Here is a 57,671-nt window from a genome sequence, read left to right as displayed (position 1 = left end):
CATTTAGAAATGATTAATGAAACCCGCGAAGGACAATTTCCATTTGGCGTTGTTTTGAGCTGTATGGATTCAAGAACTTCTGCTGAATTAATTTTTGACCAAGGTTTGGGAGATTTATTCAGCATTAGAGTAGCTGGAAATATTGTAAACGACAGCATTTTAGGCAGTTTGGAGTATGCAGTAAAATATGTAGGGTCAAAAGTATTGGTTGTGCTAGGACATACAGCATGTGGTGCCATTAAAAGTGCCCAAGCAGATGTTAAAGATGGTCATATCACCGGATTACTGAGTGCTATTAAACCAGCTATTAGCAAAGCCATGTTGAAAAGTAAAGACCAACATTGTTTTAAAGACAATGTGGCTTATGCCAATGTAGAGAATAGCATGGAAGAAATTTTGCATAAAAGCGAAATTATTAAAGACTTTTTTTCTAGAGGAGAAATTGGAATTGTAGGTGCTATGTATAATGTAGAAACCGGTGAAGTAGATTTTTTTAAAAACTTAACAACCCAGCCAGTACAAAAAAAACAATTAACAGAAGCTGTATAAGATTATGAAACTTTCTACTAAGTATTTTAAGGCAGATATGCTTGCAGGAATGGTAGTCTTTTTAGTAGCACTACCCCTTTGTTTAGGAATTGCAGTAGCCAGTGGTGCACCCCCATTCGCAGGGATTATTTCAGGTGTAATTGGCGGCATTGCTGTTGGTTATTTAAGTAATTCTAACGTAAGTGTATCGGGTCCTGCAGCAGGACTCATTGCCATTATTTTAGTAGCAGTAACAGAAATGGGGTATCAAACTTTTTTGTCTGCTGTAGTAATTGCTGGATTAATTCAATTGGTATTGGGCTTGGCTAAAGCGGGTGGAATTTCAAGTTATTTTCCTACCAGTGTAATTGAAGGAATGTTAGTTGCCATTGGTATTATCATTATCAAAAAAGAGATACCACATGCCATTGGTTACGATTTAGATCATCAAGGAGATTATTTTTACTATAATATTTTAGATGATAAAAATTATTTTTCTGATTTGATTCATTCATTCAATTTTGCACATGCAGGATCAATCATTATTGCAATTGTATCTATTGCCATTATAGTTGCATTTAATAAAATACCTGCACTTAAAAAATTAAAAGCGGTACCAGGAGCGTTGGTGGCTGTTGTTGCTGGCATTCTATTGAATGAATTATTTTCTGTAGCATGGCCCGATATCATTATTAAAGACGAACATTTAGTTTTACTACCAGTTGCTACTTCATTAAATGAATTCACTAGTCAGTTTACTGCACCAAGTTTACAAGGATTCATGAACATGAAGGCATGGATGGTAGGTATTACTATTGCCATTGTAGCTAGTATCGAAACGCTGTTATGCTTAGAGGCAGGAGATAAAATGGATCCTTTTAAAAGATTTTCTAGTGCCAATAAAGAATTGACTGCACAGGGAATTGGAAACATGTTGTCTGGACTTTTGGGAGGAATTCCAATGACATCGGTAATTGTAAGAACATCAGCTAATATAAACGCAGGTGCAAAAACAAAATTAGCCGCTATTGCGCATGGTGTTTTTTTATTGGTAGCTATCTTGGCAATCCCTGGTTTGCTAAATAAAATTCCGATGGCTAGTTTAGCGGCCATCTTAATCATGATTGGATTAAAGTTAGCTAGCATCAAGACCTTTAAACATATGTGGCACAATGGTCTACAGCAATTCATTCCATTCATTGTTACAGTTATAGCAGTAGTGTTTACCGATTTATTAAAAGGAGTTGGAATTGGTTTGGTAGTCAGTATTTATTTTATTTTAAAAGGCAATATGAAGCTGGCTTATTTCTTTAGGAAAGAACAGCACCATACTGGAGAAACTATTCATATTGAATTGGCGCAAGAAGTTTCCTTTTTAAATAAGGCAGCCATTAAGCAAACTTTGGCTCATTTACCAGAAAATTGCTCCGTTATAATTAACGCAGCCAATACGGTTTATATTGATTACGACGTGCTAGAAATGATTAAAGACTTTATGAATTTTGGCTCAAAAGATAAAAATATATCAGTGATATTGAAAGATTTTAAGGAAGAATATAAGATGCAAGATTATGTAAATAATCATGTAACCAACTAGATCCAATCAAAACCAAAGCCGGGTTGTTTATTAATCATAAGCAACCCGTTTTTTATTTCAAAACCTCCTTTTACCAAATCTTCTGCTAAATCAAAACTACCATCTAAATCTAAGTAATGGGTATGTGGGCAACTATAAGCAACATGCAAAGCAGCAGTAATACTGATAACGCTTTCGTCGTTGCATCCCCAAAATAATGCAATGCCAGCTGGTTTAGCAATACCTGCAATTTCTCTTGCCCCAATTATGCCCCCACACTTCATCAATTTAATATTATAAATGCCAAATGGGTGGTTAACGCTGGCCAGTTCTAAGGCAGCTTTTGCATGATGTAACGATTCGTCTGCTGCCAATTTTTTTCTTTTGACTTGATCTAGTAACAGTAAATCGGTTTCTTTACCAACTGGTAATGGCTGTTCAATTAATTCAAGACCAGTATGTTCTGTAGCATTAATAAAACGAGTGAGTTTGCTTAAAGTATAGCCTTGATTGGCGTCTACCCTTATTTTGATTTGCTTTCCATATTTTTCATTTAACAGTAATACCCTTTCAATATCTTCCTCAACATCTAAACCTGTTTTAATTTTAAAAATATCAAAACCCTGAGAAAAATATGCTTCAGCATCTGCCAATGTTTCTACCGAATTTTTAATTCCAATTGTTACCGAAGTTTTAAGTGGCCCAGCTTGTATTCCATAAAATTCTGCTATTGAAATATCTGCCCATTTTCCAAAAGCGTCATGTAATGCAATATCTAAAGCGGCTTGTGTACCTGGTAAATGGTGAAAATGTTTTTGTGCTTCAGCAATTATCTTTTGAAAACTTCTTATATCTCTGCCAATGAATTGTTGAACAAAATCGGATTCAAGATTAGCCAATGTTTTAATAGGACTTTCTCCTACCACATCTTCGGCAGGACTAGCCGAACCAATTCCAATGATTCCATTGGCTAATTGTATTTCTGTGAATACTATGGACACATCGGTATAAGTGTTGTATGCAATAGTATATGGCTTTTTTAAGTCCATATGTTTAATAAAAGAGCGGATAGCAACAATTTTCATAAGTACAATATTTATTGTAATAATGATTTTAAAACAGGAATCAACGGCGCAACCCCTTCTTGAATGGGCAATAATATGGGTATATGAAGGGTTGATTGCATGGATGCTTGAATGGCAATTGCTTCTTCGTAGGTACAGCCTTCGGTGTTCATTGCTAAGGCAATTACTTTAGAACCAAACTGTTCAATAATGGCTATCTCCGATTCAACACTGGGTATTTTCCCCCAATGTGCTTCGTTGTCAAAATAAACTCTTTTAGGAGCAAAAAGTAGTACCACATATTTTGCGTTTCCAGAAATCAACAGCTCTAATCCACAAGGCCCACTTGGATTTCTTAATGCCGACTGACCCTCTAAAAAAATAATATCAGGGCTAACTTCTTTATTGCAAGTAAGTATAGCGTTTTCTAATTCTCCTGACACAAAATCATTTAAGGTAGAATCGAATACAAATCCATATTTGCTTCCTTGTAACCAACCTGTTTGGCCGGTATAAATCATTTCTGCTTTAATATTTTCTTTAGCACAGGCCTGCATCAACATTCTGGCAGTTGTTCTTTTACCCATAGCGCAGTCCATTCCAATCACTGCAACTATTGGGGTTTTAATATTGAAAATGTCTCCAGTAAAAAAATGCAGGTCTTCTCTTTTCTTGGGTTTTCTAATATCTGTAAGGCTGATATTGTTTTGCTTAGCCAATGCTACTAAATCTGGATGATCATTTAAATAGTCGTGTAATCCATTTACAATGGAAAGACCATTGGCTATGGCAGACTTAATAATTACCAACATATCAGCGGGTAATTTACCCCCTACGGTTGCAACCCCAATGATGAGCGTAGTTGCATCGGGTACCCATTTAAGTGCCGTTGCTAAGTTGGCATAAATAGGAATATTTCTGTGTTTGCCATCTAACAATTCACCTGCATCTTTATTGGCCGTCTCTGCATGGTCAATAATTCCAGCAATTAAAAATTGTTCAGAACTTCTGACCAAACCATGTGCCGTTTTTGCATCGGAACTTTGGTACATCCCATTCGTTAAAACCAGTGCTTTTTTCATGAAGTTTACTTAGTTGCGTTTTATTAAAGTTCCCGATAATACACCAGTAGCTTTTTGTTGTTGATAAACCAATTTTCCATTTACCCAAACACTATTAATTCCAGAAGACAAAGCTTTACCATTTTCAATGGTTGCATGATCATTTACAGTAGTTGGATCAAACAGCACTAAATCTGCAAAATACCCAACAGCTATTTTTCCTCTTTGTTGTAAACCCAACTGTTGAGCGGTTAATCCAGTCATTTTATGTATTGCCTTACTTAATGTGAGTTGTTGTTGCTCTCGAACAAATTTTCCTAGTACTCTAGTAAAAGCACCATATCCTCTAGGATGCCCACCAGCGGCACCATCTGAACAAATATTTGCATAAGGCCATTTAATAAATTCGGCAACATCGGCATCGTTCATAGACTTGCCAGCTAATGCTTCAATACCACCTGCATTGGGATTGGCTTGTTTATACTCGGCTGCTATTTGAATTAAATTCATAAGGGTCACCGCTTCAGATTCATTCCTTTCTTTTGCAATAGCACCAATTGTTTTGCCAGCATAGGATGGATGAGGTGCAAACCTTACCAATACCGATTGATTGGCATCAAATAATTTGTTCACGGCAAGCTCTGCGCTTTTAATATTGGTAAATTGTTTGTCTGGGAATAACACACGTAAAGTAGAATTCCAAAAATTGTATGGATAAACATCCGCAGTTATGTCCACTCCTTGTTTACGTGCTAATTCTAGTTTTTGAATAATCAATGGTGCATTGCCCCAATCATCCTTATTGGCAATTTTAATATGCGATAATTTTACTGGCATTCCAGTTATTTTACCAATGTCAATAATTTCATCAATGGCCTCGTTTAATTGGATGTCTTCGCTTCTTATATGACTCATGTATCGGCCCTTAAAGCTTGCAGTTAGTTGAGCCAATGCTACCACTTCTTCTTTGGTACTATAAAAAGCCGATTCATATTCTAGTCCGGTTGATAAGCCCAAGGAACCTTTTTGTAAATCGGTTGCTAAGTATTTTTTCATTTGGGCTATTTCTTCCATAGTTGATTTTCGAAATACATTGTTTTCACCCATTATTTTTTCTCTTACAGAACTATGACCAGTATAGCTGGCTACATTCACTGCAATTTGGTGTTGCTTAAAAAATGCAGATAAGCTGTCCATGGGATAACTGTCTCCATCTTGACCAATAATAATAGTGGTTATTCCTTGGTTAGTCATTGCAATACCAGTAGGCTCTTTTTTTAAACTGCCAAAATGGTGACTATGCGAATCAATAAAACCTGGGCTTAAATATTGCTCTTTACCATCCACTACCATGTCACCAGCTAATGGCTTCAAGTTTCCAACTGCCACAATACGGTTTCCGCTAATTCTTACCCCTCCTTTTATTGCGTTGCTTCCCGATCCATCTACTATCCACACATTTTGAATAAGTGTAGATAGGCTTTGATTTGTTTGGCTATTCAATTGACTTTGAAAAAAAGTGAAAAGTAGCAGAAAAAAAATAGCAGATCGATTTTTCATGAATTATTTGGATAATGTATTCCTTAAAATTATCAAACATGATTTGAATCATAAAATGCTTTTTTGATAATCTAGATATTTGCATTCAATTGAAATGAGGAGGCAGTTAATTATATTAATGTTTTTGAGCTCACTAATGTTGCAAGTGTTTGCAGGATTTATTTTAAAGGCAGATTATGCAATAAATAGAGCCATTTATATTCAGTCTTGTATTAATAAAGACAAGCCTGTATTAAAATGTAATGGAAAGTGTCAGTTGGGTAAAAAAATTTTGGCAGCAGAAAAGGAACAACAAAGAGCTGCAGAAAAAGGATCTTATCAGTTTAACCTTTCAGTTGAAATTCTATGCAATAAAATTTTTATTCTATCATTAAATGAACTGGGGGAACTAAATAATCCATTAAAGTTTCATGATAGTATTACAGATGAACTAATTGGCCATTACAAAGCAATTTTTCACCCACCTCAATTGGTATGACAATTTTTAGGATCTAGTTATTTTTTAATCAAAAAATTTTGTCATGAACATTTGTTCTATGAGGGCATTAATGAGCCTTCTTATACCAGCTATTGCCCTAATTGAAGCCGAGGGACAATCACTTATACACAACTCCGATTCTTTTTTTAGTAAAACACTTGCTCCAGTGAGTGTTTATGCTGTAAAAGGTAAAACACCACAGAAAACTTACCAGCTAAAATCTGCTGATTGGGTGCAACACGATGCTTCTCAAGTACTATTACAAATTGCAGGTTTTAATGCAATTCGGAAAAGTGGAAATTTTGGATTTGACCCTGTTTTTAGAGGATTTAAGTGGGAACAAATCAATTTAATTACCGACGGGGCAATGGGCGCCCATCAAGCTTGTCCAAATAGAATGGATCCGCCAAGCAGTCAAGTAATGATTAATCAAATTAAAGAAATAGAATTATACAAGGGACCACATAATTTCAGGTATGGTCCTTCCACAGGCGCTGTTATTAATTTTAAAATGAATGATCCTGTTTTTTCAGCTAAACCAATATGGAACGGAAGAGTGAGTGGCGGTTATGAAACCAATGGTAATATTAGAAGAACAGAAGCTTATATTAATAAGATTAGTAAGCGTTGGCAAACTGCTTTGGCATTCTCTTATTCTGCAGGTGATGATTATAAAGACGGGAATGATAGTATTATACCGGCTGTCTTTAATAGAACAGCCATCAATTTTACTGCAGCTTATTTAGTGAAAACTGGAGCTATTGCTTCTATAAATATTACTAGAAACTTTACTCGTAATACCAGTTTTCCAACTTTAATGATGGATTTATTAAGCGATGATACCTGGATGATACAAGCAAAGTACCAAGTAACTGCTAAAAACAAATGGTTTAGCCAGTGGAATACACAAGCGTATGCTTCATTGGTAGATCATCAGATGGGAAATGGATTAAGACCAAGTGCTGCTACAATGCTGTCGCATGTATTTGCAAATACCGAAACTACTGGAGGTAGAACTGAATTAGTCTTTAGAAAAAACAATGCAGTTTGGTATATAGGTGCCGATTTAAAATATGAATATGCAAATGGTACTCGGTCAAGAAAAATGATGACAGGAATGATGGCTGGTAAGGTGTTTTATGATACCCTATGGCAACAAGGCTCAGTTTTCAGAACCAGTGCTTTTGCGCATCTTGAAAAAAAATTGGGACAATTTCAACTGACTGCATCAGGAAGAGTAGACTTGGTTCATTCCAAGCCTAACCAGCCTGCAGCTAAAACCATTGCAAATAATGCATTAATAACGGCCGATGATTTTAATACCAGCCTAAGTGCTGGAATAAGTAGGACTTTTGGAAAACATGTTCAAATGGCAATTTGGTTGGGACATGGTGTTAGAAGTGCAAGTATAACTGAGAAGTTTATACATTATTTACCTGTAGGATTAGATGCCTATGAGGTAGTAGGAAATGCACAATTAAAACCTGAAGTCAATACCCAGTTAGACTTTTTGGTAAGATACCAAACAGAGAAGTCGTTGCTACAAATTAATTTTTATAGTGCAATGATTAGTCAATTTATTACAACAGTGGTTGATCCTAGCTTAAAGCCTGTAATTGCTACATCGCCAGGTGTGCGTAAATATATAAATGTGGAAGAAGCATCAATGGTTGGGTTTGAGATAAGTTATGCTCAACAAATAGGAAGATTGTTTAGCCAAGATATAAGCCTAGCTTATGTGCGTGGTCAAAATAAGGTTTTGCAAGAACCATTACCCGAAATCAATCCTTTTGAATTGAGGTATAAGTTGGTTGCTCAATTGTTGAATACAAAGCTTCAGCCTTATTTTAACCTTCGACACAGCTTTGCTCAGAACCGCATTTCCACTTCTTTTAATGAAAAAGCAACCGAAGATTTTATGGTAGTTGATTTAGGGGTGAAAGTATTGGCATACAAAAAATTACAAATAACTACTGCAGTGAACAACCTATTTGATATTGCTTATAGAGAACATTTGAGCAGGTTCATCAGGCCAACTTTGCCATTGAATGCAATAGGCAGAACTTGGATTTTAATGCTTACCCACCAATTATAAAGTGCCGCTTTAAGCTTTTTTTATAGTGCTGTTCATTTAAACAGCACTATATTTATATACCATAAACCAATGAATGACAGGATCTAACTTTGAGCGAATACCATCTACACCTCCTGTAATACTACCTCTCCCTCCCGGTACAAAGCGAGTGCAATGGTCTGTAATGATTCCAGTTTATAACTCTATTCATTATTTAGAGCAAACACTTAATTCTGTATTGTCCCAAGATTTTGGTGAAGACCGCATGCAAATTGAAGTGGTGGATGATATCAGCAATGATGGTGATGTGGCAGAATTGGTTGAACGAGTTGGTAAGGGAAGGATTAAATATTATTTGCAACCTGTGAATGTTGGCAACGTTAGAAATTTTGAAACCTGCATTAATAGAGCAGTTGGTGAATACATTCATATTTTACATGGGGACGATTATGTAGAGCCTGGTTTTTATAAAGCAATTACTCAGTTGTTTATTGATTTCCCAGAAGCGGGTGCTGCCTGTACCGATTGGCGGGTTGTAGATGATGCAGGAATACCGGTTTGGACCAATGCTCCTGTAGGGGACGAAAGGGGAATATTAAAAAACTGGCACCAAAGAATTGCCATTAGGCAATATTTAGAACCACCTGCTAAAGTAGTTAAGCGAAGTACTTACGAAGACTTGGGTGCTTTTTACATGGTTAATTGTTCAGAAGATTGGTTGATGTGGAATAGAATTGCAGCCAAGTATCCGGTGGCCTATCATCCTGAAGTATTAGCTAAATACCGCAATCACGATCAAAACACCACTGCGGTTTCATTCAAGAACAGAAAGAATTTTTTAGACATCGAAAAAACGATGTTATACAATATTGCTCACTTGCCTGAACATTTAAGAGCAGCGTCCGAAAAAGCCTCACGTAAAAATTTCGCTTTTTATTTTGCCAATTTAGCGCATAGACAATGGCACGCCAATCATGATATTGAAGAGGCATTGATTGTAGCTAAAGACGCATTGAAGTTTCAAGTAAATGCCTATTCTGTAAAACAGTATCTTAAGTTATTAGTTAAGCTAGCAGCTGGGTACAAGAAAACAACAAAATAAGTTCCTGCTATTTTAATATTGAATTTCTCTAGTTTTGCCGAAAAGAATTGAATGGCAAGGGCTTTTTTATTTGATTTAAACGGAACAATAGTAGACGATATGGCTTACCATAAAAAAGTGTGGTACCATGTATTAGTAAACGAATTGGGTGCCAAAATGAGTTTTGAAGAAGTTGCTGCAGAAATGTATGGTAAGAACTCAGAGTTATTAGATCGAGTTTTTGGTAAAGGAAAATTTAGTCCTGAACAGGTAAGCGAAATTGAAATGGCCAAGGAAAGAAAGTACCAAGAGATATACAGGCCATTTATGAAACCCCTTGATGGATTAATGGAATTTCTAGAAGCTGCTAAATCTGCTGGAATTCCGATGGGTATTGGTTCTGCTGCCATTCCCTTTAATATTGATTTTGTTTTAGATGAATTAAATATTCGCCATTATTTTTCTACAGTAGTGAGTGCTTTTGATGTTCCCGTGAGTAAGCCCAATCCAGCGGTATTTCTGAAAGGAGCCAATGATTTAGGAGTAGATCCAGTTGACTGTATTGTTTTTGAAGATGCGCCCAAGGGAGTAGAAGCCGCAGCTAATGCGGGCATGAAAGCAGTAGCAATTACTACCATGCATACTGCAGATGAATTTAACCAATACAATAATATAATTGCGTTTACTAAAGACTACGGAACCCTTTCTCACCTATTGATATAAGTAATACAAGTTATTGGTATAATAATTTGGACTAGCCCATTAGTTTTGGTTAAATTGTTTACCAAAAACAGTAATAATGGCAACACCCAATTGGATAGGTGTATATCCTGCACTATTAACACCTTTTAATTTAGACGAAAGCATTGATGAAAAGTTGTTTTTAAAAAACCTGCAAGCACAAATTGATGCAGGTGTACAAGGCGTAATCATAGGCGGCTCGCTAGGCGAAGCAAGCACCTTGTTGAACGAAGAAAAAATTATGCTTTTAAAAAGGGCCAAACTAATTACGCCCATGAACTTCCCCATTATTTTAAATATTGCAGAGTCCACAACCAAAGCAGCAGTAGCATTTGCAAAAGCGGCAGAAGCGGCAGGTGCAGATGGGTTTATGTTATTGCCTCCTATGCGTTATAAATCGGATGACAACGAAACCGTACAATATTTTAAAGCGGTAGCAGCGGCTACTTCTTTATCTATTATGATTTACAATAATCCAGTAGATTATAAAATTGAAGTAACACTAGACATGTTTGAGTCATTAAAGGAGTACCCAAATATTCAAGCAGTAAAAGAATCTACCAGAGATGTTTCTAATGTAACCAGAATGAAGAATCGTTTTGGGGATCGATTTAAAATTCTTTGTGGAGTAGATACGCTAGCTTATGAAGAACTCTGTTTAGGCGCCGATGGATGGATTGCAGGTTTGGTAGATGCTTTTCCGGAAGAAACAGTGGCAATTTATAAATTAACCAAAGCGGGCAAATTAGCAGAGGCATTAAGTATCTACCGTTGGTTCTTGCCCGTATTAGAATTAGACATACATCCTAAATTGGTACAGTACATAAAGTTGGCTGCAACCCATACAGGCATTGGCTCTCCGCATGTAAGAGCTCCTCGGCTTCCACTAACCGGTGAAGAGTTAAATAAGGTAAATAAAATAATTACCAGTGCTTTAGCAATACGCCCTAATTTACCAGACTATCGATCATTATAAAATAATATGGCTACTCATTTACAATCATTCAGCACCTTAAAAGGAACGTATATACCAACTACTTTTCCTATTGCATCAGCAGATGAAGTGGAACAAACAGTGCAAGCCGCCGCAGAAGCATCCATCCCATTCAGTAAAAAAACCTTTATTGAAAGAGCAGCATTTTTAGAAGCCATTGCAGAAGAAATCATGGAATTGGGAGATGCATTATTAGCCACAACCCATGAAGAAACAGCTTTGCCAATTGCAAGGCTTACAGGAGAAAGAGGAAGAACCTGTACACAGTTAAAACTCTATGCAAATTTATTGCGCAATGGTAGCTGGTGCGATGCAGTAATAGATACGGCCATGCCCCATCGGCAACCCTTACCCAGAGCCGATTTAAGAAGGATTTTACAACCCATTGGACCTGTACTTGTTTTTGGAGCAAGCAATTTTCCTTATGCTTATTCAACAGCTGGAGGCGATACGGCTTCTGCCTTAGCTGCAGGATGCCCAGTAATTGTAAAAGCCCATGAGTCACATTTGGGCACCAGCGAATTAGTTGCAAAAGCAGTATTGCGCGCTGCTGAAAAAACAGGTATGCCAAATGGTGTATTTGCAAGTTTAATAGGAACTGGTGTTGTATTGGGTCAGCAATTAGCAGCCGATGAAAGAATGCAAGCCGTTGGTTTTACAGGGTCGTATAAAGCAGGAATGGCATTATATAGCACTGCAACACAAAAAAGAAAAATACCTATTCCGGTATATGCAGAAATGAGCAGTATCAATCCTGTTATATTGTTGCCTGAAGTGATGGCACAAAGTGCTGCAACCATTGCAACAGCATTAGCAGGCTCCATCAGTTTAGGTGTAGGACAGTTTTGTACCAGCCCCGGTTTGCTATTTGCATTGAACGATCAGGCAACCCAATCCTTTGCAACCGAATTAGCAACTGCTTTGGCAAATGTTTCCCCTGCTACCATGTTGAATCCACAAATTTGTAATACTTATTATGCCGATAAAAAAGAATTAGCGCATACCAACAATGTAAAAATAATTTTAGAGGGATCAGATCTGTCTGAATTATTTCAGGCCACTCCCGCTTTAATGCAAACAACGGCTGTTCATTTTATGGCAAACCCTTCCTTGCAAAAAGAAATTTTTGGGCCATGTAGTTTATTGGTGGTTTGCAAAAATCAGGATGAACTTAAAGCAGCTATTTCAACTATAGAAGGACAATTAACGGGTTCAGTTTTTGGAACTACCGAAGAATTAATAGCTTACCAATATCTTATTGATGGTTTGCAACAAAAAGTAGGAAGACTCATATTTAATAATGTACCCACAGGAGTAGAAGTATGCAATGCCATTGTTCATGGTGGACCATTCCCAGCAACAACCGATGCAAGAACCACTTCGGTAGGACCCGAAGCAATTAGAAGATTTGCAAGACCAGTTTGTTACCAAGATTGTCCACAAGCATTGTTGCCATTGTATTTGCGCAATCACAACGAAGCGGGAATTGTAAGATTGGTGAACGGAATACAAACAATGGATGATGTTGAATAAATTTTTATTACTTGAACTAAGCAATAGCAATGGCGCATAAAAAATTCTTTTGCATAGATGCACATACCTGCGGCAATCCGGTAAGACTGGTTGCAGGTGGAGGCCCTTTATTAGAAGGTAATACAATGATGGAAAAGCGCTTGCATTTTATGCGCGACTATGATTGGATTAGAAAAGGCTTAATGTTTGAACCTCGTGGACACGATATGATGAGTGGAAGTATATTATATCCACCATGCAATCCACAAAACGATATAGGTGTATTGTATATAGAAACCAGTGGTTGTTTACCCATGTGCGGACATGGTACTATTGGAACCATTACGATTGCCATTGAAGAAGGATTGGTACAACCTAAAGAGCCAGGCAAACTCCGCATAGAAACCCCGGCAGGATTGGTGTTGATTGAATACAAACAAGAAGGAAAAAAAGTGGTTTCAGTAAAACTAACCAATGTGCCTGCATTCTTGTATGCAACCGATTTAAAGGTAGAGTGCAGTGGGTTGGGAACTATTAAAGTAGATGTGGCTTATGGTGGAAATTTTTATGCTATAGTAGATCCACAAGAAAACTTTGCAGGGTTGGAACATTTTACTGCAGACCAGTTAATTAGTTTTAGCAGGGAGTGTAGAACTTATTTAAACAAACATTATTCATTTGTACATCCTGCAAATGAGCATATCAAGGGCTTAAGCCATTTGTTGTGGACGGGTAAAACAATTAGCGAAAGTTCAACCGCAAGAAACGCTGTGTTTTATGGAGACAAAGCCATTGATAGATCACCATGTGGTACTGGAACGTCTGCAAGAATGGCACAATGGTATGCAAAGGGCTTATTAAAACAAGGAGAGGTGTTTGTTCACGAAAGTATTATAGGGTCTATATTCAATGGAACCATTGAAGGTGTTACAACAGTAAATGATTTACCAGCCATTATTCCGGGCATTGAAGGATGGGCAAGAGTTACTGGATACAATACCATTATCATAGACGATGACGATCCATATGCACATGGCTTTCAAGTAATATAAAAAATCTAAAATATGCTCATGAAAAATTATTTTATTGCCTTTGCATTTTCTGCAGCAATAGCAGCAACGCCAAAAATGGTGAATGCGCAGGTATCTACCAACGAATGGATTCCTTGTCAGGAAATGCCTACATTAATTCAACGCTTTAATGCAGATAGTAGGGTGCTAAATAGATACTATAGCCCTGCCCTTAATAATAGCAGGGGAGGTTTTGGTGCAGACTGGAGTATTGGTTCGCCCGAAAAAAATACTCGCTTGCAAAAATTGGTACAAGACTACCAACAACAATTGGCTGCTGTAAATTTTAAAAACCTAAGTCAAGAGTGCAAGGCAGACTATATATTATTTAAAAGAGACCTTGCTAGTAGGCTAGAGCAATTGCAATTAGATGCAGCTGCCTTACAAAAAGTTGCTAGCTGGATTGGCTTTACCGATAAAATTTATGCACTAGAACAACTGCGAAGAAGAGGAACACAACCCGATGCAAAAACAGTTGCAAAAGATTGGAACGATATTATTGATCAGGTAAAACAATTACAAGAAAAAGTAAAGAAAACAAGTTCAATAGACCCTGATCAAGTAGCTACAGCTACTGCAGCCATTAATAATGCGCGCAATACGGTTCAAAGCATATTTGAATTTTACAATGGATACGATCCGTTGTTTAGTTGGTGGGTACCCGTAACACAAAAGTCTTTAGACGATGCATTGAATGCATACAGTGCTGCATTTAAAGCAAAAGCCAATAGCACATTAACCGCATCAGATAAAAGTGGAATTATTGGCGTACAAGCGGGTCGAGAGAGTTTAATTAGGCAGTTAAAAAATGAAATGATTCCATACACGCCAGAAGAATTAATTGATATTGCCAATAAAGAATTTGCTTGGTGCGAAGCAGAAATGTTGAAAGCTGCTAAAGAAATGGGATTTGGAAATGATTGGAAAGCGGCATTGGAAAAAGTAAAAAACACCTATGTGCCCGAAGGCAAACAACCCGAACTAATTGTAAAACTCTACAATGAAAGCATTGATTTTCTAAAGAAAAATCAGCTGATTACTATTCCACCATTGGCCGAAGAAACCTGGGGTATGATGATGATGAGCCCAGAACGCCAGTTGGTTGCGCCCTTCTTTTTAGGTGGTGCAGATATTATAATTTCTTATCCCACAAATACCATGACATATGCAGACCGAATGATGAGTATGCGTGGCAATAATCCACATTTTTCAAAAGCAGTGGTTCACCATGAGTTAATTGCAGGACACAATTTGCAACAATTTGTGAACCAGCGTAACAGAACCTATAGAAATTTTGGAACGCCTTTCTGGAGCGAAGGATGGGCTTTGTATTGGGAATTGATTTTATGGGATATGCAATTTGCTAAAACCCCTGAAGACCGCATTGGTATGCTGTTCTGGCATATGCATCGTTGCGCTAGAATTATCTTCTCATTAAACTACCATACCAGTAAATGGACACCTCAACAGTGTATTGACTTCTTAGTAGACCGAGTAGGACACGAAAGAGCCAATGCAGAGGGAGAAGTAAGACGATCTTTTACAGGTGCTTACCCTCCACTATACCAATTGGCCTACTTAACAGGTGGACGTCAGTTTTATGCGTTGAAGAAAGAATTGGTAGACAGCAAAAAAATGAGCTACAAGGAATACCATGATGCAGTGATGAAAATGAATGCCATGCCAGTAGAAATGGTGAGAGCCATTTTAACCAAGCAACCATTAACGGAAGATTTTACAACCAATTGGAGATTCTACGAGAAACAATAGTGGCAAAGCCACAAAGATGTGGTGAGCCAGCCTGAACTAGAATTACACTCGGTACCAGTCTGCTCTCCAGTTTTGGATAGCCAACTTAATTGCTTTATTCGATAAGTTTTCTGCTGCGGCTTTGGTAGCCAAGGCAGGAAACTCTTCGTCTGAAGCAAAGCGCAAAGCCACAATTTGGCTCACCGATAAACCTGCTGGTAATAATTTTCCTGTTAATGCAAAGTGACGCAAGTTTTCTTCGGCTCTAATGGCTCTGTCTTGTGCCTTTAAAGCAAATATGCGCACATAAGCAAAAAAGAAACAACAGATTAATGCAATCACACAAATTAATGATGCGGAATATTTGTTCTCCGGAGCAGAACCATTTAGGTTGATGAAGGAACCAATTAATACAGCAAGGATTGCAAAGAAGGTAAGACCATGCCATCCAAATACCAATTGACTGTGATTTTTAAAGTTTTGCTCTTTCATGTATAAACGTTTAATTCAAATATAAACTATTGTTCTGTAGCATCATCATTGCCTATAGCAATAAGGTAATTGAAGAGATTCACTTCGGTAGCAAGGTTTAATTTTTTTCTTAGACGATACCGACTGATTTCTACACCTCGTACAGAAATATTCATCAATTGTGCAATTTCTTTGGTAGTTAAGTTCATTCGCAAATAAGCACAGAGTTTTATTTCGTTGTTGCTGATATTGGGGTGAATCATTTTAAGCGATACAATAAAATTACTGTGCACTTTATCGAAGTGTTTGGTAAAATATTCCCACTCTTCATCCAACTGTTCGTCTTCGCCCAGTGTTTTAATCATTTTCTTTAACTCGGTAATTGCGTATTCGTTGTCTATTTTTTTAGTGATCTGATTTAACTCCGTCTTTATTTTAGTAAGCAACTCTCCTTTTTTAACCAAGTGCATTGCAGAGGAAGCCAATTCGGTATTTTTAAAATTGAGGTCGGCTTCTAGTTTTTCATTTCGCAAAGCAGCTAGTTCACCATCTGTTTTACTCAATTCTAGTTCGTGTATATAAACCAACTTTTTTTGTTCTTCTTGAAAACGAAATTGTTGTTGAACAAATTTTTTCTTCTGCCAATAATATAAACCCAATAATGCGGCCACTGCTAAAAGTAAATAAATAATATAAGCCCAACTGGTTCTGTACCATGGTGCTAAAATTTCAAAACTATAGTTTGCAACCGCAGACTCGTTGCCTAAATTATTGCGGCCTTTAATTTCGAAAATATATTTTCCTGGAGAAAGATTCGTGTATTCTTTTTCTGTTCTAAGACTCCATGCAGACCAATTATTTTCTAACCCCTTTAGTCTAAAACTGTATTCAATATTATTCAAAGATCCATGTTGTGATGCAGCAAAATCAATTCGAACACTATTAAAATCATAGTTGATTAAAGGAATACGCTCTTCTAATTGAATAGCTGGCAGGTCTAGCCGATTAAAATAACCGCCAAATACCAAGCTGTCTAAATCACTTCCAATTTTCAAAGACCTTACTTGTACGGAAAGTTGTGGGGTATTTTGTTTGTATTTTTTATAATTGATATGATAAAAGCCACGCTCGCCCCCTAAAAAAATATTGTTCTCGTCTACAGGATAAATCATTTCGAACCCACTCAGCATTTTGTTTTTTAATTCGGGTATATCAATTAATTGAGGTTGATCTTGTGTTAAATCTATTACCCCAATATTCTTTTCGTTGATATACCAAATATTCCCTTCTTTGTCTTCTTTTAAATAACGAATGCTTTTGTTGCCCAAAAGATTTAGGAAAAAACCATCGGGTTCAAATTGGTTGGTTTCCTTATTGTATTGATAAACTCCGTTACTGGTAGCCAGGTTTATTTTATTTTTTATTAAAAAAACATGGTTGTTTAAAGTAGAAGGGATTCCTTGTTTAATACCATAAGTAGTTACTTGTTTATTGCTGTCAATTTTGAATACGCCATGATAAGGATGCGACACCCAGGTATTTAAATTGGCATCTACAGCAACAAAACGAGATGACTCATTAAAATTGGGGATAGGGGTTTGAGTGGAACCCTCTATAAAGAGTAAGCCCTTGTAATTACCAGCTATGATTCCGTTACGGTAAGGAATAAAATTCCAAAATCCTGCATAATTTGAAAATGGAACGGCTGAATTGCCCTTTATTTCAAAAGCACCATCATGATGACCCAATAATAATTTTTCATTCATTTGTTGCAGGTTCCAGTTTTGTCCGCGGGTATTGTTCACCAACGAAAAACTTCCTTTGCTAAAACTAATGTCTTTGGCAGGTTGAAGGGGAGCCACAAATAATCCATTGGAAGTGCCTAAATAAAGTTGGTTGTTTTGTACCATGGCGGTGTAGCCAGACTCTTCATTTAATTGGGGCGATATATTTTTAATGGCACTATTATTGGCAATAAAGTCGATGCCATTATTGAGACCTAACCAGAGATTTTTTTCCTTGTCCAAAAAAATGCTGAGGATATTATTGTTTTGTAAGCCTTCAGTTCTGGCAAAGCGTTGGATAATATTTCCGCTATGATCTATTATATAGACCCCGCCATTGGTAGTAGCAAGGGCAATCCATTCATTGTTTACAACGGTAGCTGCATAAATACGTTCATTGGAAAAAAGGGCATTATTGGGGGAGTTGATTTTTGTTAATTGGTTCTGAATAAGTAAGTACAACCCATTTTTTAGGGTCGTAATCATTGATTTGTTTTCGCCAATTGAAATAATAGCTGTTACTCCGTCTGTTTTGGGTAATTGGAGACCCTCCATTGAATTGGCTGTTAATGGAGCCAATTGATTTTTATCAAAATAGAGTAGCCCTTTTTCGTAGTCGTGTACAATCAGCTGGTCATTGGCTGTTTCTAGGTAGGCAAACTCACCTGGAGCGGTAAAAGCCATGGTTTTGCCATTCAAAAACCTAAAAATCTTGTTAGATGTTCTAAAATAGACCCCCTTTTTATAAGAAACAATGTCCCAAACATCCCCAAAATTGCGATCTGCGTCTGAAATGGCATTAATTAAGGAGGTAAAGACGAGTTTGCCGAAGGCGTTGGGAGAAAAATAGCCCAATTCGTCTTGGCCCCCCACATAAATTTTGCCATCATTGCCAATAAGTACCGAACGAACAATGGTTTTGTTGGGTAAGGGGTACAATTGCCAAGTTTTACCATCAAAAGTTAAGAGCCCCTCATTGTTGGCCAAATAAATTACCCCCTGTTTGTCTTGACGAATATCCCAGTTTTGGGCGCCAGCATTGTATTGGTTTTTTGAATAGTTGATTATTTCGGGTAATCCAATGGTATTCTGCGCCTTTATACAAAGCGGAAAAATGACGAGTATGACGATTTTTTTGAACAAGCGCTAAAAATGGTATGATGAATATAACAAAAAAAGCCTGATGTAGTTTTGATGTACTCCATTTTATTAAAAATCAATCATTTAGAAATCATGATGTAGTAATGTAGGGGCAAGTTATTCTTCCATTGAAGTAGAGTGAAATAGTTTTATGTTGTTAAAACGACTGCATTTCATTCACCAAAAAGCTTGCATTATGAGATTAAGATTTCTACTGCTATGCCTCCTATTTATCATGGGCGGTTTTCTACAGCAGGTACTGGCGCAGCAAATTGCTGTAAGCGGTAAAGTAACCAATAAAACTACAGGGGAAGCACTGGCCGGGGCTTCAGTTATTGTTCAGGGTACCCAAGTGGCCACCCAAACCAATGCCCAAGGTCAATTTACCATCAATGTTGCCAAAGGCGCAGTGTTGGTAGTGTCATTTGAAGGATTTGAATCTGTAAAAAATACCATCAATGGCCCAGTAACGCTGGGTATTGCATTAGAGGTAAGTACAGCCAATACTTTAAATGATGTAATTGTAATTGGTTATGGTACCAGAAAAATAACCAAAGTGTCGGGTGCTATTTCAACGGTAAAAAGCGAAGACATTGAAAAATTGAAACCAGTAAGAACCGAAGAAGCCCTTCAGGGTAGAGCTTCAGGGGTAAATGTGATTCAAAATGGTACTCCTGGTTCTAAACCAACTGTATTAGTAAGAGGTATTCCTTCTTTCTCTGGTACAGACCCAATGGTTATTATTGACGGGGTGCCACAAACATTAACCGATTTCAACTCTATTAATGCGGCTGATATAGAATCAATCAACGTATTAAAAGATGCAGCTGCAACAGCTATATATGGTGTAAAAGGGGGTAACGGGGTAATTGTAGTTACGACTAAATCGGGCCGCAAAAACCAAAAAACCGATATCACCATTAATGGTAACTATGGCGTACAGAATGTAATTAACACCATTGGCGTGTTGAATGCTTCAGAATATGCTGCCATGATTAATGAGGGAAGTACAGTAGCTGGTGGCCCAGTAGTATTCTCCGATTTAAGCAAAGTAGGGGTAGGAACCAATTGGCAGAATCAAGTATTTAAAAATGCTTCTTTCCAAACGCACTCCATTGCGGCAAGAGGCGGAAGCGATAAAATGACTTATTTCTTAAGTGGTGGTTATGTAGACCAAGGAGGTATTGTTGGTGGAGATAGCAAGAGCCGCTTTAGTCGTGGTAACTTTACGGCTAACTTAAACTTCGACTTAAGTTCTAAAGTAAAATTATTGATTAACACTACTGCAGTTACTTTAACTGGTAGAGGCGTTCAAGAAAATTCCTTCAACTCTATTATTGGTAGTGCCATCAATTTTGATCCAACCGTTTCTGTAATGAACACGGTTCCAAACACAGTGGGTCAGTATGGATTTAGTACGTTGTTGCTATCGGAGATTTATAATCCCCTTACCAAATTAGAAAATACCTATAATAAAAATACTGGTTCAAAAATTTACGGAAAATTTGAATTGCAGTATGATATCATGAAAGACTTGAAGTTGACTACTCGTTTTGGTTATACCAAATACGATGGCAATGCTAAAGGATTTAATCCATTGGTATTTTATGGTCCACAAAACGTAGACAACTCTATGAATGCAGATGGATCAACCGTTGCAGGTAGATTCAACAGTGTTTCTCATGAAAAAACCAGCAACTTTAACTGGACTTGGGAAACATACGCGAACTATAATTTCAAGATTAAGAACGACCACCAGTTTGAAACCGTAGTAGGTATGGCGGTTGCAAAAACTTCTGGTAATGCGGCTGGTGCTAGCAGACAAGATGTACCATTTAACTCTTGGGATTTTGCAGATTTTACAGCAGCAACCGGAAACAACAATGCTACCAATAGCAATGCCATCAACGGATATTACTACCAATATTTCAGAAGAAACCTTTCTTATTTTGGACGTGTTAACTACGATTACCAAGACAAGTATTTGGGATCATTAACCATTAGAAGAGATGGTTCTTATGCCTTTGGTTCTGAAAACAGATTTGCTAATTTCTTATCAGGATCTGCAGGTTGGGTAATTTCTAATGAATCTTTCTTTAAATCTAAAGTAGTAGATTATTTAAAGATTCGCGGTAGTTATGGTTCAATCGGAAATGAAAATGTAAACCCTCAGTATGTTTCCATTGTAACAGGCGGTCCTAGTTATGGTCCTACTGCTAATAGTAATGGATACAATTTTGGAGACGTGTTTTATCCTGGCTCAACAGTAGCATCTGCTGCAAATAATGCATTGCGTTGGGAAAAACAATTGCAGGCCAACTTTGGATTTGATGCGGCATTCCTTTCAAGAAAATTAAACTTAACAGTAGATTATTTTCAAAAGAATGTGGATGGATTATTGTTTACCCCATCTGCTTCTATGTATTTAGGTACCGTGCCTATTCCAACCGCTAATATTGGTTCTACCAGCACACGCGGTTTAGATTTAAGCATTAGCTACAACGATATTTTTGGTAAAGACCTTAAGTTTAATACCAGCTTAACTTTCACCACAGCTAAGAATGAAGTAACAGCTACCAATGATGATGGTACTGCAAAAATTTTAGGTGGATTCTATTTTAATGGGCAAAGCCAAAACGTTACTGTGTTCGAAAAAGGAGCAACCCCTGGTTATTTCTTTGGATACAAAACCGTGGGCATATTCCAAAATGCAGCAGATATTGCTAAAGCTCCTACACAAGCGGGTGCTGTTCCAGGCGATATTCAATTTGCAGACATTAATGGCGATGGCGTGATTAACGCGAACGACCGTACGAAGATTGGTGATCCATTCCCTACGTTTACCATGGGCTGGAACTTAAGCCTAGATTATAAAAACTTTGACTTCAACATGTTTACTTATGCTTCAATAGGCAATGATATTTACAAAGCCTATGAGCGTAATGCCAACTTCTCTAATAAATCAAGAGAAGTATTGGCTCGTTGGACTGGTGAAGGTTCTACCAATGATGCAAGATACCCTCGCTATTCATTTACCGATGCAAACAGCAATATTCGCGTAAGTGATCGTTATGTTGAAGATGGTTCATTTGTGAAAATCAAGAATATCCAATTAGGATACACATTCAATTCGAATACTATTAAAAAAGCATTCAGCAAATTGAGGGTTTATGTACAGGTAAGAAATGCATTCACATTTACCAAGTACACCGGATTTGATCCTGAAATAGCTGGAGGAATTTTAGATACGGGTATTGATCGTGGTGCATACCCACAAGCAAGAACCTTCTCTGTAGGCTTAGACATTAAACTCTAACGAAAACAAATTACAACAATGAAAAAGTTCAACTATACTATTCTAAGCTTGGCCATGGTTTCCATGCTTAGTGTCTCCTGCAAAAAGTGGGTAGACTACGATCCCAAAGAGGATTTTGTAATTACCGAAAAAGAATACCTGCGCTCTGAATCAGATTATAGAACTATGGCAGTAAGCGTGTACACGCCATTGCAGTGGTTAAATCAAGCAGTAGTAGTAGGCGAAATTGCATCGGACAATGCAGTAGCCGGTGGCGAAAATGCATCTGATGTATTAAGCTTACAACAAATAGACGACTACACGCATACACCTATCAATAGCACTTTACAAGAGCTATGGGTAAGTGCATACGAAGGAGTGAATCGTGCCAATTATATGACACAATATAAAACCACCAACCTTGCAGGTGCAACAGTAAACTTTGCGGGTAAGGAAGCTTTATATGGTGAAGTATATTTCTTGCGTGCTTACTACTATTTTACTTTAGTAAAGTTTTTTGGAGACGTGCCTTTGTTTGTAGACAAGCGTTTGGGCTTAACCGATTCAAAATCTTTGAAGCGTGCGCCTAAGGCAGACGTGTACAAACAAATTGAAGCAGATTTAACAGCAGCAGTTGCAGCATTACCAGCTGTGCAAGTACAAAAAGGAAGAATTACCAAATATGCTGCACAAGCATTATTGGGTAAAGTGTATTTGTACCAGAATAAATTTACTGAAGCAGCTACCACATTAGAAGCAGTGATTACTGCCAATGCATTTTCATTGGTATCTAATTACGGATCAATGTTTTTAGCATCAGGCGAAAACGGACCAGAGTCTGTTTTTGAAATTCAGTACAGCAATAACTCACCTTATTATAACTGGGGTGGCGCAACAAGAGGTCAAGGAAACTATGCCGTACAACAGTGTGGTGTTAGGGGATTAAATGGATCTGGCGCTATGCCTTATGCAGCAGGATGGAGCACCAATTTGCCTACTGCTAATTTAGCAGCAGCATACACTGCAGGTGATCAAAGAAAGAATGTAACTATTCTCGATATTGAAGCGTACAAAGCAGCTAACCCAAGTTTCAATATTACTTATCAAGTAGCTCCATTTAAAAATACTGGTTTATACAATCAAAAGTATTTACCACGTAAGGGTGAAACATCTGGTCAAATTGAATTGAACTACACCAATAACTTTCGCATCATCCGTTATTCAGATGTGTTGTTAATGGCAGCAGAAGCATTCAATAGATCAGCAGCACCAAATGATGCAAAAGCGTTGACTTATTTAAACAGAGTAAGAGAGCGTGCATTTGGAAATACCAGCAGTAATTTTTCTGGAGCGGGTACTGCATTAAGAGATGCTATTTGGAATGAGCGCCGTTTAGAACTTGCTATGGAAGGAGATCGTTTCTTTGACTTAGTAAGAATTGGTCAGGCTGCTACTAAAATCACTGGCTTTGTAGTAGGCAAGCACGAAGTATTTCCAATACCTCAGCAAGAAGTGGAAATTTCAGGCTTACCACAAAACAGCGGCTATTAATCAACCCACAAAAAAAATGATATGAAATCAATAAAATTTTTATTCAGCGCAGTACTGGTGGGATTGCTTTTCACCGGTTGTAGCAAAAAGGAGTTTACCGATACTTCTTTTGTAGAATCTGCCAGCGTTCCAGATAAATTGAGCGCGTTATTTACAATTACCCAAGACAATACTGGTTTAGTTACCATTACTCCAAACGGAGAGGGTGCGGTGTCTTATGATGTATATTATGGAGATGCCACTACCACTCCTGCTAAAGTTCTTGCAGGAAAAAACACTACCCATATTTATAAAGAAGGCGTGTACAATGTAAAGTTGGTTGCTTATAACGTTTCAGGAAAAACAAAAGAAGCAACCCAACAGTTAACCGTAACATTTAGGGCGCCAGAAAATGTAGAAGCAACAGCAGTGATAGATGCGAGCAATAACTTTAAAGTGAATGTGACTGCAAAAGCTTTATATGAAACATTCTTTCAAGTGTATTTTGGTGATGTAGCCAATGAGGTACCTACGAATATTAATGAAGGCCAAACAGCCAGCAAAGTTTATACAAGTACAGGAACTTACACCGTTAAGATTGTAGCATTAAGTGGTGGAGCTGCAAAAACAGAAGTAACTAAAACTGTTACTATTGTAGATCCAGTTTTATTGCCATTAACTTTTGAATCTCCAACTATTAATTATGCATTCAGCAATTTTGATGGCGGTAATTCAAGTGTTATTGATAACCCTTTTAAAACAGGTATCAACACTACCAATAAAGTAGGTAGAATGATTAAAGGAGCCGGACAGCCATGGGGTGGCTCGGTGTTGCCTTTAAGCACACCAATCGATTTTAGTACCAATAAGATTTTTAGAATGAAAGTGTACTCACCAAGAGTGGGTGCTAAAGTATTATTGAAAGTGGAGAATGCAGGCAATGGAGCCATCGCTTTTGAAAAAGAACGCACCACCACTGTAGCCAATGCGTGGGAAGAAATAGGATTTGATTTTAGTACCATAAATACGGCCAACGTTTACAACAATATTGTATTGATTTTTGAATTGGGTACAGTAGGCGATGGCTCACCTAATTTCACTTTCTTATTCGATGATATTCGTTTGGCAGCAACTATGCCAACTACTCAATTGGATTGGCCGGTATCATTTGATGTTGTAGGAACCAACTACACGGTTACTGATTTTGGTAATAACCAATCTGAGTTAGTAAACGATCCAACCAATGCAGCCAATAAAGTAATGAAGACCACCAAACCAAATGGTGCTGAAACATGGGCTGGTACTACTATTGGAACAGCTAGTGGTTTTGCAAGAGCATTGCCAATTACCACTACTACTTCACAAATGAGTGTGCGAGTTTATTCTCCAGCAGCAGGTTTGAAAATTAGATTGAAAATTGAAGATGCAACGGATCCAACTAAATCAGTAGAAACCGATGCAAATACAACAGTAGCCAATGCATGGGAAACATTGATTTTTGATTTTGCCAATCATGTATCTGGAACAGCAGCTATTAATGCAGCGTATCGTTACGATAAAGCATCCATCTTCTTCGATTTTGGAACTGCAGGAAATGGTAAAATATTCTATTGGGACGATGTACAATATTTGACCACCAATGTGGTAACAGGTGTTTCATTGCCATTGAATTTTGAAAGCACTTCACTTACTTATACATTCACCAATTTTGATGGTGGTGGTGCAACCGTAATTGATAACCCGCATAAGACAGGTATTAATACCAGTAATAAAGTGGGAAGAATGATTAAGAGTGCAGGCCAGCCATGGGGAGGTTCATTTATTGAGTTAGCTGGTCCAATCGATTTTAGTAAGAAGACTTTTAAAATGAAAGTGTACTCACCAAGAGTGGGCGCTAAAGTATTGTTGAAAGTAGAAAATGCTACCAATGGCGCATTAAACTTTGAGAAAGAAGTAACAACCACTGTAGCCAACGGTTGGGAAGAACTCACTTTTGATTACAGCGCTATTAACACCGCCAACAGTTACCATAAAATCGTATTGATTTTTGAATTGGGAACAGTAGGAGATGGTAGCAGCAATTTCACTTTCTATTTTGACGATATCAATCTTTTTTAATTGAATAAAACGAGCATTATGTTTAAAAATATAACTACCCTGTCTGCGTTTTTTGTTGCTGCAGTGCTGGTATTTTCGGGCTGCAAAAAAACAGAGTACAGCTTTGGCGCCATTAAAGCGCCAACAGGATTAACACTCAATACGGTTATTGCTGGTGTAGATGCCAGTAACCCAAATGGTAACGGTACAGGTAATGTGGCTATTACGGTAGCTGCTACCAACGCCATTACCTACAATGTAGATTTTGGTGATGGCAAAACACAAGTAGTACCAACAGGTAAAATTAATTACCGTTATACCACACCAGGCACCAACGAATTTACAATTGTAGTAAATGCAGTAGGTACAGGAGGAAGCATTAGTACCATTAGTAAAAAAATTACCGTGTTTGTTGCGTTTGAAATTCCTACCGCAATTGAAACTGCATTAACAGGCGGTTCATCAAAAACATGGGTAACTGATAAAGGAGCTGTTGGTCATTTTGGCGTAGGACCGGCTAATGAATTTGCACCTATATGGTATGCAGCAACACCAGATTCAAGGGAAGCATGTGCATACGATGATGAAATTAGCTTTAGCAAAGACGCTAATAACAATATCACTATGACCATAGATAACAAAGGACAATCTTTTGCAATTGGTGCAGCCAGCGCATTCTATGGATTTAGTGGAGGTGATGCATGTTTTGCAATGAGCATTGCAGCCCCAAGAAGATTAAGTTTCATGGATGCAAGCACTGGTTCAACTGCAGCAAATTCTACTAGAATTGCCTTCACAGTTCCAGGCAATGGCATTATTAATTTTGGAACCGGCGGAACCAGCTATGAAATATTGGCTATTTCAGCAACTGAGTTAAGCTTACGCAATATTGGTATTGACGGAAACTCATGGTATCAAAAATTGAAAGTTAAATAGGGATGAAAAAAATATTCAGCATTTTAGGATTCAGTGCTTTCTTGTTGCTTGGTTGCGGCAAGAAAGACACTGCACCTACTGCCGTAACGCCCACTAATCTTACACTGAATGCAGTAGTAAGTACCGACAACAGTGGCAATGTAGCATTTACTGCAACAGCTACCAATGCAAGCACCTACGATTTTGATTTTGGCAATGGGGTTTTTCAAACAGTTCCTTCGGGAATTGTAACGTATAAATATCCAGCAGCCGGAACCTATACCGTGAATGTGATTGCAAAGAGCAGCACAGGACAAACCGCTTCAAAAAGCACACAAATAACGGTTGCGGTGGCGCAGTCCTTGGTATTTTCTGATGAGTTTGATGCAAACGGCGCGCCTGATCCCTCCAAATGGGGATACGATATAGGCACCGGTTCAGGAGGTTGGGGAAATAATGAATTACAATATTATACCAATCGCTTAGACAATGCATTTGTATCGAATGGCACATTAAAAATTAAAGCCATTAAGGAAAGTTTTAGTGGAAGCGGGTACACCAGTGCAAGAATATTAACCCAAAATAAATTCAGTTTTAAATACGGAAAAGTAGAAGTAAAAGCTAAACTGCCCGTTGGCGTTGGAACCTGGCCCGCAGTATGGATGTTGGGATCCAATATCAGCACCGTTAGTTGGCCTGCATGCGGCGAAATAGATATTATGGAGCACAAGGGATCACAGCTGAATAAAATTTATGGCACCGTACACCATCCGGCAAGGTTTGGTGGCAATGCAGACGGCGGAACACGCGATATTACCAATGCAACCACCGAGTTTCATATTTACACCATGGAATGGAACGCCACTTCTATTAAATTTTTAGTAGATGGAAATATATTTCATACAGTAGCCAATACTTCGAGCCTACCATTTAATCAAAATTTCTTTTTAATCATGAACCTAGCCATGGGCGGAACTTTTGGAGGAGCAGTAGAAAGCGGTTTCAATAATGCCACCATGGAAATTGACTATATTAGGGTTTATCAATAGTAGTACAGTTATGAAGCAAGCAAGCAACGGCATCGGCAGGTATTTAATCATCCTGCTGGTGCTACTTTCTGCCAACGTTCAATCGCAAACATTTAAAAAATTAGTTTGGTCCGATGAGTTCAATGGCAAAGGGTTACCCGATAGTACCAAATGGGGGTACGATGTTGGAAGAGGCTGTCCACAAAACTGTGGATGGGGCAATAACGAATTACAGTATTATACAGCAAAGAATACCAATAATGCCCGTGTAGAAAATGGCTTATTAATAGTAGAAGCACATAAAGAAAATATTGCAGACGCTAAATATTCTAGTGCGCGTTTAGTAACCAAGAACAAAGGCGATTGGAAATATGGACGCATTGATGTAAAAGCCAAACTACCCGCCGGACGAGGCATGTGGCCTGCTATTTGGATGTTGCCCACCGATTGGAAATACGGCGGATGGCCCCATAGTGGAGAAATAGATATTATGGAAAACGTAGGATTTTGGCCCGACTCGGTTTTAGGAACCGTGCATACCAACGCCTACAATGGCATGAAGGGAACACAAAAAACCTTGGGAATGAATTTCAAAGATTTATCTACCGCTTTTCATGTGTACAGTATTGAATGGGATGCAGAAGAAATTCGTTTTTATGTAGACAACATTAAATACAACTCGTTCAAGAACTCACATAAAAATACAGACGAATGGCCCTTTGATCAACGCTTTCACTTGCTTATAAATATAGCAGTGGGTGGAAACTGGGGTGGACAAAAGGGGGTAGACGATACTATCTTTCCTCAAAAAATGTGGATTGATTACGTGCGCGTATATCAATAACGCAGTTTACCCTGACTAGGCAAATAGAAGGCATGAGCAGAACGGAGGTAACGCTCCATTTCATTTTTGGTATCTCCCAATACGGTAGCACTGAATGCATAAATATTCAACATTGATTGAATAAAAGCAGCACAGTCTTGGTGTTGGGAGATTTTATTTAAAGCCAATTGATAGGCATCGGCATACACAATCGGGATCATAATTTTAGTTAGGTTTTTAGCAGACAGCTCTGCATTCATCATCAACCTCGCCAAGGTTCCATTGCCTTCTGCAAAGGGATTGATTTCAGTAAGCATCAATAATAGGTATATGGATTTGGCAAAAGGGTCTTGCAACAAAGCGTACCAATCGAAGCCCTTTACCAAAGTTCCTTCAATTAATTGCCAAGGAATCAATTCGGTAATACCAGCAGGGTTATTGCTCTCTTTAAATTTACCAGGATTTTTATGGGGCCTACTGGCCACTAAAAAAGCATGGCGTTTTTGGAGCAGCTGAATAAATTCTTGGGCAGTACTAGGGAGGGAAGCCATTTCTTTTTTGTTGGAAGCAAGCTGGTAGATATGCAAGAGGTCTTCGGCATCTTCTCTACGACCCGAAACCGTGCTGGCCGTTTCAACAATATGACGGGCTTCGGATAATTCAAACTCATTGCCATCGATGTACTGTGAAAAATAACTTTCAAAAAAAGCAAAATGCTGAAAAGTGGCCGTTGACACATTTTGGTCGGGGTATTGGGGGTAATTGTTACCAGCTAAATGTGAATAGAGTTCTTCCAATAATTTTATCGTGGGTAGGTGGAAGGGTTTACCCAAATAACCAGCGAGGCTGTTGGAGGGGTTGGCCGCCGATGGGTGGGCTTGTTGTTGAACAGCTGTAATCAACTTGGTTAAAACAGAAAATTCCTTTTCTAAACCGAGCATGGGAGCCAATACTCTGGCTTGCTCTTTTAGCCGAATTAGGGCCGATTCGGAGTGAATTTGGAGCAAATTGGCCAGTTTTTGACTGATTTCGGCTGTTTTTAGCGATTTTGTCGCTTCCTCCGATTTGCGAGAACCCATACAGTTTTCTAAAAAAGCACGGGCATCTTGAGAGCGGTAGAGCTTCTCAAAAAAAGGCCGATCGTCTAAAATAGGACCCCTGCCCTTGAGCAAATGAATGGTGAGGCCGGGCAATTCTACCATTTTGGTATAGGCATGAGTAATAAAAATATGACCCGCAGGGGTGGGCTTGCATTCTAGGGCAGACCGATGGCTGAGCACGGCACCCGGATACAAATGCGCAATGATTCTAAACCAGTTTCTTTTGACAATTGCATGCGTACTATCCACCAAATTGGTGGTGTAAACACGGGGGGCAATTTTATAAGCCAGCTCTTTCCGAACCAGTTGTTGAATGCGCTTAGATTCGGCAGGATTGGCCGATCCAAACAATATTTCGGACAATACAACCGGGTTAAAATTTTCCATTAATCATTGTCTTTGCTTAAAATTGGCAAAAAAATTCCGAATAAGTGATATTTATGGAAAATATTTTAGACTAAATGGTGAAATGGGGTGATTATTTTGGAATAGAGTTCAATGAGCTATTAAGACTTAAATAATTCAATATCCTATGTATATTACAGTTAAATACTTATTTAACTCCCCCATTTTCTTAATTCAATTTTATGGATCCTATCGTATTTGTAATTGGAGGGGTGTTGATTCTGTTTTCTATTTTAGGAACCCTCTTTTATGTAAAAGCGTCAAACAAATCTGAATTGAATGTTCTTCAAGAGCAATTGAAGTTTAAAGAAATGCAATTGCAAAATCAAATGGGTCAGTATGCTCATTTACAAATTGAAAAAGACCAATTGTTAAGTAAAGTATCTAAAACTGAAGCACAATTAGAATATAGTCAACAGGCGTTAGCTCAAGCAAAAGAGGCAAGCGATAAAATCAGCACTCAATTAAAGTTAGAATTTGCTGAAATAGCACAGAAAGTGATGCTCAACAATAGTGAACAAATGAGGGCTAAAAGCGAAGAAAAAATCGGAGAGCTGTTAAAACCCCTAAAAACGGAACTAGGGGAATTCAAGAAAAAAGTAGATGATGTATATATATCGGAGGCAAAAGACCGACATGTTTTAAAAGCCGAGATTGACCGACTTATTACAATGAGTCAACAAGTTAGTCAGGAAGCAAATAATTTAACTACTGCGCTAAAAGGCAATAATAAAACCCAAGGTAATTGGGGTGAAATGATGTTGGAAAGCATTTTAGAACATAGTGGGTTGGTAAAAGGAAGAGAATTTGTAACCCAGGAATTCATTAGAGATTCAGCTGGTAATATATTAAAGGATGAAGAAGGCCGGGGATTGCAACCCGATGTGATGGTCTATTATCCCGATCAGCGCACGATTATTATTGACTCTAAAGTTTCATTGGTCCATTGGGAGCAGTATGTAAATTGTACTGATTTAATTGAGAGTAAGAAATACTTGGATTTGCATTTAGCCTCTTTAAAAAGCCATATTGATGGATTGAGTAAAAAGAATTATCCTAGATATGCTAAAGCGTTGGATTATGTTTTATTATTCGTTCCAATAGAACCTGCTTTTTTAGAAGCAGTTAAAAAAGATACCCAACTTTGGAAATATGCTTATGATAAACATATTATGTTAGTAAGTCCAACTAATTTATTAGCGGTACTAAAAATTATTGCTGATTTATGGAAAGTAGAACAACAAAATCAAAATGCTATTGAAATTGCAGAGAAGGCTGGGGGCATGTACGATAAATTTGTACTGTATTTAGAAAGTATGGAATCGGTAGGTAATGGAATTAAAAGTGCTCAAACAGCTTTTGACAAAGCCATGGGTCAATTGAGCACCGGAAGAGGAAATGTTGTAAGACAAATTGAAGACTTGAAAAAAATGGGCGCAGCTGCCCAAAAGCAAATACCTGATAAATTAATTAATGACTGATAATTAATAAGCATATGTCTGAAATTGAAGAATTAACCAAAATGCTTGTAGCCTTTCGAAATGAAAGAGATTGGGAGCAGTTTCATAATCCCAAAGACTTAGCCATAGCTTTAAATATAGAAGCTGGAGAATTACTTGAAGTATTTCTTTGGAAAAATTCTGATGAAGCAAGTAGAGAAAAAGTGAAGGAGGAATTGGCTGATATTTTTGCATATGGTTTATTGCTATCACACCATTATGGATTTGATTTAACAGAAATTATAAAAGAAAAAATAGCAACCAACGCTGAAAAATATCCTGTTGATAAATCAAAAGGTTCTGCAAAAAAATATAATGAACTATGATTGTTTATCAAGCTAATAAAACTCAGTTTATTTCTGATGTCTTCTCTAATGATATTGAAAATATTGTATTGAATAATGTTAGGAGAAAGTTGAATAGAGGAGCAGGCGCGTCTGAAATAAAATCTTGGGCAAATTCCTTAGGCTTTATGGAAAGGATTATGCGTGATGAACAAATACCCTCTGATTGTGGCATAGCTATTGAATATCAGATACCTCAAACAGGTAAAAGGATTGACTTTATTATTTCTGGACAGGACCCTGACAATAAAGATTCAGTTATGCTTATTGAATTGAAGCAGTGGTCAGAAGCAAATCTCACCAACAAAGATTCAATTGTAGAAACATATGTTGGTGGAAGAATAGGTGAACACACTCATCCATCTTATCAGGCTTGGTCATATGCTACTTTGTTACAAGGGTTTAATGAGGTAGTTTATACAGAAAATATAAGTCTTCATCCATGTGCTTATTTACATAATTATGTTGAGGACAATGTGATTAAAAATGAGTTTTATGCCGATTATATTTCTAAGGCACCTGTGTTTTTGAAAAGTGATGCACATAAGCTTTCCGAATTTATAAAGAAAAATATTCGATATGGAGATAAGTCGAATATTCTATATCGAATTGAAAATGGAAGAATACGCCCTTCCAAATTATTGGCAGATAGTGTGAGCAAGATGCTTAAGGGGAATCAAGAGTTTGTGATGATTGATGATCAAAAAGTAGTTTATGAAAATGCAATGGCATTAGCATGCAAAGCAAGTGCTCATAAAAAGCAAGTATTGATTGTACAAGGTGGTCCAGGCACAGGTAAATCTGTAGTTGCAATTAATTTATTAGTTGCTTTGACACAAAAGGGATTATTGTCTAAATATGTTTCAAAGAACGCTGCCCCAAGGGCAGTATATGAATCAAAGTTGAAAGGGAACGCAACAGGTGCAGAAATTAGAAATTTTTTTGGTGGTTCGGGAGCTTTCATAGGCACAAAAAATAGTGAATTTGATGCATTAATTATTGATGAAGCTCATCGATTAAATAAATTCAGTGGATTGTTTGGTAATTTAGGGGAGAATCAAATAAAAGAAATTATTGACGCTACTAAATTTGCTGTCTTCTTTATAGATGAAGATCAAAGAGTAACATTAAAAGATATTGGCCGCCAAGAAGAAATTGAAAAATGGGCATATAAGGCTGGCGCAGAAGTTACTGAATTAGCATTAAGCTCTCAATTCAGATGTAATGGTTCTGATGGTTATCTTTCTTGGTTAGATCATACACTTCAAATAAAAGAGACTGCTAATAATTTATTTGAAGAAATTGATTATAATTTTAAAGTCATTGATACTCCAACTGAATTAAGGGCAATCATTACCGAAAAAAATAAAGTAAATAATCGCTCTCGTATAGTTGCTGGATACTGTTGGAAATGGCCGAGTAAAAATAATCCTAATGCTTATGACATTGAGTTTCCTGAATATGACTTTAGAATGAAATGGAATTTAACTGAGGAGGGCAGCAAATGGATTATAAGTCCAGAATCAGTAAATCAAATTGGCTGTATACATACATGTCAAGGTTTAGAAGTTGATTATATTGGAGTAATTATCGGAGAAGATTTAATTGTTAGAAATGGTCAGGTAATTACTGATGCTTCAAAAAGAGCAAGCTCTGATAATTCTGTTAAAGGGTATAAAAAAATGCTTAAAGAAAATCCAACTGAAGCAGCTAATACCTTAGACTTAATTATTAAAAATACTTATAGAACTTTAATGACTAGAGGAATGAAAGGCTGTTATATATATTGTGTTGATAAAGAAACTGCAGAATATTTTAAAGAACAACTAGCAGTTAAATATTAATTAGAGCTAATTCCTAAACGCACCATATTTATAAAAATCCGTCATTACTATTTTGGCGCTCTGGTATTCTTTCAGTTCGTATTTTGGTGCAATACCTTTTTCTCTCTGTTCCGACATTTCTTGTAGACGTTTATAGTAGGCTTTGTATACATCGTCTAAAGTAAAAGTTGAGCCAGATTCAAGATTTAGTAAATGGTAACATTTTAATATAGGGCGTTTATCTAAAAAGGCAGTTGGTTGTGGAATGCTAGATTTTCTTTCATCCTTAACTGGCTCTTTGGAAAAAATATAGTCAGCCAATCGTATCAAACACCCGATCCAAATAAATATCCAAATACCAGACATAACCCATTTTTTTATTTATACACAACTTTTCTCTTCGCTAACTTTTTTTATAATTTGTTACAATGATAATTAATTCCTTCAAATACATACCATGCAAACACTCAAAAATATTTTAGACGCCGAGTTAGATCGTTTAATCAGTATTCTACATTTTCAAGAACCTGCAGTGGGGGTGCCTTCTGGTTTTTAGTATTTGGATAGGGCCATTAATGGATTTAGGCCGCAACACTTGTACCTCTTGAGTGCTGCTTCTGAGTCGGGTAAAACGGCGTATTTGCTCAACCTATTCTTAAACATTACCCTTAAAAAGTAAAATCCTGCTCCTGATTTGGATAATTATGGAGCCATTCCTTTTTCTTTAATTGAACAGTTAAAACAGATTGCCATCGATTTTAATATTCCACTCTTGGTATCTCCTGAAACCAGTCCCATTGATCCTGAAATTGAAAATGATCGCTTGCCTCGCTTATGCGTATTGCGTGAAAAGAAATTCAATCTGCAGTTAATTGATGTGGTGATGTTTTTAATATCTCCTCAATATTATCAGTTTCCGGGTGAGGAAGAACATCAGAACCATCTTTCAAAATTAGGTCACCCCATGCCCCCAGGCTTTTCTGAAATGCATGTTCGGATTCCGCTCAATCGTTGTGGTCCTATCACCACAGTTTATTTTACCGCCAATATGGAATGTCAGCTGGTGTATGAGGATGGGGTGTAGATGAAAGTTCAATTGTTCGGAATTTCCGAACAACTGACACAGATGGAAAAATTTATTTGGCACTACTCAAATACCATTTTACTTCCAACTTCGGATTATCTCGTCCTGATCTAATTCATACAGCTTTTGAAGGTTTTGCCAAATGATTGGTTCCATTTCCAGCGCTCTGCCAATTAGAATTGAATATTCTACAGTAATTCCTTGCTTCCCTTTTATGATCTCATTTAGTTGGTCTGGTTGAATCTTTGATTTAATGGCAAATTCTTTCCAGCTAATTTCTCTAGCTTCCAGTTCATCTAATAAAATCTCTCCAGGATGGATGGCTTTGGCAGGAGTTGGATATTTCGTTTTCATTTTTATAAAATTAATTAAAAATCCACTTTTTAATTGAAATTATTTTAATATTTAAAATATTTTCCATTATTTAGTGTCATTTCCTATGAATTACCCACTAAAAAACCAATGAACATGAAACAAAGAATCGAATGTCCATATTGCGATGGTAGTGCTAACCTTCACAAAGAAGCAAGGGAAATAATCTATCGTAAAGAATCTTTTAAGATAGTAGCCCATTTTTTCAAATGCGAAAAATGTAGTGAGGAATTTACCACTACAGAAGCAGACACTATCAGTTTGATGCAGGCCCATAATCAATATAGGGAAAAAAATAATATTCCTTTTCCAGAAGAAATTGCAGGTATAAGGTCGAAATATGATTTACCTGCATCAAAAATGAGTGAGGTACTTGGTTTAGGTGCTAACGGATATAGTAATTATGAAAATGGAGAGATTCCTACTCCCGCTTACGGTAATTTAATTAGTGCTGCTTCAGAACCTCAAACTTTCATGAATTTTCTTGTTAAGTCTAAGGATCAATTTTCAATTAATGCATTTAGGAAAGTAAAAGAAAAAGTCACCTATCTTATTCACACGGAAGATGAAGCCAATAATTTGTGTGAGTCCTTAAATGTCTACAATAAACCTAATAATTATACAGGGTATAAAAAGCCTGAACCTTCTAAAATTGCAAATCTTTTCACCTTTTTTATACAGCATTCAAAACCAGATTTTAATGATAAACTGAAGCTTAATAAGCTGCTTTTCTTTACCGACTTTACTCATTATAAAAATTATGGTTCTTCCATAAGTGGTTTAAGCTATCGTGCTATTCAATACGGGCCAGTACCTGCTAACTATGATAGTATTTATGCTTACTTAGAAAACGAACAGCTAATCAGTTCGCAATTTTTAAAACTCTCTAATGGTGGAGCAAGAGAAGTGTTTATTTCAGCTGCTGAGTTTGACAAATCACTTTTTAGCGATGAAGAATTAGAAACACTTTCAAATATCAAAGTAAAATTTGCCAACATGTCTACATGGGACATAGTAGACTTGAGTCATTTAGAAAAGGCTTGGAAAGAATTAGAAGCAAACCGAGAATTGATAGGTTATCAAGATTATGCATTTGAATTGGCTATGGACATAAATTGATTTAGTCCACTCATTAATAGTTAATAAATTTGTTGATATGAACAGTGAAATAATCATATACCAAAATAATGATGCCAACATCAAAATTGATGTTCGGCTTGAAGAAGAGAGTTGGAGCAAATTCTAACTTGTCGGAATTTACGACATACCACTCAACATGGCGCTATAGTAGGGAAAACGCATGAAAAAGAAATTAAAGAGGACTAAAAATAATAAACCAATAAATTAGTTTGTTAATCTCAAAACCTCCCAAAAGAAAAATCGGCATTTTCGAAGGCAAAGGCAAAGTAGATTTTAAGGAAGACTTTTCAATTAATGAAGATGATATGATTTAGCTCCTAGTCTTGGAACATTTAGTTTTATTTTCCGTATCTTAATTTTATAAAATCTAATTCATTGTATGAAAAAGTTATATATCTTTTTGTTTTCACTATTCATTGCTCTCAATGGAATTGCTCAAACACCCACATTAACTAAGGGCGAAACCATTTCTTACCTCGACAAAAAAATTAAGGAATCAATTGGTCATGCTTTAACCAATTCCAATGGCTATATTGGTAAAGTGGTAGATGCACAAGTAAAGGAATCAGCTAAAGGAATAAGTATTATGTATTATTTCGATTATAAAACTAAATACACTTATGATTTTAATCCTAGACTTATAACTGGTATTGCAGATTACCAACACGCTGCTGGAAGTCCCTTAAATGAACTCCAAATTAAACTTAGTGGGGCTATCTGTATTTTATCAACTGTAAAGCCTGGAACAAATGGTTATAATGTAACTGATTCAAAAAGTGTTTCTTATGCTAACATGATTTATCTAAAAGCAGACAGTACCACTTTAAATAAAATAATTAAAGCATTGGAGCATTTGCGTGACCTGCTCAAAGCCGAAGACGATCCTTTTGGAAAGCCTTAGTTTTCTTAATTTAAAATGTTTAATTACATGCACTTGAATTCCTTGTTATTTACTGGGCTTTTTGTATTTCTATTTGGAACAAGCCAATTGAGTGCACAAACAATTGGTGCTGGCGAAGTAAGTTCTATAGAAGCCAAAGCCAAACAAATAGAGCAAAATAAAATTAGAATTGCGCAGTATAAACAACAGTTAATTTCTTTAGACAGTGCATATAAGGCCAAACTTCAAACCCTTAATACAGAATTGCAGCAGCTCATTAAAGAGCGTGATGCCATTATTGACGACATGAAAAAAGGGGCTAAGTGTAGCCAGTGTGGAAAGTATAAATCTGAGTTTGAAAAAAAGGGTGAAGACTTTGTAAAGCATTTGGGTGATGTAAAAGGATATGCTATTCCAGCTACTACTCCGGAGTTAGAAGCTACTCGTCAAAAATACAATGAACGCATTGCTTTAAAGAGGGTGCAAATTCAGAACTATCAAAAATTGGAGAACCCCGCTATTGCCAAGCAAAAGCAAATAACTGATACCGAACTAGCTAACCAAAAGCTGTGTACCGAAATTACTGCCCATAGTAAAAACTATGATAGCAGGGTTTTTGAAGAAGCTAAGAATAAAAATAACCAATGGGCGCAAAACTTACTAACCTATGTTTCACCCCAATTAATTGCGGAAGATAAAGTAGCTATTTTCAAAGATCATGCACAAAGGTTTCAAGATGAATACGACCACAAAACAGATTCTATTAAGCAGGCTGTTAAAGAAAAAGTAGAAGAAGAAAAAAAGAGCAAGTCTAGTCAGGTATTGGCAAATGATGTTGAAATAGTTACCCTAAAAAGAGACCTTGAAAACTATTTAAGTGGCATTAACCCTAAGTTAAATACGCTTAAAACGGAAAAAATAAAAGTAGACTTAATGCTGAAGAAGCCTGGCATTAAAGACAGTGTTAAGCAAGTACTCCAAATTCAAATAACCGATCTTACTAAAGAAATTGCAGTTATTGAAAAAGATATTTTAAATAACAAACAAATTACCAAGAATAAAGTAACTGCTTTAGAAAGTAAAAATGTACTACTTAAAAAAATAATTTGGGACCTAACTGTTAATCTTCCCAAACTAGAAGAAGCAGAACTCAATACCATTAAACCTTACTATACCAAAAGCATTGCTGATGCTAAAGCGGGTGCCGATAAAAGTGCTACCGATTTAGTTACTGCTAAAGCTACTTACAAATCTAAAGCAGTAGAATTCGAGAATAGTCAACGTGCTTATGCGCTGGTTATGGATAAAGAAGTAAACCGTATGTTAACTGCTGCTCAATCTGTTTCCTGTTCTATTTACAACGAAGTAAGAGGAAAGTCTAATGCCAATTGGAGCGAAGTTTTCAACTGCGTACAAAATGTTGCGGCTTCTGCAAAAGCTTCTACCTACAATGTTTTTAATTCATATTGTTCCAAAGAATTTTCCCAAGGCTCAGGTTTATCTGCTTATAAGAGTTTTATAAATAATCTTAGTAACGAAGACAAAGCTGTTGTTAAAAAAATCAGTAACTTAAACTGGTTCGAATTGCTCAACTAATTTCTTATTATGAAAAAACTACTTCTCGCCATTGGCCTGTTCGCATGCACGGCCAGTGCAACCAATTTACAAGCCCAAGACACGTTGGCCATTTATCGCAAGCTCGATTCTATTGCGGTGATTGATCAAAAAGTAATGATGCCCATGCGTGATGGTATTCGCCTGGCTACTGATATTTATCGCCCCAAGGGCAATGGTAAATACCCGGTGGTATTTTCTCGTACCCCGTATAATTTCAATACTTGGATTGACGGAAAAATGGTGAACGGTCCATTACAAGCAGCTTTTGAAGCAGTGAGTCGTGGTTATGTTTATGTGGTTCAAAACGAACGTGGTCGCTTTTTCTCTGAGGGCGAGTGGGATATACTAGGTACGCCTATTACCGATGGTTACGATGCATTAGAGTGGATGAGTAAACAATCTTGGAGCAATGGTAAAGTGGGGTTGATTGGTTGTTCTTCTACTGCCGAATGGCAAATGGCGGTGGCTTCTCAAGGACATCCTGCCCTAGCTGCAATGGTGGCGCAAGGCTTTGGTGCTGGTGTGGGTAGAGTAGGTAAATTTATGGAGCAGGGCAACTGGTACCGTGGTGGTGCGCAACAAATGTTGTTCACTTCTTGGTTATATGGCACGCAACACGATAAACTCGCTCCGAGATTACCGTTGGGTATTCAGCAAAAAGATGTGCAGCGTTTGCAAAAATTTTATGATATGGGTCCTGAATATCCAAGAGTAGATTGGGCCCAAGGTTTAAGACATTTACCTGTTCAAGACATCATTAAAAATGTGCAAGGTTCCGAAGGTATTTATGAAAAAATGATTGTGCGCAAACCCAATGATCCCGCTTGGTTCAAGGGTGGTCTCTATCACGACAATATGCCTTTAGAAGTGCCTGCTTATTGGTTTGTGAGTTGGTACGATGTGTCTTCTGCTCCTAATATTGCTTTATTTAATCATGCACGCAATGCTGCTAAATCTAAAATGGTGGCCGATAATCAGTACCTCGTTATTGCACCTGTTTTGCATTGCTCTTATAAGCGCGCAACCGAAAATACCATCGTGGGTGAACGCAGTGTGGGTGATGCTCGTTTGAATTATGATGAGTTAACCTGGGGTTGGTTCGATATGTTGCTAAAGGGTCAACAAAATGATTTTAAAGCCACTCAACCTCGTGTGCGTTATTATACCATGGGTGCCAACAAATGGCAACAAGCTGAAAGTTTTCCTTTGCCGAATACGGAAATGAAATCCTTTTATTTAGCTAGTGCAGGCAAAGCCAATACCCGCAATGGGGATGGCGCTTTAACCATGATGCCTCCTGCAAAAGATATTCCAGATGCTTTTACGTATGATCCTATGAATCCAGTGGGTTCTTATGGTGGTAATGTCTGCTGTACTGGAAACGCTGTGCAAGGCGGCAGTTTTGATCAATCCCAAATGGAACTCCGCAACGATATCTTGGTATACACTTCTGAAGAATTAAAGGATGGGGTGGAAGTGACCGGGTTCATAGAATCTACCCTCTATGTTTCTTCTACTGGTTTGGATACTGATGTGACAATCAAACTCATTGATGTACACCCTGATGGCAAAGCGTATAATTTAGATGAAACCATTCAGCGCTTGCGTTACAGAGAGGGCTACGATAAAGAAGTATTCATGGAAAAAGGGAAAGTGTACAAAGTAGATTTAACGCCAATGGTTACCAGTAACTATTTTGCGCCTGGTCATAAAATTCGCATTGAAGTATCTAGTAGCAATTTCCCTAGATTCGATCGCAACTTAAATACTGGTGGTAATAATTATGATGAGTCTAAGGGTGTTGTAGTAGAGAATAAAATTCACCACTCTAAGCAGTTCCCTTCTGTAATTAAATTACCGATGATTAAAAACTAAATTATTTTAATGCAGATGCTGGTAAAGTAAAGCCCATGCTCTCTGCACACCAAAATATATTTACGATATAATAACGGTCCTGGTCTTTAAACAATTGAATACTATTAATTCCTCTGTTGGTGCTAGGACCGTTTTCGGTTTCTCTGGTTTCATAAGTACTGAATGCATGGTATACCGTACCAAATGAAACAGTCTCTCTCTTCAATTCTTTTTCGAAGAACCCTGTTTTTATACGCGTGCTAAACATGGTAATATATTCTTCAGGGGTCATGGTTCTATACTGATACCCACCGGTTGGATTTTTTCCTGTTGGTATTAGTTTGGCATCTTTTCCAAACAAATACTTAAATCTTTCCCAATCGCGGGCTTCGCCTGGTGCGCCACAAATGACATTGTACAATGCTGCTATGATATTGTCTACGCTGCTTACGTCTTTGGCATATTTCTCATTTGTTTGTGCCACTAGTGACATTGTTCCTAAACCCATTAGTAAAACCAAGAAAATGCGTTTCATATGATTGTTTGTTTATGCTTTGATTAATCCAATAATGTTTTGATTTGCTTGGTCAGTTCTCTAGTGCTGAAAGGTTTGGTAATATATAAGGATGCGCCTAGTGCCAATCCTTTTTTGATATCGGCTTCACTAGACTTAGCACTTAAGAAAACTACTTTGGTTTCGTTCAGCGCAGTGGTTGATTTGATATGTTTACAAATTTCGTATCCGTCTACATCGGGCATCATAATATCTAATATCACCAATGCAGGCAATTGGTTCAACAACTCCATGGCTTCTTGCCCATTGCGTGCTACCATTACCCCATAGCCGCTTTTCTTCATCAGAAACTCTAATGACATTAAAATATATGGGTCATCATCTACCACCAATACTTTCTTGCTCATAAGGCAAAGTAAATACAAATTGTGCACCTTTTGTAAACCCTTTGTTCACCCAAATTGTGCCCCCGTGCAATTCAATGATTTTTTTAGAAATAGCCAAGCCCAATCCAGTTCCTTCTGGCTTCTTTAGGGTTTGGTTCTTGGCCTGAAAAAATTTATCGAATATCAATTCTTCCATTCCTGCATCTATGCCTTTTCCATCGTCGGTTATTTCTACAATATACTCTGTTGCCGTTTTAGTGATGCTGATATTAATAGTTGTGGAAGCAAACTTGATTGCATTCCCCAACAGATTCATAAATACCTGTTGTATTAAGTCGGCATCGGCCTGTATCATGGTGGGCCGCTGTGACAATTGAATGGTTAATCTTAACGACTTAGTTTGAATAATACCACTTAAGGTAGCGGCCATATCATCCAACAATTTGCCCGCATTTATTTCTGTAATGGTTAATTTTCTTCGCCCCGCTTCAAAATTTTCTAGGTTCAATACTTGGGTAATTAAATTACTCAATCGTACCGTTTCTTTAATGATTGCTTCTAAGTATTGATGTTGTTGCTCGGCTTCTAAATCTGGATTGTCAAATAGTATTTCGCTCAATGCCCTGATTGATGTGAGTGGTGTGCGCAATTCATGCGTTACGGTATATAAGAATTCATTTTTTTGTTCGTCTATACTCAACAACTGCGTATTCATATTTTGCAATTGCTGGGTAGCTTTTGACAACTCCAACGATTTTTTTCTGAGCTCCTTGTTCATCTCTACCATTTGTTGGTTCTCATTCAAAATGGTCAAGACTTCTTCTATACTTATTTCTTCTTCCTTGGCAACAGTTTGTAATAATATTCTTGCTGATGCTACCCCTACTACGCCGCCTAATATTCTTTCGGTAAATCCGATGATGCGTGGGTCGGCTACTAATTTTTCTTGTAAATTAATTTTATGCCTATTCGCATAAGCGGTTAATAGGGTCTCTGCTCTTTCCGCTCCCACAAAGCTTTTTAAGAGATTGCGGATATCCTGCATTTGGGCTGTTCCCTTCCATACCAATCCGTTTTCTTGTATTGCTCCATGCTTATTGATATTGGTAAAAATTTCTGCTTGGTATTGTTCTTGGGCTTCTTGTTGGGTATACACCGATATAAAAACATAAGCCATTATATTCAGTAATAAACTCCAAAATACCGAATGACTAATGGAATCAAATTGATCTAGGCCAAATAAATGTTGGGGGTGTAGCCACTGAATTCCAAACAATCCTTCTTGTAAAATTCCCGTGGGTAAAAATCCATTGTTCACCATTCCGGGAACTACTAACGTAAAAAACCATATTACAAATCCTATAATAATTCCTGAAATAGCCCCTCGCTTATTTCCCTCTTTCCAATAAATTCCTCCTAATAATGCTGGGGCAAATTGTGCTACTGCACAAAAGGAAATTAATCCAATAGATACCAGGCTTTCTCCTTGCCCTAAATTTAAATAATACAATAATGCCAATAATAATACAACCCCAATGCTCAACCTGCGAATGATTAAGATATTGCTTTGTAACGATACCTGTTTCCAGTTTTGATTTTGTTGGCTGCACAACAACAGTGGTATTACCAAGTGATTGCTGATCATGATGCTCAGTGCAATCGTTTCAATAATGATCATTCCTGTTGCGGCTGATAAGCCTCCTATCCAGGTGGTCATGGCCAACCAATCTTGGTGCTGCATTAACGGAATAGAGAGCACATAATAATCTGCATTGGCCGTATTGCCTTGCAGCAATAATCCGCCCATGGCAATGGGCAACACAAAAATATTGATGAGTATTAAATACAAGGGAAATAACCAAGTGGCCATTTTTAAATGTTGCTCTTGCACATTTTCTACAATGCTTACCTGAAATTGCCTTGGTAAAAAAACAATTGCTAGCATACTTAATACCGTCATGCTCATCCATCCTGAATAACCACTCTTGCTGTTTAAAGTAAACAACTGTTTATTTTCCGATGATGCTATACGTGTAAAAATATCGCCCATGCCATCAAATAAAAAATAGGTAATGTACACGCCCACTATTAAAAATGCCAACAATTTCACCAACGACTCAAATGCCATTACCGTCATGAGTCCTGGATGTTTCTCTGCTGCATCTACACTTCTTGCACCATATAAAATGGTGAATACAAATAAAATAATGGTTGCAAATATTGCTATATAAATAGTAGATAAACTGTTGGGGCTATCTGTTTGTAATACCGATATACTACTGGCAATGGCTTTAATTTGTAATGCTATATAGGGTATTACGCCAAATACACAAAATAAGGTCACCACCATTCCAATCGAAAAGTTTTTCCCGTAACGTGTGCTTATGAAATCGGCTATGGAAGTGATGCGCAAGCTTTTGCTGATGGTCAATATTTTTCTTAGCACTGGCCAAAACAATACTGCCATAATGGTTGGCCCTAAATAAATAGTAATAAAGTCAATTCCCGAACTGGCTGCTCTTCCTACACTACCATAATACGTCCATGCAGTACAATAAACACCCATGCTTAGCGCATAGATAAATGGATGATTGACCAGGTTCCTACTTGTGTTAATCGTTTTTTGTGCATAAGAGGCAATGGCAAACAACAATAACAAGTATCCTATTCCGCAAATAATAATTAATGTAGTACTCATAATGGGTATTTGCGATGTACAATAATGCCTGCCAGTAATACAATGATTCCCCACCAAATAAATACATACCAATACAATAGCGGTATGCCTACAATTAATATGGGTTTATTAGCTATTGATAATAAAGGAAAATTCAGCACCACCATCATTAATAGTGCAATCAATAATAATTTGATAGGTTGTTTTTTCTCTTCGGTGGCAATCATGCTATGAATATAAAAAAATCCCCTCATTAAAAATGAAGGGATTCGTGTTACTAACAGCTACACTTGGGGGTATATGCTTAATCTTAATTACTCTTTAAAATGTGCATGTTCCGGGTTATCGTCTATTAAATCGTATTCTCCTTGTAAAGCGTATTTCCCAAAAACCAGTAATCCGCCAACTACAATGGGTAATAAGATAAAACAAATGATAATGCCAAAAACTAAATCGTCTTGTTTGCCACTGGTTAGTTTTGGAAGTCCTAAAATGGTCAATCCATAATAGGCTACAGCCAATCCCAATGCCAACCAAACAATGCCGAGTACTTTCTTAATAATATTCATAACAGTATTTTTTAAAATTGGTTTAATCGTTAATTTCTTTGTCTTTCCCGTTAATGTATATCACCCCTATTACCAAACATACAGCAGCTACGCCTATTGGATACCACAATCCTTCTAAGTACCAATCTGCTTTACCCGAGGTCTTTGCATTGGTAGCAAGGTAAGTAGCTACAGCTGGTAACAATCCCCCAAATACCCCATTACCAATATGGTAAGGTAAGCTCATTGAAGTATACCTGATTTTAGTTGGGAACATTTCTACTAAGAATGCTGCTATAGGTCCATACACCATGGTTACAAACAATACTTGTACAAATACCAACCACATTAATTGTTGCTTGTCATCATCATTAATAATCATTTTAATGGTGGTGGTAATTGCACCTGTTTCTGCATTGGTTTTTTGTATTTCTTTTCTTACTGTACTATCCGTATAGGTAGTGGTTACGGTGTTCACATTATTTACCATGCTATTACTAGTACTCAATTCTACCTTGTTGGCCACATTGGTTGTTTGGTACATTTTTTCATAAATAGGTCGGTACGATACAATGGCAATAAGCATACCTGCCATCATGATCCATTTTCGTCCTATTTTATCGCTCAACCATCCAAATACCAAAAAGAATGGGGTGCCTAACATTAATGCAATAAACATTAAACTGTCTACTTGCTCTTTGTCTACACTCATGGTTTTTTCTATAAAACTCATTGCATAGAATTGTCCTGTGTACCAGATAACCCCTTGGCCCATTACGGCTCCAAACAACGCCAACAATACAAATTTGAAATTGAGTTTTTTACCAAAGCTTTCTTTTAATGGATTGGTAGATGTTTTTCCAGATGCTTTTGCTTTTGCAAACACTGGAGACTCTTCCATATTTTTTCTAATTAAATAAGAAACCAATACCATTAAAATAGAAACCCAAAATGGTACTCTCCATCCCCATGCATCAAAGTCTTCTGCAGATAATGCAGCACGGGTTCCCATAATTACCAACAATGAAACAAATAATCCAACCGTTGCGGTGGTTTGAATCCATGCAGTCATGAATCCTCTTTGTCCATTGGGTGAATGTTCGGCAACATAGGTAGCTGCTCCTCCATACTCTCCGCCCAAAGCCAAGCCCTGTAAGAGTCTTAGCAAGAGTATGAGCACTGGTGCCATGAATCCAATGGTTTCATAAGATGGAATACATCCAATTAAAAAAGTAGCACCTCCCATTAATAAAAGGGTTACCATGAACGTGTATTTTCGTCCAATTAAATCGCCCAATCTTCCAAAAAATAATGCCCCAAATGGTCTTACCACAAAGCCTGCGGCAAATGTGGCCAATGTGCTTAAGAATGCCGCAGTGGGGTTGTCTTGCGGAAAAAATTTAGTTGAAATAACAGTGGCCAAACTTCCGAATATATAGAAGTCGTACCATTCTATCATGGTGCCTACAGAGGATGCGCCAATGACGCTGGTGAGTGATGTTTTTTTAGTGGTGTTCATATGGTTTGTTTAGCAGGTGAGCTTTATAAATATACTTGTAATTGTAGCATGAATTCTCCTAAGGATCCATCTCTTAGTCTTTGTCCGTTTCTTAAGTAATACAATGGTCTAGTACTATACTGCGGAGTAATTTTTGCATGGTGACCGTCTAAGAAAAAATTAGCACCAATATCAAAGTAGTTGCCTGTTTGATCTAGGTAATCAAATTTCTTATAAGTGTACGCTGCAAAGGGTTGTATTCTTACCTTACTAGTTTGACTGGTTTTAGGTAATAATAATCCTGCTTGGGTGTACCAGATATTTCCTGTGCCTACAAAAAAACGATTGTTCCCAAATCCATTAATACTGCGTTGGCTGGCCGCCACGGCGGGATCAAAGCCGCTGGCTGGGTTCATGATCCCTACGGTTCTGATATAGTTGGGCCCAAAATTGTATTTGTAAAAAACACTGTAGGCAGTTAATGCCATATTTTTCTTTTTGTCTCCAATGGGCAAATCGGCATATGCATCAATTCCAAATAAATTGATATCGTGTTGTGCAATGCTTCCGTTGTTATTTACACTTCTGGTGCCCTTTGCTTGGTGATAAAATCCTGCACCAATATTGAATACTTTTTTAGTGCCTACATAAGTACCCACTCTAAAAGGCAATAGGTTCGATTCTTGGTCTAAGAACTGGTAATCAAAATAGCCTTGTACGGCTGCTCTTGCATCTCCATTATTATCAACAGCAACTCTGTCTTTAATGGCATCTACAGTTGGATTTATATTGGTAGCAAAGGGTTTGTTGATGCTCATGCTATAATTAAGTTTACCCAATTTTCCTTTTGCATAAAATCCAAACTGTCTTACAAATTGATCACTCAATTCTACCAAGGGCCAGTTAATAACCGGTGCATCAATGGCCAAGAAATTTAATGTGCTGGCACTACTCATTCTACTAATGCCCCACCAATAATGTAAGCCGCCGCCTATATACACATTGTATTTATTGGCTTTTTTGGTAGTAGGGTTAACAGATGGAACCAATGCATATTCATTCCAAACATCGTGGAAAAATATACCAGGTTTTTTACCAGCTCCATATGCGCCGGTACCTGCTGCTCCTGAAGCCCCGCCTGTTGCAAAAGTTTGGTTGTTGATACCAAAATGCGCTAATACTAAATAGCGAGGGGTAATTTGTGCATAGGTTAAAATACGTAAACGTCGGGCGCCCACATCCCAAGTATTATTTCGGCTTTCGCCATTTACTTGTGTGCCAGGATTGTTGTTGATAGACCTTGCCCAAATTTGATTCCATACAATGAAGCGAATGTATTTGCTGCCCTCAGGGTTAAGATTCAGTTTTAATCCTGAACCATAGGCTTCACTACCCTGGGCATGTGCTAGCTGCTGTACTAATAGCAACCCTAGTGCCGGAAGAAGTTGTTTAAATGACATAGCAATCTTGATTTTTTAGCAATGCTGATAAGTTAAAATTGGGCATTGCCAAATGCGATTGCAAATGGTATATATATATCTGGTAAGTATATAGCTATTATGGGGTTAGTAAACCGATGTTTTTCTAAATCGTTCCCATCTTATTACCATGAATTTATCTCCAAGCTCTGTTACCATAAAACCTGCCGATTTTAGCGCCTCTCTATCAGCCATCAAATCCTTTAGTTCTACATGATTCAGCACTTTATATGTGGGGTGGTATTCTAAATTTTCTGGTCGTTGAATTCCATACTGTCTTACCCAATTCATCACACTTACATGGCTCACCCCTAAAATTCGCTCTATTTCCCTAAAACTAATTCCTTCAATATAAAGTTGTAAACTCTTGACCACATAGTATGGGTCTATGTTTTTACCTTCTTTAAAAACAGTAAAATGATAACCACAAGCTGTGCATTTGAATCGCTGTCTTCCTTTAATGACGCCACTTTTTACGTATTCGTCGCTTTTACATTTGGGGCAATGAATCAGTTTCATACCCTTAATTTACTACTTATCTATATTCATTTAGCATTTATATATCAATTTAGCAATAATTTGATATGCCGTAAAAAAGCAAAGAACTACTTTAGTGTTCTCAAACAATTGCTATGTCATATCCTTATCAAATCAATTCCTTTGAAGAGTACCAACAAGTGTACAAAGAGAGTGTAGAGAACCCCGAAGCTTTCTGGGCTTCAGTTGCAGAAAACTTTGTTTGGAAGAAAAAATGGGATAAAGTACTCGACTGGAATTTTACCGAACCAAAGAACGAATGGTTTAAGGGAGGCAAACTCAATATTACTGAAAACTGCTTAGACCGTCATTTAGCTGAACGTGGCAATACACCTGCCATTATTTGGGAGTCGAATGATCCCAACGAAAAACAACGCATTCTTACTTATAATATTTTACATAAACGAGTATGTCAATTTGCGCAAGTACTAATAAACAATGGTGTTCAAAAGGGTGATCGTGTTTGTGTATACATGGGTATGATTCCTGAATTGGCCATTGCCATTTTAGCCTGTGCTAGAATTGGCGCAATACACTCAGTAATATTTGGTGGCTTTAGTGCACAAAGTATTGCCGATCGTTTATACGATGCGCAAAGCGAATTCATTATCACTTGTGATGGTGCTTTCCGTGGCGGAAAAGATATTCCGTTGAAATCGGTGATTGACGATGCATTAATTGGCAATAGGACCGTTAGAAAAGTAATTGTTTATACGCGTACACGCACCCCTATTTCTATGATAAAAGGAAGAGATGTTTGGTGGGAAGATGAAATGCGTCATGTGGAAGAAATGGGTATTCGTGAAATTGATGCGGTTGAAATGGATGCAGAAGACCCACTCTTTATTTTATACACTTCGGGTAGTACGGGTAAACCAAAAGGGGTGGTGCATGCATGTGCGGGGTATATGGTGTACACCAATTATACCTTTGTAAATATCTTTAACTATCAACCCGGTCAAATACATTTTTGTACAGCAGATATAGGGTGGATTACAGGGCACTCTTATATTGTGTACGGTCCGTTAAGCGCAGGTGCTACTTCTTTAATGTTCGAAGGAGTTCCTACCTGGCCCGATGCTGGTAGGTTCTGGGAAATTGTAGACAAATACAAAGTCAATATTTTATATACTGCCCCTACTGCTATTCGTTCTTTAATGAGCTATGGCCTAGGACCCTTGCAGGGAAAAGATTTGAGTTCACTCAAAGTATTGGGCACCGTAGGTGAACCCATTAATGAAGAAGCTTGGCATTGGTACAATGAAAACGTGGGCAAGAAAAAATGCCCCATCATAGATACTTGGTGGCAAACAGAAACAGGCGGTTGTTTAATTAGCAACTTAGCGGGCATTACTCCGTCTAAACCAGGTTGGGCTACACTACCTATGCCTGGTATACAACCCATTTTAGTAGACGATAAAGGAGTTGAAATTACCGAAGCAGAAGACGGTATTTACAAAGGCAATTTGTGCATCAAGTTTCCTTGGCCTTCTTTATTGCGCACTACTTATGGCGATCATGAACGTTGTAGAACCAATTATTTTGCTACCTACGAAAATTTATATTTTACGGGTGATGGTGCATTAAAAGATGAGAATGGATTTTATCGCATCACAGGTAGAGTAGATGATGTACTCAATGTGAGTGGACATCGTATTGGCACTGCCGAAGTAGAGAATGCCATCAATATGCACGCGGGTGTAATTGAAAGTGCGGTGGTAGGATATCCGCATGATGTAAAAGGACAAGGCATTTATGCCTATGTTATTTATAGCAATACCCATGGAGACGAAGAGCTTACGCGTAAAGACATTTTACAAACGGTAACTCGCATGATTGGACCAATTGCCAAACCCGATAAAATTCAATTCGTCAATGGATTACCTAAAACACGTAGCGGTAAAATCATGCGTAGAATTTTGCGCAAGATTGCAGAAGGCGAAACAGAAAACCTAGGCGATACTTCTACCTTATTAGATCCGGGTGTGGTAGACGAGATTAAGAATGGACATATTTAATTATCTTCAGGCTTACTATTAAAAAGTAAAGCTTGCCGATATGAAAAAAACTTGTTTGTTACTTGGTCTTGCATTTTTTACGAGTACTGCCCTGATTGCTTCGGGCTCAAATGCTGCTACCGCCAAAAAAGTTGCCGCCGATAACGATATTATAGGTCGTTGGGATTTAACAGTGAATATGGATGGGCGCATTGCGCCTTCTTGGTTAGAAGTTAAACTATCTGGAGTAAAAACTTTAGTAGGTTATTTTGTTGCCGATGGTGGTAGTGCCAGGCCCATTAGTCATGTGCAAGTGAAAGAGGGTAAAATTCATTTCAGCATTCCTTCTCAGTGGGATCGTTTAGATAAGTATATGGAGTTTGATGCAGTTTTAGAAAACGATCAATTAAAAGGAACCATCACGCAATCTTATGGCAAAGTGCATTCCTTTACTGGTGAGCGTGCCCCTTTATTAAAAAGAGACAAAGCGCCTGTATGGGGCAAGCCAATTAATTTATTAAATGGCAAAGGCATTGAAGGTTGGCATGCTGATAGAAATAATAATCAGTGGGTAAATATCAATGGGGTGTTAACCAGCCCAAAAAGTGGTGCCAATATTATTACTGATCAATCTTTTGAAGATTTCAAATTACATATTGAATTCAGGTATCCTGCAGGAAGCAATAGTGGCGTGTATTTAAGAGGTCGTTACGAAATTCAAGTAGAAGACAATATGGGTAAAGAGCCCAGTTCTACCTTATTTGGTGGCATCTATGGGTTCATCACACCCAATGAAATGGTGGCTAAAGCCCCAGGTGAATGGCAAACCTATGATATCACTTTAGTGGGTCGCAGGGTAACGGTGGTGGCCAATGGAAAAGCCATTATTGTAGATCAAATTATTCCAGGTATAACAGGCGGTGCACTCAATAGCAAAGAAGGGGAACCAGGTCCTATTATGTTACAAGGTGATCATGGTCCGGTTGAGTATCGCAATATTATTTTAACGCCTGCGAAATAACCATCAAAGCCTACCTAGTAAAATTTTGTAAATGAAAAAATTTTGGACGAGTATATTAGTGCTTGCTGTTATGCTATTTGCGCAATCAGCAATTGCACAAACTGAAATAGCCGCTCTTGCGAAGGGTAAATTAATCATTGTTGGCGGAGGCTCCATGCCCGATACCATGTATCAGTTGTTTGCGAAATCCATTGGTGGTAAAGACCAGTCGGTGGTGGTAATCCCTACGGCAACCAACGACTCTGCTATTATGGTGGGTTCGCATTTAACTAGGTTTAAAAAAGAAGGCTTCACTAATTTAACTACAGTACATGCGCGTAACAAAGAAGCTGCCGATGCGCCAGAATTTATTAATGCAATCAAAAATGCAAAGGGTATTTATTTTTCTGGGGGCGATCAAAGCCGCATTGCAGATGCATTCTTGGGTACGAGGGTACACGCTGCTATGCAAGATTTATTTATGAGGGGTGGTGTATTCATGGGTACTTCCGCAGGTGCTACCATTATGGGTACCTTGCTAGTGGGAGGTGATGCTAGAAAAGATTTGACTAAGCCCTTTGATTTTCCGGCTGCATTAAATTTATTTAAGAACACTGCCATAGATCAACATGTGTTGGCTAGAAATCGTCAATTCGATTTGATTCCTGTGATAGAACAACACCCGCATTTATTGGGTATTGCCATTGATGAGTCTACTGCTATTGTGGTAGAAGGAAATCAGTTTTCTGTTTTGGGTAAATCTTATGCAATGGTGTATGATGCACAAAACTGGGATGAACAAAAAAAGCAATGGGGGCGCGTGTTGAAACCTTTTCTAATGATGGCTCAACCGCAACGGTATGATATCGAAAAAAGAAAACTGATTCGCTAGAAGATGAATCATTCTAGCATCAGCCCTTTTTTAATCAGTTATCGCCGATAAGTCTACTGCAATTTTTGCGCCTACCGCTGCATTGTTTTTAATCAATGATATATTGGCTTCTAAGCTTTCACCATTGGTATGGTTTGCAATGTATTTGAGTAAAAAAGGGGTGATATCTTTCCCATTTACTCCTGCTCTTTGTGCTGCATCTAATGCCAACACAATATGTTCTTCCATAATATCCGATGGAATTTCTTGGTTGGCTGGCACTGGATTGGCAATTAAGACCGATCCTTGCAAACCCATATCCCACTTCACTTTAAGCATCGCAGCAATGGCTTCGGGGCTATCTAAAGTGAGTGGACTTTTAAACCCACTGGTTTGAGAATAAAAACTGGGGAATGCTTCTTGCCCCAAGGTTACAACAGGTATACCCTTTGTTTCTAAATATTCTAGTGTAAGCCCAATATCTAAAATAGATTTTACTCCTGCCGATACTACTGCCACATTGGTATGTTCCATTTCTGTTAAATCTGCTGAAATATCCATACTATTTTCTGCTCCTCTATGCACGCCTCCAATTCCTCCTGTTACAAATATTTTTATGCCCGCCATAGCTGCTATTCGCATGGTGGCAGCAACCGTTGTTGCTCCATATAACCCATTGCTAATAACATAAGGCATATCACGCAAACTCACTTTGAGTATATTTTTTGCTTGCCCAAAATATTCCAATTCTTCATCAGTTAATCCTACCGTACATTTTCCTTTGATGATGGCAATGGTGGCTGGTACTGCTCCGTTGCTCCTTACAATTTCTTCTACAGCCCTTGCTGTTTGCGTGTTTTGCGGATAGGACATTCCATGTGCAATGATGGTGCTTTCTAACGCTACTACAGGTTCTCCGTCTCTTAATGCGGCTGCTACGTCGGGATGTAAATGAATGGATGTATGCATTGGAATGGTGGTTGTGTTAAGATGGATAATATTTACTTACCCTTGATAATAATGCTGCTTGTGATAAATGTGTTACAATGGCTCCATTCACTTGCAGTATTTCTGCCGACAAAGTGTGGGCAAGCTTTATACATTCTTCGTCTGTTCTTCCTAATGTTTTTCCTAATAAGAATCCCGACAAAGAGCCGTCTCCTGCTCCTGTGCAATCTACTACTTCTATATCAGGTGCATGTAAGGTAATTGCTTTGTCTTTATTATAAAATGCAGATCCCTGCTTTCCGTTGTGCAACCAAATATTTTGTACACCTCTTTTTAATAATTCTTCTACTTGCAATTGGGTTAAGAATGATTTTTCACTGCACATTACTGGCAACTCATCTTCGTTGGGCGTTACCATGTACAAGCCATTCAAATCCATATCTTTTAATTTGGATGCGGGTGGTACAGATACGGGCTCTATAATAAATGGTATGCCTGTTTTTTTGCTAAACTGCAACAACCAGTTCATACTCTCTACACTGGTATTGGCATCTGCCATAATATATTGTGCGCTTAATAACAAGGCTTCGTGCTTTTCTAAATGAGTAGGGGTTACCATTTCTACCGCTGCATTAGATAAAAATGCCGTGTACAATGAACCATCTACATTTAATACGCCGGTATACCTTCCTGAAATGCCCTCTTTGGTAATGCTGGCATCAATTTTTACGCCTGCTGCTGAACAGGACTGTTTTAACCAATCTCCATCACTATCGTTTCCAAACACACTTATTAATTGTACATGGGCGCCTAATATGCTTAATTGTTTGGCAATATTATGGGCTACGCCTCCGGCAGTTTTAGTAATTTTAGCATCTACTGTAGTTGCTGGAAGTATGGAGTGTCCTGCGTGGATGAGCTCATCTACCAAAATGGCCCCTACACAAATGATTGGTTTTTGCATGCGGCAAATGTACAAAGTGGATTGGCCTTTTTATGTTATTTTCATCATTCAATTTTGATTTATGAACAGAAGAAAATTTTTGCGCAATGGTTCCTTAGCTGCTGCAGCGGCTGTAACTGTAGCAGGCACTGCTGCTACCGTTTTAACTGGCTGTGGTGGCGGCACTGATTCATCTAAACAAAATAAAGCCGATAGTGCCGAAATAGCGGCTGCTGCTGCTTCTGGAAGAGATGAGTTTGAATTTTCCGAATTCACCATTGCAGAATTTCAAGCTGCTTTGAAAGCGGGAACCATTTCTTCGGTTAAATTGACCGAACTCTATTTGCGTAGAATTAGTGAAATAGATCAAGGCAGACACGATTTATTATCGGTGATTGAAGTAAACCCAGAAGCCATGCAATTGGCTGAACAAATGGACAAAGAACGCAAAGAAGGAAAATTGCGTGGTCCTTTGCATGGTATTCCAATCATGATTAAAGACAATATTGACACGGCCGATAAAATGCATACAACTGCAGGTTCTTTGGCTTTAGAAAATCATATTGCTGCCAACGATGCTTTTGTGGTTACCCAATTGCGTAAATCGGGGGCACTTATTTTAGCCAAAACAAACTTGAGTGAGTGGGCTAATTTTAGGTCTACTCGTTCTAGTAGTGGTTGGAGCAGCAGAGGCGGCCAAACCAGAAACCCTTATGTAATTAATCGCTCTCCTTGTGGTTCTAGTGCTGGATCGGCTGTGGCTGTTTCTGCTAACTTATGTGCAGTAGCAGTGGGTACTGAAACCGATGGATCTGTTATAGCACCTGCTTCTTTCTGTGGAATTGTGGGGCTTAAACCTACTGTTGGTTTGGTGAGTAGATCGGGCATTATTCCTATTTCTGCTTCACAAGATACTGCTGGCCCAATGACTCGTACAGTGGCCGATGCAGCTATTTTATTGAATGCCATGGTTGGGGTAGATGCTGCTGATGCAGTTACATTGAATAGTAAAAACAAGATTGCCAAAGACTATACTTCTTTTTTAAATAAAGATGCATTAAAAGGAAAACGCATTGGGGTAGAGCAATCTTTTTTAAGAGGCCGTCAAGAAGAAGTAGTGGCTTTGTATCAAAAAGCCATTGATCAATTGAAAAAAATGGGGGCTACCATTGTTCCTATTGAGCTAGTTAAAGAAACGGGTCCATTGGGTGAAGCGGAGTTTCAAGTATTGTTGTATGAATTTAAAGATGGGCTTAATAAATATTTGTCTTCTGTAAAAAATGGCGTGAAGAGCATGGGTGAATTAATTGAGTACAATAAAAAACATGCAGATAAAGTTCTTCGTTATTTTAAACAAGAGCTCCTCGAAATGAGCAATGCCAAAGGAAATTTAAATAGTGCTGAATATAAAACAGCCATTGCTAAATCTACTTCTGCTAGGGCCATCATAGACCGCATATTACAAGCCAATCAGTTAGATGCCATTGTAGGTACCAGTTATGGTCCGGCACATTGTATTGATTGGGTAAATGGCGACCAAGACCCTGGTTTTTATTTTTGTCCTCCTGCCGCTATGGCGGGCTATCCGCATATTACGGTTCCAATGGGGGATATTCATGGATTACCTGTGGGGCTTTCTTTTGTTGCATCTGGTTACCAAGAAGGAACCATCATTGGATTGGCTTATGCATATGAACAAGCAACGAAGCATAGAACGGTTCCTCGCTTTAAACGATCTATTTAAGTGAAAAAATACCCTATATTCATGTTTTTATTAATGGGTTTAAATTAATATAGTGGCTGAAATAAATACTAAACAAGCTTCTCCATTAGGTTGGATTGCCAGCACTTGGTTTGCAATGGGCATTCCTTTTATTGCACTGTCTAGTTCGGCTGCAATTATGTATCAGTCTTTTAAGCTGCCTGATGAGGAAGTGGTTTTTTGGACTTCTTTTATTCTTTTGCCTTGGGCACTTAAATTTTTATGGGCTCCCTTATTAGAAATGTTTAAGAACAAAAAATACTTTGTGTATGTATCACAGTTTTTTTTGGGTGTACTTTTTGCCTTGGTTGCAGTGAGTATTATTTCTGATCGCTTTTTTGGTTTATCTATTGGCTTATTCACTGCTATTGCAGTTTCTGCAGCTACGCAAGACTTAGCAGCAGATGGTATTTATATTAACGAGCTGAATAAATTTCAACAACAACAATTCATTGGTTGGCAAAGCGTTTTTCAACATTTAGCAAAAGCCATTTTTGGATCTGCCTTGGTGTTGTTGGCATTTCAATTAGAAGAAGTATATGGGTTAAAAATTGCCTGGATGTCTGTGATGATTATTTACGCAGTAGCCATGATTGCTATGGGTGTTATTAGCGTAAATAAATTGCCTACAGGTGGAGATGCTGTGCATGCTGTAGATTCAGCACCTGAAGCAATTGTTATTTATAGAGATGTATTATTGCAGTTCTTGAAGAAAAAAAATCTATGGATTGGATTACTATTCATATTTCTATACAGACTAGCAGAAGCGCAGGTAGTAAAAATTGCACCCTTCTTTTTTAAAGCATCTAGAATAGATGGAGGGCTAGGAATTGATAAAGCTGATACCAGTTTTATTTTTGGTGTAGTTGGAACCATTGCATTTGTTTTAGGCAGTTTAGCTTCTGGTTATTTTGTTGCTTCTAAAACCTTCAATAGAAAAACATTACTCACTTTGTGTGCAATTATGAATTTTCCTTTATTGGTGTATTCTTATTTAGCTATTACACAACCTGTAGATGAGTTGCCAATTATCTTAATGGTTGCATTTCAACAATTTTGTTATGGCTTTGGCTTATTGGCTTTGGTCTATTACATCTTACAAGAGATTGCGCCCGGTAAGTACCAACTTGCTTATTTTAGTTTTGCAGCTGCTGCCATGAATTTCGCTTTCATTATTCCTGGCATGTTCAGTGGCTATTTAAGTGATTACATGGGTTATTACGAGTTTTTCATTTGGGTAATTATATGCACAGTACCTGCTTTTATTATGAGCGCTACTGTTCCATTAACCAATGCAACGGAACCTTCTACTGCCAATTAGGGTTTCCTACTAAATGTAATTTGGTTTGTCTTCCGCTAATGTATTTAAAACCTGTTTGGTCAAAATATCCATCTTGCTCTAACATGATTCGGATGGTTTTTTTCCATTCTTTAATTTCAACTGCAGCATTCAACTCTATGGAATATGCCGTGTTATAATACATGGGATAGTCTCCACTTCCGGGCACACCATTTTGTTGGTCCCACATACCAATGGTTGGTCCAGCTGCGTGTCCATGCGCTCCTATAGGATGTGTATATATAGTGGCATTGATTTGTTGTTTTTTTGCTTCTGCTAATGCGTCTGATAAAATTTTATTGCCCAATTTATTGAGTGCAAATTGATTGGTTAAAATATCTTGTAATTGATTCCCTATCGCTAGGGCATTTTTTAAATATTCGGGTGCATCTTTTTCTTCTGGTTTTAAAACATACGCATGTTCTTGAATATCTGAGTTGAGTCTTAAATAAGTAATTCCAAAATCAACATGTAATAAATCGCC

48 protein-coding genes (2 of these 48 only partly in view) are annotated in these 57,671 nt (G+C 37.7%); 29 read left to right on the top strand and 19 right to left on the bottom strand.

Annotated elements, in window-relative coordinates:
- Together Q8S25_RS12340 and Q8S25_RS12335 are read left to right on the top strand one after the other, a co-directional pair.
- A protein-coding gene (locus tag Q8S25_RS12340; RefSeq protein WP_305538183.1) for a carbonic anhydrase family protein crosses the window boundary here: on the top strand, positions 1 to 549 show its 3' portion. 111 nt of this gene lie to the left of the window's left edge; 549 of the gene's 660 nt are visible here — the last part of the coding sequence; its start codon lies beyond the left edge, outside the window; the stop codon is at positions 547 to 549.
- 4 nt (positions 550 to 553) lie between these two features.
- Positions 554 to 2,125: a SulP family inorganic anion transporter gene (locus Q8S25_RS12335; protein ID WP_305538181.1), complete on the top strand. Its 1,572-nt coding sequence runs from the start codon at positions 554 to 556 to the stop codon at positions 2,123 to 2,125.
- Here the strand turns inward: Q8S25_RS12335 and Q8S25_RS12330 are convergent.
- The 3 genes from Q8S25_RS12330 to Q8S25_RS12320 are packed head-to-tail and all read right to left on the bottom strand — an operon-like array spanning position 2,122 to position 5,789.
- Entirely contained in the window at positions 2,122 to 3,189 is a 1,068-nt protein-coding gene (locus Q8S25_RS12330; protein ID WP_305538179.1) for a mandelate racemase/muconate lactonizing enzyme family protein, read from the bottom strand. The two genes, Q8S25_RS12335 and Q8S25_RS12330, sit on opposite strands and share 4 nt — an antisense overlap.
- A gap of 11 nt (positions 3,190 to 3,200) precedes the next feature.
- On the bottom strand, positions 3,201 to 4,250 hold the full coding sequence (locus tag Q8S25_RS12325) for a DUF1611 domain-containing protein (RefSeq protein ID WP_305538177.1): 1,050 nt from the start codon (positions 4,248 to 4,250) through the stop codon (positions 3,201 to 3,203).
- Positions 4,251 to 4,259: 9 nt separating this feature from the next.
- Positions 4,260 to 5,789: an amidohydrolase family protein gene (locus Q8S25_RS12320; protein ID WP_305538175.1), complete on the bottom strand. Its 1,530-nt coding sequence runs from the start codon at positions 5,787 to 5,789 to the stop codon at positions 4,260 to 4,262.
- A gap of 118 nt (positions 5,790 to 5,907) precedes the next feature.
- Here Q8S25_RS12320 and Q8S25_RS12315 point away from each other — a divergent pair, with 118 nt between their 5' ends.
- The 8 genes from Q8S25_RS12315 to Q8S25_RS12280 all read left to right on the top strand — a co-directional run bounded on the left by Q8S25_RS12315 (position 5,908) and on the right by Q8S25_RS12280 (position 15,509).
- Positions 5,908 to 6,267, top strand: coding sequence for a hypothetical protein (locus Q8S25_RS12315; protein ID WP_305538173.1), 360 nt, complete (start codon positions 5,908 to 5,910; stop codon positions 6,265 to 6,267).
- 43 nt (positions 6,268 to 6,310) lie between these two features.
- Positions 6,311 to 8,362: a TonB-dependent receptor domain-containing protein gene (locus Q8S25_RS12310; protein WP_305538171.1), complete on the top strand. Its 2,052-nt coding sequence runs from the start codon at positions 6,311 to 6,313 to the stop codon at positions 8,360 to 8,362.
- Between the two features lie 73 nt (positions 8,363 to 8,435).
- The gene (locus Q8S25_RS12305) at positions 8,436 to 9,443 is read left to right on the top strand and encodes a glycosyltransferase (protein ID WP_305538169.1); all 1,008 of its coding nucleotides are present in this window, start codon (positions 8,436 to 8,438) and stop codon (positions 9,441 to 9,443) included.
- Positions 9,444 to 9,494: 51 nt separating this feature from the next.
- Positions 9,495 to 10,145: an HAD family phosphatase gene (locus Q8S25_RS12300; RefSeq protein WP_305538167.1), complete on the top strand. Its 651-nt coding sequence runs from the start codon at positions 9,495 to 9,497 to the stop codon at positions 10,143 to 10,145.
- Between the two features lie 76 nt (positions 10,146 to 10,221).
- Positions 10,222 to 11,139 (top strand): dihydrodipicolinate synthase family protein, encoded by a 918-nt coding sequence (locus Q8S25_RS12295; RefSeq protein ID WP_305538165.1) that lies wholly within the window; start codon positions 10,222 to 10,224, stop codon positions 11,137 to 11,139.
- Positions 11,140 to 11,145: 6 nt separating this feature from the next.
- A complete protein-coding gene (locus Q8S25_RS12290; RefSeq protein ID WP_305538163.1) occupies positions 11,146 to 12,690 on the top strand; it encodes an aldehyde dehydrogenase (NADP(+)) in 1,545 nt (514 codons plus the stop codon).
- A gap of 29 nt (positions 12,691 to 12,719) precedes the next feature.
- Positions 12,720 to 13,721, top strand: a complete 1,002-nt coding sequence (locus Q8S25_RS12285) for a 4-hydroxyproline epimerase (RefSeq protein WP_305538161.1) — start codon at positions 12,720 to 12,722, stop codon at positions 13,719 to 13,721.
- A gap of 18 nt (positions 13,722 to 13,739) precedes the next feature.
- The gene (locus tag Q8S25_RS12280) at positions 13,740 to 15,509 is read left to right on the top strand and encodes a DUF885 family protein (RefSeq protein WP_305538159.1); all 1,770 of its coding nucleotides are present in this window, start codon (positions 13,740 to 13,742) and stop codon (positions 15,507 to 15,509) included.
- Positions 15,510 to 15,551: 42 nt separating this feature from the next.
- Here Q8S25_RS12280 and Q8S25_RS12275 read toward each other — a convergent pair whose 3' ends face one another.
- Positions 15,552 to 15,980, bottom strand: coding sequence for a DUF6526 family protein (locus tag Q8S25_RS12275; RefSeq protein WP_305538157.1), 429 nt, complete (start codon positions 15,978 to 15,980; stop codon positions 15,552 to 15,554).
- A 26-nt stretch (positions 15,981 to 16,006) separates the two neighbouring features.
- Positions 16,007 to 18,886, bottom strand: coding sequence for a triple tyrosine motif-containing protein (locus tag Q8S25_RS12270; RefSeq protein ID WP_305538155.1), 2,880 nt, complete (start codon positions 18,884 to 18,886; stop codon positions 16,007 to 16,009).
- A 193-nt stretch (positions 18,887 to 19,079) separates the two neighbouring features.
- On the opposite strand from Q8S25_RS12270, the gene Q8S25_RS12265 reads away from it, so the two are divergent.
- From Q8S25_RS12265 to Q8S25_RS12240, 6 genes are read left to right on the top strand one after another with little or no spacing between them, the layout of a single operon-like run.
- Positions 19,080 to 22,199 carry a TonB-dependent receptor gene (locus tag Q8S25_RS12265; protein ID WP_305538153.1) on the top strand — a complete coding sequence of 1,040 codons (3,120 nt, stop codon included), beginning with the start codon at positions 19,080 to 19,082 and terminating at the stop codon, positions 22,197 to 22,199.
- Positions 22,200 to 22,217: 18 nt separating this feature from the next.
- Positions 22,218 to 23,729, top strand: a complete 1,512-nt coding sequence (locus Q8S25_RS12260) for a RagB/SusD family nutrient uptake outer membrane protein (protein ID WP_305538151.1) — start codon at positions 22,218 to 22,220, stop codon at positions 23,727 to 23,729.
- A 21-nt stretch (positions 23,730 to 23,750) separates the two neighbouring features.
- Complete coding sequence (locus tag Q8S25_RS12255) at positions 23,751 to 25,826, top strand: hypothetical protein (RefSeq protein WP_305538149.1); 2,076 nt, start codon at positions 23,751 to 23,753, stop codon at positions 25,824 to 25,826.
- Between the two features lie 18 nt (positions 25,827 to 25,844).
- Positions 25,845 to 26,741: a PKD domain-containing protein gene (locus Q8S25_RS12250; protein ID WP_305538147.1), complete on the top strand. Its 897-nt coding sequence runs from the start codon at positions 25,845 to 25,847 to the stop codon at positions 26,739 to 26,741.
- Positions 26,742 to 26,743: 2 nt separating this feature from the next.
- Complete coding sequence (locus Q8S25_RS12245; RefSeq protein WP_305538145.1) at positions 26,744 to 27,769, top strand: family 16 glycosylhydrolase; 1,026 nt, start codon at positions 26,744 to 26,746, stop codon at positions 27,767 to 27,769.
- Positions 27,770 to 27,779: 10 nt separating this feature from the next.
- Positions 27,780 to 28,592, top strand: coding sequence for a glycoside hydrolase family 16 protein (locus tag Q8S25_RS12240; RefSeq protein ID WP_305538143.1), 813 nt, complete (start codon positions 27,780 to 27,782; stop codon positions 28,590 to 28,592).
- Here the strand turns inward: Q8S25_RS12240 and Q8S25_RS12235 are convergent.
- Complete coding sequence (locus Q8S25_RS12235; protein WP_305538141.1) at positions 28,586 to 30,058, bottom strand: Fic family protein; 1,473 nt, start codon at positions 30,056 to 30,058, stop codon at positions 28,586 to 28,588. The two genes, Q8S25_RS12240 and Q8S25_RS12235, sit on opposite strands and share 7 nt — an antisense overlap.
- A 200-nt stretch (positions 30,059 to 30,258) precedes the next feature.
- Here Q8S25_RS12235 and rmuC point away from each other — a divergent pair, with 200 nt between their 5' ends.
- From rmuC to Q8S25_RS12220, 3 genes are read left to right on the top strand one after another with little or no spacing between them, the layout of a single operon-like run.
- Positions 30,259 to 31,557: a DNA recombination protein RmuC gene (gene rmuC, locus Q8S25_RS12230; RefSeq protein ID WP_305538140.1), complete on the top strand. Its 1,299-nt coding sequence runs from the start codon at positions 30,259 to 30,261 to the stop codon at positions 31,555 to 31,557.
- A 14-nt stretch (positions 31,558 to 31,571) separates the two neighbouring features.
- Entirely contained in the window at positions 31,572 to 31,901 is a 330-nt protein-coding gene (locus tag Q8S25_RS12225; protein ID WP_305538138.1) for a nucleotide pyrophosphohydrolase, read from the top strand.
- On the top strand, positions 31,898 to 33,763 hold the full coding sequence (locus Q8S25_RS12220; RefSeq protein ID WP_305538136.1) for a DUF2075 domain-containing protein: 1,866 nt from the start codon (positions 31,898 to 31,900) through the stop codon (positions 33,761 to 33,763). Before Q8S25_RS12225 ends, Q8S25_RS12220 begins: the two co-directional genes overlap by 4 nt.
- Positions 33,764 to 33,769: 6 nt before the next feature.
- Here the strand turns inward: Q8S25_RS12220 and Q8S25_RS12215 are convergent, their stop codons facing one another.
- On the bottom strand, positions 33,770 to 34,108 hold the full coding sequence (locus Q8S25_RS12215) for a hypothetical protein (protein ID WP_305538134.1): 339 nt from the start codon (positions 34,106 to 34,108) through the stop codon (positions 33,770 to 33,772).
- Positions 34,109 to 34,436: 328 nt separating this feature from the next.
- Here Q8S25_RS12215 and Q8S25_RS12210 point away from each other — a divergent pair, with 328 nt between their 5' ends.
- Positions 34,437 to 34,826, top strand: coding sequence for a DnaB-like helicase C-terminal domain-containing protein (locus Q8S25_RS12210; RefSeq protein WP_305538132.1), 390 nt, complete (start codon positions 34,437 to 34,439; stop codon positions 34,824 to 34,826).
- A 78-nt stretch (positions 34,827 to 34,904) separates the two neighbouring features.
- Here the strand turns inward: Q8S25_RS12210 and Q8S25_RS12205 are convergent, their stop codons facing one another.
- Entirely contained in the window at positions 34,905 to 35,180 is a 276-nt protein-coding gene (locus Q8S25_RS12205) for a HigA family addiction module antitoxin (protein WP_305538130.1), read from the bottom strand.
- 114 nt (positions 35,181 to 35,294) lie between these two features.
- Here Q8S25_RS12205 and Q8S25_RS12200 point away from each other — a divergent pair, with 114 nt between their 5' ends.
- From Q8S25_RS12200 to Q8S25_RS12185, 4 genes are all read left to right on the top strand, one after another.
- Positions 35,295 to 36,317 (top strand): type II TA system antitoxin MqsA family protein, encoded by a 1,023-nt coding sequence (locus Q8S25_RS12200; protein ID WP_305538128.1) that lies wholly within the window; start codon positions 35,295 to 35,297, stop codon positions 36,315 to 36,317.
- Positions 36,318 to 36,717: 400 nt separating this feature from the next.
- On the top strand, positions 36,718 to 37,239 hold the full coding sequence (locus tag Q8S25_RS12195; RefSeq protein ID WP_305538126.1) for a hypothetical protein: 522 nt from the start codon (positions 36,718 to 36,720) through the stop codon (positions 37,237 to 37,239).
- Positions 37,240 to 37,266: 27 nt separating this feature from the next.
- Complete coding sequence (locus tag Q8S25_RS12190; protein ID WP_305538124.1) at positions 37,267 to 38,814, top strand: hypothetical protein; 1,548 nt, start codon at positions 37,267 to 37,269, stop codon at positions 38,812 to 38,814.
- A gap of 9 nt (positions 38,815 to 38,823) precedes the next feature.
- Positions 38,824 to 40,710: a CocE/NonD family hydrolase gene (locus Q8S25_RS12185; protein ID WP_305538122.1), complete on the top strand. Its 1,887-nt coding sequence runs from the start codon at positions 38,824 to 38,826 to the stop codon at positions 40,708 to 40,710.
- A 1-nt stretch (position 40,711) separates the two neighbouring features.
- Here Q8S25_RS12185 and Q8S25_RS12180 read toward each other — a convergent pair whose 3' ends face one another.
- The 8 genes from Q8S25_RS12180 to Q8S25_RS12145 all read right to left on the bottom strand — a co-directional run bounded on the left by Q8S25_RS12180 (position 40,712) and on the right by Q8S25_RS12145 (position 48,309).
- The gene (locus tag Q8S25_RS12180; RefSeq protein ID WP_305538121.1) at positions 40,712 to 41,224 is read right to left on the bottom strand and encodes a hypothetical protein; all 513 of its coding nucleotides are present in this window, start codon (positions 41,222 to 41,224) and stop codon (positions 40,712 to 40,714) included.
- A gap of 23 nt (positions 41,225 to 41,247) precedes the next feature.
- Positions 41,248 to 41,610, bottom strand: coding sequence for a response regulator transcription factor (locus tag Q8S25_RS12175; RefSeq protein ID WP_305538120.1), 363 nt, complete (start codon positions 41,608 to 41,610; stop codon positions 41,248 to 41,250).
- Entirely contained in the window at positions 41,582 to 44,287 is a 2,706-nt protein-coding gene (locus Q8S25_RS12170) for a sensor histidine kinase (RefSeq protein ID WP_305538119.1), read from the bottom strand. Before Q8S25_RS12170 ends, Q8S25_RS12175 begins: the two co-directional genes overlap by 29 nt.
- Positions 44,284 to 44,493 carry a hypothetical protein gene (locus tag Q8S25_RS12165; protein WP_305538118.1) on the bottom strand — a complete coding sequence of 70 codons (210 nt, stop codon included), beginning with the start codon at positions 44,491 to 44,493 and terminating at the stop codon, positions 44,284 to 44,286. The genes Q8S25_RS12170 and Q8S25_RS12165 overlap by 4 nt, the downstream gene beginning before the upstream one ends.
- Before the next feature lie 87 nt (positions 44,494 to 44,580).
- Positions 44,581 to 44,835, bottom strand: a complete 255-nt coding sequence (locus tag Q8S25_RS12160) for a DUF6814 family protein (RefSeq protein ID WP_305538117.1) — start codon at positions 44,833 to 44,835, stop codon at positions 44,581 to 44,583.
- A 22-nt stretch (positions 44,836 to 44,857) separates the two neighbouring features.
- On the bottom strand, positions 44,858 to 46,333 hold the full coding sequence (locus Q8S25_RS12155; protein WP_305538116.1) for an MFS transporter: 1,476 nt from the start codon (positions 46,331 to 46,333) through the stop codon (positions 44,858 to 44,860).
- 23 nt (positions 46,334 to 46,356) lie between these two features.
- A complete protein-coding gene (locus Q8S25_RS12150) occupies positions 46,357 to 47,772 on the bottom strand; it encodes a hypothetical protein (protein ID WP_305538114.1) in 1,416 nt (471 codons plus the stop codon).
- A 105-nt stretch (positions 47,773 to 47,877) separates the two neighbouring features.
- The gene (locus Q8S25_RS12145; protein WP_305538112.1) at positions 47,878 to 48,309 is read right to left on the bottom strand and encodes an IS1 family transposase; all 432 of its coding nucleotides are present in this window, start codon (positions 48,307 to 48,309) and stop codon (positions 47,878 to 47,880) included.
- A 113-nt stretch (positions 48,310 to 48,422) separates the two neighbouring features.
- Here Q8S25_RS12145 and acs point away from each other — a divergent pair, with 113 nt between their 5' ends.
- From acs to Q8S25_RS12130, 3 genes are read left to right on the top strand one after another with little or no spacing between them, the layout of a single operon-like run.
- Positions 48,423 to 50,345: an acetate--CoA ligase gene (gene acs, locus Q8S25_RS12140; protein WP_305538110.1), complete on the top strand. Its 1,923-nt coding sequence runs from the start codon at positions 48,423 to 48,425 to the stop codon at positions 50,343 to 50,345.
- A gap of 40 nt (positions 50,346 to 50,385) precedes the next feature.
- Positions 50,386 to 51,345 carry a DUF1080 domain-containing protein gene (locus tag Q8S25_RS12135; protein ID WP_305538109.1) on the top strand — a complete coding sequence of 320 codons (960 nt, stop codon included), beginning with the start codon at positions 50,386 to 50,388 and terminating at the stop codon, positions 51,343 to 51,345.
- 31 nt (positions 51,346 to 51,376) lie between these two features.
- The gene (locus Q8S25_RS12130; RefSeq protein WP_305538108.1) at positions 51,377 to 52,216 is read left to right on the top strand and encodes a cyanophycinase; all 840 of its coding nucleotides are present in this window, start codon (positions 51,377 to 51,379) and stop codon (positions 52,214 to 52,216) included.
- 30 nt (positions 52,217 to 52,246) lie between these two features.
- Here Q8S25_RS12130 and Q8S25_RS12125 read toward each other — a convergent pair whose 3' ends face one another.
- Both Q8S25_RS12125 and Q8S25_RS12120 read right to left on the bottom strand, forming a co-directional pair.
- Positions 52,247 to 53,164 carry a pseudouridine-5'-phosphate glycosidase gene (locus Q8S25_RS12125; RefSeq protein WP_305538106.1) on the bottom strand — a complete coding sequence of 306 codons (918 nt, stop codon included), beginning with the start codon at positions 53,162 to 53,164 and terminating at the stop codon, positions 52,247 to 52,249.
- A gap of 16 nt (positions 53,165 to 53,180) precedes the next feature.
- The gene (locus Q8S25_RS12120) at positions 53,181 to 54,107 is read right to left on the bottom strand and encodes a PfkB family carbohydrate kinase (protein ID WP_305538104.1); all 927 of its coding nucleotides are present in this window, start codon (positions 54,105 to 54,107) and stop codon (positions 53,181 to 53,183) included.
- Positions 54,108 to 54,168: 61 nt separating this feature from the next.
- Here Q8S25_RS12120 and Q8S25_RS12115 point away from each other — a divergent pair, with 61 nt between their 5' ends.
- Complete coding sequence (locus Q8S25_RS12115) at positions 54,169 to 55,830, top strand: amidase (protein WP_305538102.1); 1,662 nt, start codon at positions 54,169 to 54,171, stop codon at positions 55,828 to 55,830.
- Between the two features lie 52 nt (positions 55,831 to 55,882).
- Positions 55,883 to 57,169: an MFS transporter gene (locus Q8S25_RS12110; protein WP_305538100.1), complete on the top strand. Its 1,287-nt coding sequence runs from the start codon at positions 55,883 to 55,885 to the stop codon at positions 57,167 to 57,169.
- Here the strand turns inward: Q8S25_RS12110 and Q8S25_RS12105 are convergent.
- Positions 57,156 to 57,671: the final stretch of a M24 family metallopeptidase gene (locus Q8S25_RS12105; RefSeq protein WP_305538098.1), read on the bottom strand. The gene runs 837 nt beyond the window's last position; 516 of the gene's 1,353 nt are visible here — the last part of the coding sequence; the start codon falls outside the window, past its right edge; it ends in the stop codon at positions 57,156 to 57,158. The genes Q8S25_RS12110 and Q8S25_RS12105 overlap by 14 nt on opposite strands.

Origin of the sequence: Sediminibacterium sp. (genome assembly GCF_030695065.1) — a bacterium.
Lineage (GTDB): Bacteria > Bacteroidota > Bacteroidia > Chitinophagales > Chitinophagaceae > Sediminibacterium.
Note: the sequence above shows the minus strand (reverse complement) of the source record. Positions and strands in the feature narration are given on the sequence as shown.

Excerpts from the sequence above, each read along its gene's own strand:
- Q8S25_RS12240 (WP_305538143.1), top strand. The coding sequence starts at position 27,780 with ATGAAGCAAGCAAGCAACGGCATCGGCAGGTATTTAATCATCCTGCTG.
- Q8S25_RS12235 (WP_305538141.1), bottom strand. The coding sequence starts at position 30,058 with ATGGAAAATTTTAACCCGGTTGTATTGTCCGAAATATTGTTTGGATCG.
- Q8S25_RS12285 (WP_305538161.1), top strand. The coding sequence starts at position 12,720 with ATGGCGCATAAAAAATTCTTTTGCATAGATGCACATACCTGCGGCAAT.
- Q8S25_RS12250 (WP_305538147.1), top strand. The coding sequence starts at position 25,845 with ATGTTTAAAAATATAACTACCCTGTCTGCGTTTTTTGTTGCTGCAGTG.
- Q8S25_RS12190 (WP_305538124.1), top strand. The coding sequence starts at position 37,267 with ATGCACTTGAATTCCTTGTTATTTACTGGGCTTTTTGTATTTCTATTT.
- Q8S25_RS12215 (WP_305538134.1), bottom strand. The coding sequence starts at position 34,108 with ATGTCTGGTATTTGGATATTTATTTGGATCGGGTGTTTGATACGATTG.
- Q8S25_RS12275 (WP_305538157.1), bottom strand. The coding sequence starts at position 15,980 with ATGAAAGAGCAAAACTTTAAAAATCACAGTCAATTGGTATTTGGATGG.
- Q8S25_RS12330 (WP_305538179.1), bottom strand. The coding sequence starts at position 3,189 with ATGAAAATTGTTGCTATCCGCTCTTTTATTAAACATATGGACTTAAAA.
- Q8S25_RS12150 (WP_305538114.1), bottom strand. The coding sequence starts at position 47,772 with ATGTCATTTAAACAACTTCTTCCGGCACTAGGGTTGCTATTAGTACAG.
- Q8S25_RS12130 (WP_305538108.1), top strand. The coding sequence starts at position 51,377 with ATGAAAAAATTTTGGACGAGTATATTAGTGCTTGCTGTTATGCTATTT.
- Q8S25_RS12155 (WP_305538116.1), bottom strand. The coding sequence starts at position 46,333 with ATGAACACCACTAAAAAAACATCACTCACCAGCGTCATTGGCGCATCC.
- Q8S25_RS12180 (WP_305538121.1), bottom strand. The coding sequence starts at position 41,224 with ATGAAACGCATTTTCTTGGTTTTACTAATGGGTTTAGGAACAATGTCA.
- Q8S25_RS12255 (WP_305538149.1), top strand. The coding sequence starts at position 23,751 with ATGAAATCAATAAAATTTTTATTCAGCGCAGTACTGGTGGGATTGCTT.
- Q8S25_RS12290 (WP_305538163.1), top strand. The coding sequence starts at position 11,146 with ATGGCTACTCATTTACAATCATTCAGCACCTTAAAAGGAACGTATATA.
- Q8S25_RS12245 (WP_305538145.1), top strand. The coding sequence starts at position 26,744 with ATGAAAAAAATATTCAGCATTTTAGGATTCAGTGCTTTCTTGTTGCTT.
- Q8S25_RS12175 (WP_305538120.1), bottom strand. The coding sequence starts at position 41,610 with ATGAGCAAGAAAGTATTGGTGGTAGATGATGACCCATATATTTTAATG.
- acs (WP_305538110.1), top strand. The coding sequence starts at position 48,423 with ATGTCATATCCTTATCAAATCAATTCCTTTGAAGAGTACCAACAAGTG.
- Q8S25_RS12165 (WP_305538118.1), bottom strand. The coding sequence starts at position 44,493 with ATGATTGCCACCGAAGAGAAAAAACAACCTATCAAATTATTATTGATT.
- Q8S25_RS12200 (WP_305538128.1), top strand. The coding sequence starts at position 35,295 with ATGAAACAAAGAATCGAATGTCCATATTGCGATGGTAGTGCTAACCTT.
- Q8S25_RS12305 (WP_305538169.1), top strand. The coding sequence starts at position 8,436 with ATGACAGGATCTAACTTTGAGCGAATACCATCTACACCTCCTGTAATA.
- Q8S25_RS12160 (WP_305538117.1), bottom strand. The coding sequence starts at position 44,835 with ATGAATATTATTAAGAAAGTACTCGGCATTGTTTGGTTGGCATTGGGA.
- Q8S25_RS12320 (WP_305538175.1), bottom strand. The coding sequence starts at position 5,789 with ATGAAAAATCGATCTGCTATTTTTTTTCTGCTACTTTTCACTTTTTTT.
- Q8S25_RS12120 (WP_305538104.1), bottom strand. The coding sequence starts at position 54,107 with ATGCAAAAACCAATCATTTGTGTAGGGGCCATTTTGGTAGATGAGCTC.
- Q8S25_RS12225 (WP_305538138.1), top strand. The coding sequence starts at position 31,572 with ATGTCTGAAATTGAAGAATTAACCAAAATGCTTGTAGCCTTTCGAAAT.
- Q8S25_RS12135 (WP_305538109.1), top strand. The coding sequence starts at position 50,386 with ATGAAAAAAACTTGTTTGTTACTTGGTCTTGCATTTTTTACGAGTACT.
- Q8S25_RS12195 (WP_305538126.1), top strand. The coding sequence starts at position 36,718 with ATGAAAAAGTTATATATCTTTTTGTTTTCACTATTCATTGCTCTCAAT.
- Q8S25_RS12145 (WP_305538112.1), bottom strand. The coding sequence starts at position 48,309 with ATGAAACTGATTCATTGCCCCAAATGTAAAAGCGACGAATACGTAAAA.
- Q8S25_RS12335 (WP_305538181.1), top strand. The coding sequence starts at position 554 with ATGAAACTTTCTACTAAGTATTTTAAGGCAGATATGCTTGCAGGAATG.
- Q8S25_RS12220 (WP_305538136.1), top strand. The coding sequence starts at position 31,898 with ATGATTGTTTATCAAGCTAATAAAACTCAGTTTATTTCTGATGTCTTC.
- Q8S25_RS12185 (WP_305538122.1), top strand. The coding sequence starts at position 38,824 with ATGAAAAAACTACTTCTCGCCATTGGCCTGTTCGCATGCACGGCCAGT.
- Q8S25_RS12295 (WP_305538165.1), top strand. The coding sequence starts at position 10,222 with ATGGCAACACCCAATTGGATAGGTGTATATCCTGCACTATTAACACCT.
- Q8S25_RS12205 (WP_305538130.1), bottom strand. The coding sequence starts at position 35,180 with ATGAAAACGAAATATCCAACTCCTGCCAAAGCCATCCATCCTGGAGAG.
- Q8S25_RS12325 (WP_305538177.1), bottom strand. The coding sequence starts at position 4,250 with ATGAAAAAAGCACTGGTTTTAACGAATGGGATGTACCAAAGTTCCGAT.
- Q8S25_RS12115 (WP_305538102.1), top strand. The coding sequence starts at position 54,169 with ATGAACAGAAGAAAATTTTTGCGCAATGGTTCCTTAGCTGCTGCAGCG.
- rmuC (WP_305538140.1), top strand. The coding sequence starts at position 30,259 with ATGGATCCTATCGTATTTGTAATTGGAGGGGTGTTGATTCTGTTTTCT.
- Q8S25_RS12300 (WP_305538167.1), top strand. The coding sequence starts at position 9,495 with ATGGCAAGGGCTTTTTTATTTGATTTAAACGGAACAATAGTAGACGAT.
- Q8S25_RS12125 (WP_305538106.1), bottom strand. The coding sequence starts at position 53,164 with ATGCATACATCCATTCATTTACATCCCGACGTAGCAGCCGCATTAAGA.
- Q8S25_RS12310 (WP_305538171.1), top strand. The coding sequence starts at position 6,311 with ATGAACATTTGTTCTATGAGGGCATTAATGAGCCTTCTTATACCAGCT.
- Q8S25_RS12170 (WP_305538119.1), bottom strand. The coding sequence starts at position 44,287 with ATGAGTACTACATTAATTATTATTTGCGGAATAGGATACTTGTTATTG.
- Q8S25_RS12315 (WP_305538173.1), top strand. The coding sequence starts at position 5,908 with ATGTTTTTGAGCTCACTAATGTTGCAAGTGTTTGCAGGATTTATTTTA.
- Q8S25_RS12265 (WP_305538153.1), top strand. The coding sequence starts at position 19,080 with ATGAGATTAAGATTTCTACTGCTATGCCTCCTATTTATCATGGGCGGT.
- Q8S25_RS12280 (WP_305538159.1), top strand. The coding sequence starts at position 13,740 with ATGAAAAATTATTTTATTGCCTTTGCATTTTCTGCAGCAATAGCAGCA.
- Q8S25_RS12260 (WP_305538151.1), top strand. The coding sequence starts at position 22,218 with ATGAAAAAGTTCAACTATACTATTCTAAGCTTGGCCATGGTTTCCATG.